Genomic DNA, 56,349 nt, shown 5'->3' with positions numbered 1-56,349 from the left:
CGTCGTTGACCCCGTCGCCGACCATCGCGACCGTACGGCCCTGGGCCTGGAGCCGCCGGACGGCGTCGACCTTGTCCTGCGGCAGCACCTCGGCGATCACCTCGTCGATGCCCACCGCGCGGGCGACGGATCCGGCCACCGTGGCGTTGTCGCCGGTCAGCAGCACCGGGTGCAGCCCCAGGGCGCGCAGCTCGGCCACCGCCCGCGCGCTGGTCGCCTTGACCGTGTCGGCGACGGAGAGGACACCCCGTGCCTCCTTGTCCCAGGCCACCGCCACGGCGGTACGGCCCCCGGCCCGCGCCGCGGCCAGCGCGTCCGCGAGCCGCGCGGGCAGCTCGATCCCCGCCTCGAGGAGCAGCGACTCCCGGCCCACCAGCACCTCGTGCCCCTCGACCAGACCCCGGACGCCCAGCCCGGCCACGCTCTCGAAGTGCTCGGCGGGTGGCAGTCCACCGATCCGCTCCTCGGCCCCGGCCGCGACGGCCCGCGCCACCGGGTGCTCGGAGAAGTGCTCCAGCGCGCCGACGCGGCGCAGCAGGTCGCGCTCGCTTGTGCCCGGCGCGGTGACGACGTCGTGCAGTCCCATCCGGCCGGTGGTCACCGTGCCCGTCTTGTCCAGCACGACCGTGTCCACCCGCCGGGTCGACTCCAGCACCTCCGGCCCCTTGATCAGGATGCCGAGCTGGGCGCCCCGGCCCGTGCCGACCATGAGCGCGGTCGGCGTGGCGAGGCCCAGGGCGCACGGGCAGGCGATGATCAGCACGGCCACGGCGGCGGTGAACGCGGCCGTGGCGTCCCCGGTCGCCAGCAGCCAGCCGGCCAGCGTCCCGAGCGCGATCAGCAGCACCACCGGCACGAAGACGCCGGAGACGCGGTCGGCGAGGCGCTGCACCTCGGCCTTGCCGCTCTGCGCGTCCTCCACCAGCCGGGCCATCCGGGCGAGCTGGGTGTCCGCGCCGACCCGCGTGGCCGTCACGACCAGCCGCCCGGCGGTGTTGACGCATCCGCCCGCGACCGTGTCACCCACGCTCACGTCCACCGGCACCGACTCGCCCGTCAGCATCGAGGCGTCCACGGCGGACGCGCCCTCGACCACCGTGCCGTCCGTCGCGACCTTCTCCCCGGGCCGTACGACGAAGCGGTCGCCGACCGCCAGGCGGGACACCGGGATCCGCTCCTCACGACCGTTCCGCAGGACGGCCACGTCCTTGGCGCCCAGCTCCAGCAGCGCCCGCAGCGCGGCCCCCGCCTTCCGCTTGGACCGCGCCTCCAGCCAGCGCCCGGCGAGGAGGAACGTCGCCACCCCGGCCGCCGCCTCCAGATAGATCGTCGACGACCCGTCCGTACGGGAGACGGTGAGCGAGAACGCGTGCCGCATGTGCGGCATCCCGGCCGTGCCGAGGAACAGCGCCCACAGCGACCAGCCGAACGCGGCCAGCGTGCCGATCGAGACCAGGGTGTCCATGCTCGCCGCGCCGTGCCGGGCGTTGGTCCACGCGGCCCGGTGGAAGGGGAGCGCGCCCCAGATCACGACGGGGGCGGCGAGCGCCAGCGACAGCCACTGCCAGTTGTCGAACTGGAGCGCCGGGACCATCGACATCAGCACGACCGGCACGGACAGTACGGCCGAGACGGCCAGCCGCTGCCGGAGCGCCCCCGCCTCCCCGCCGTCGTCGCCCTCCGCCGTGGCCGCCCCGGGCCCGGGCGCCCGGGGCGGCTCGGCCGTATAACCGGTCCGCTCCACCTCGGCGATGACGTCCGCCACCGCCACCCCTTCCCCGAGGGCGACGCGCGCCTTCTCCGTGGCGAAGTTGACGGTCGCCCGGACGCCGTCCATCCGGTTGAGCCTGCGCTCCACGCGGGCGGCGCACGACGCGCAGGTCATCCCGCCGACGGCGAGTTCGACCTCGGTGGGCGCGGGTGCCTCGGGGGCGGGGGTCGTGCCGGTCATCGCGGTTCCCGGTGGGGAGTGGGCGGAACGGGGCGGGGCGTACGGGTCAGGCGCGGCCCGTGAGCTCGTAGCCCGCCTCGTCGACGGCGGCGCGGATCGCCTCTTCGTCCAGCGGGGCGGCGGCGGTCACGGTGACCTGGCCGGTCGCGGCGACGGCCTTCACCGAGGTGACCCCGGCGACGGCGGAGATCTCTTCGGTGACCGCGGACTCGCAGTGGCCACAGGTCATGCCGGTCACCTGGTAGACGGTGGTGGAGTCGCTCATGGTGGTTCCCCTCGGTGAGGTCGTGCGTCGTTGGACAACAGCCCCAACAGCTTACCCCCTGGGGGTATTCCCCGCCCGGGGTTCCACCGGTCCCGCGGGTGCGCGCACGCATAAGGGGCCCCGGGCCGGAAGTCCGGCCCGGGGCCCCTGGGAGGGCGGTGTGTCAGTCCTTGGCCTCACGCCGGGAGCGATTGCCGGGGCGGGCGGCCACCCAGTCGCGGATGGTGTCCGCGAACCAGTAGGGCCTGCCCTCCTCGACGAGGTCGGGTGCGGGGAGCATGCCGTGCTTGCGGTAGGTCCGGACGGTATCTGTCTGTACGCCGATGTGCGCCGCGATCTCTTTGTAGGACCAGAGTCGACGGTCGGTCATCTCTCGCGCCTCTCCGCTGCGCCGCGGCGACGGAGGGGGATCCGTCGGGGAAGCCGTGGCGCGGCCTTCTTGATCACTGAGCCTGTGCCCGGTGAACGACGCGGAGTGAGCGACGGCGAGGGGTTGTTGGGCGTCTGTGACCTAAGCTCTGCGAAAGCGTGACGGTCGTAACAGGGTGGGTGCGGGTTTTGTCGCCGGGTGCGCCGGGTGGGCGGTCACAGCCTGACGGGGCGGTCCTCCCGGCGTGACAGTTCGCAGGCCTCGGCGATCAGCAGCGCCGCCAGCCCTTCCCGGCCGGGGCAAGGGTTGGGTGCCTCGCCGCGTGCCGCCCGCAGGAAATGGGCCAACTCGGCGCGGTACGCGGTGTCGAACCGCTCCAGGAAGTCCGCCCAGGGCCGCTCGGGCGCGCCGGGCCCGTCGGGTTCGGCCGACGTCGTGGGCGTACGGTCGCCGAGCCCGACCACCCACTGGTCGCGCTCGCCGGACAGCTCCATCCGTACGTCGTGCCCCGCGCCGTTGTAGCGGGTGGCGGTCGCGGTGACGAGCGTGCCGTCGTCCAGGGTGAGCAGGGCGGCGGCGGTGTCCACGTCGCCCGCCTCCCGGAAGAACGCCGCGCCACCGGCCGAGCCCCGTGCGTAGACCTCCGTCACCTCACGTCCCGTCAGCCATCGCACGGTGTCGAAGTCGTGGATCAGACAGTCGCGGATCAGCCCGCCGGAGAGCGGCAGGAAGTCCGCGGGCGGGGGAGCGGCGTCCGAGGTGACGGCCCGGATGGTGTGCACCCGCCCCAGCCGCCCCGACCGCAACGCGTCGCGCGCGGCGCGGAACCCGGGGTCGAAGCGCCGCTGGAAACCGAGTTGCAACAGCGTCCCCGCCTCCTCGACGGCGCTCAGCGCCTGCCGCGTGCGCCGGGGATCGAGGGCGACGGGCTTCTCGCAGAACGCGGGCAGCCCGGCGCGGGCGGCGCGGGTGACGAGGTCGGCGTGGGTCGAGGCGGGGGTGGTGATGACGAGGGCGTCGACGGTGTGGAAGAGGGTGTCGATGGTGGTGGTTCCGGCGTCGAGGCGTGCGGCGAGGGTGGTCGCGCGCTGTTCGTCGGCGTCGGCGATGAAGAGGGCATCGACGTCGTCGGAGGCGGCGAGTACGGAGGCGTGGAACGAGCCGATGCGTCCCGCGCCGATGAGTCCGACCTTCATGGTGCAGCTCCGTTTCTGGGGCTCCGCCCCAGACCCCGAAGCACGCTTCGCGCGCTGTCCTCAATCGCCGGACGGGCTGAATTTGCGCACCCTTGGGGGTCTGGGGGCGAAGCCCCCAGTTTCGGGAAGGGGCGGGATAGGGGACAAGGCCCGCCGCAGGCGGCAACCGGCCCGCACCCTCAGCCGTACAGTCGCGGACGCTCCGCCAGGATCACCCGCTCGCGGGCACCCGACACCTGCGCCCGGGTGCCCGCTTCGCAGGTCGCCGCCGCCGCATAGCCGTCCCACGCGCTCGGGCCCTCCGTGCGGCCCTCGCGGGTGGCGGTCACCCAGCGCTGGACCTGCTCGCCGTACGCGGCGCGGAAGCGTTCCACGAAGTCCTGGGGGATCTCGCCGCCCCAGTGGCCGGCCGTGTTCACGAGCAGGCCGTGCGCGTCGCCGATGCGCGCGCTGCCGCGCTCGCCGACGGCCTCGCACTGGACCTGGTAGCCGAAGCCGCAGTTGACGAAGATCTCGACGTCCGCGAGGGCGCCGCCGGAGGTCTCCAGGAGGACGAGTTGAGGGTCGCCGAGGCCCTCGGGCGCGGCGGACGAGCGGGCCGGTTTGAGGACGGTGACGGCGGCGATCTCCTGGCCGAGGAGCCAGCGCGTGACATCGATCTCGTGGACCACCGAGTCGTTGATCATCATCTGCTCGGTGAAGCCGGGCGGCGTGGCCGCGTTGCGGTGCCGGCAGTGCAGCATCAGCGGGCGCCCGATGCCGCCGCCGTCCAGCAGCGCTTTGAGGCGCAGGTACTCCGGGTCGTACCGCCGCATGAAGCCCACCTGGACGCGCCGGTGGCCGAGCCGGGCCTCGGCCTCCACCACGCGCAGCGCGGACGCGGCGTCCGGCGTCAGCGGCTTCTCGCACAGCACAGGCAGGTCGCGCGCGAACGCCGCCAGCAGCGCGGCCTCGTGCGCGGGGGCGGGGGAGGCGATGAGCACGGCGTCCACGTCGGGGGCGGACAGGGCGGCGGCCGTGTCGGTGTAGGCCGTACAGCCGTCGATGCCGCCCGCGGCCCGCTTGGCGCGGTCGCCGTCGATGTCGACGACCGCCGCGACCCGCGCCCCGCTGATGACCCGGTCGAGCCGCCGGACGTGGTCGGCGCCCATCCGTCCCGTGCCGATGACGGCGACGCCGAGCGTGCCTTGCTGCGTCATGGTGGGTGTCTCCTCGTTTCCGTGCGCGGGGGAACGCCGTCAGACGCCGCAGCCCCGCAGATAGCGCCGGGTGCGCCGGGCGATGGGCAGCGGGCGGTCCGGCGGGCAGGGGTACATGTCCTGCTCCACGATGGCGAACAGGTCGGCGTCCAGCTTCGCGGCGGCCGCGAGCACGGGCTCCAGCGCCGGTACGCCGCGCGGCGGTTCGCACATCACGCCCTGCCGCACGGCGGGCCCGAACGGGGTGCCCTTCGCGACCACCTCCGCCAGGACCGCCGGGTCGACCTGCTTGAGGTGGAGATAGCCGATCCGCTCGCCGTAGGTCTCGATGAGCCTGACGCTGTCGCCGCCGCAGTACGCGTAATGACCGGTGTCCAGGCACAGGCCGACCAGCGCGGGGTCCGTCGCGTCGAGGAAGCGCTCGACGTGCGCCTCGGTGTCGATGTGGGTGTCGGCGTGCGGGTGGACGACGACGGCCAGGCCGTAGCGGTCGCGGACCTCGCGGGCCAGCCGCTCCGTGCCCGTGGCCAGGTGGCGCCACTGCTCGGCCGTCAGCTCGGGGCTCTCGATCGGCTCCGCGGTCCGGTCGTCGCGCCAGAAGGACGGGATGACGACCAGGTGCCGCGCGCCCGTCGCCCGGGTCAGCTCGGCGACCGCGGACACGTGCTCCCAGGTCGCTTCCCAGACGGAGGGGCCGCGGTGCAGGGCGGTGAAGACCGTGCCCGCGGAGACGGAGAGGCCGCGCCGCCCGGTCTCGTCGCGCAGCAGGCCGGGGTCGGTGGGGAGGTAGCCGTACGGCCCCAGCTCGATCCAGGCGTAGCCCGCGTCGGCGACCTCGTCCAGGAAGCGCTGCCAGGGGACCTGGGCCGGGTCGTCGGCGAACCACACGCCCCAGGAGTCCGGGGCGGAACCCACCCGGATGCGGGACGCGGGCGAAGGAGCGGGGCTGGGGGGCATTGCGGCTCTCCTCGGGTCGCCTCGGGCGAGGGGCGGGGGCTCCCCGTAGCTTCCCCGCCGGGCGGACAGGGTGTCAAGGTTACGTCCGGACATACGGACGTCACGTCAAGTCTGCCCCGGGTACGTCTATATGTAAGGACAATTCCTTGACATGGTCGCGGGGGCCCGGCTAGACCTGACCCATGAGCGAGACGGGACCGTACGACCTGATCACCATGGGCCGGGTCGGGGTGGACCTCTATCCCTTGCAGACCGGCGTGCCGTTGGCGGAGGTCGAGACCTTCGGCAAGTTCCTCGGCGGCTCGCCGGCCAATGTCGCGGTCGCCGCGGCCCGGCTCGGCCGCCGCGCCGCGCTGATCAGCCGCACCGGCGCCGACCCCTTCGGCGACTACGTCCACCGGGCACTGCGCGACTTCGGCGTGGACGACCGGTGGGTGACGCCCGTGCCCGCCCACCCCACGCCCCTGACCTTCTGCGAGATCTTCCCGCCGGACGACTTCCCGCTCTACTTCTACCGCCGCCCCAAGGCGCCCGACCTGGAGATCCACACCACCGAACTGGACCTGGACGCCGTCCGCGCCGCCCGGATCTTCTGGGTGACCGGCACCGGCCTGTGCGAGGAGCCGAGCCGCTCCGCGACGCTCGCCGCGCTCGCGGCCCGCGCCAAGCGGGGCACCACGGTGCTCGACCTCGACTGGCGCCCGCTGTTCTGGGGCGGCGAGGGCGGCGCCTCGGGCGACGGCGGGCGTACGGGTGCCGCAGCGACGGCCACCGCCCGGCCGTACTACGCGGCCGCCCTCGCCCACGCCACCGTCGCCGTCGGCAACGCCGACGAGTGCGAGGTCGCCACGGGCGAGCGCGAGCCGCTCGCGGCGGCCTGGGCGCTCCTCGACGCGGGCGTCGAACTGGCCGTGGTCAAGCAGGGGCCCAAGGGCGTCCTCGCGGTCCACCGGGACGGCACGACGGCGGAGGTCCCGCCGGTGGAGATCGAGGTGCTGAACGGGTTGGGGGCGGGTGATGCGTTCGGTGGGGCGCTGTGTGACGGGTTGCTGAGCGGGTGGCCGTTGGCGGTGTCGTTGCGTTACGCGAACGCGGCGGGGGCGCTTGTCGCTTCGCGGCTGTCGTGCTCTTCGGCGATGCCGATGCGATCGGAGATCGAGGGGTTGCTGGGTTCCGGGTAGCCGCGGGTTTTGTTCCCCAGCCCCGCCCCTTCCCGAAACTGGGGCTCGCGCCCCAGGCCCCCGGCTGCTGGTCCGTCGCGCCTGCGGCGGAGCTCCCTGCGGGAGCGTCCTCAATCGCCGGACGGGCTGAATTCCCGCACCCCGGGGGTCTGGGGGCGGAGCCCCCTCACGCGGCGGAGCCGCATATCGGATGCAGCCGGGAAGGGGCGGGGCTGGGGAAAAAGCCCGCCGCAGGCGTCCGTCGTCAACATCCGCCAAGCCGAAGGTCATCGTGAGAATCGACATCGCCGACCTGGTCAACGTAAGGGCCGCGCACCCCGAAGCCGTCGCCGAAGCCGCCGCGCGCCGGCTTCGGCGGCCGCTCGTCGGGGACAGCGGGCGGCTGATGATCATCGCCGCCGACCACCCCGCGCGCGGCGCCCTCGCCGTCGGGGACCGGCCGTTCGCCATGGCCGACCGGGCCGGGCTGCTGGAGCGGCTCTGCCTCGCGCTGTCCCGGCCCGGCGTCGACGGGGTGCTCGGCTCCGCCGACGTCCTCGACGACCTGCTGCTGCTCGGCGCGCTGGAGGACAAGGTCGTCATCGGGTCCATGAACCGCGGCGGGCTCGCGGGCGCCGCGTTCGAGCTGGACGACCGGTTCACCGGGCACCGCCCCGAGGACCTGGCCGGGCTCCGGTTCGACGCGGGCAAGCTCCTGCTGCGCATCGACCACGACGACCCCGGCTCGCTGCGGACCCTGCACTCCGCGGCCCGCGCCATCGACGACATGGCCGCCCGCCGGCTGCCCGTCTTCGTCGAGCCGTTCCTCTCCCGGCGGGTGGCCGGCCGGGTCCACAACGACCTGGGCGCCGAGGCCGTCACCACCTCCATCGCCATCGCCTCGGGGCTCGCCGGGACCTCCGCGTACACCTGGCTCAAGGTGCCCGTCACCGACGACCCCGCCGACATGGGCCGGGTGCTGGAGACCACCACGCTGCCCACCGTGCTGCTCGGCGGCGACGTCGGCGGCGACGCCGCGTACGAGAAGTGGCGCGCGGCCCTGCGGCTGCCCACCGTGAAGGGGCTCGTCGCCGGCCGCTCCCTGCTCTATCCGGCCGACGGCGACGTGGCCGGTGCCGTCGACACGGCCGTAGGACTGCTGTGACGCTTGTGCCCCACACGGCGTCAGGAGAGACGAGAACTCATGACCTTCGCCACCCATCACCTCCCGGCGGGCAGCGCGGCCGACGGCCCGTACGTCCTGGACATCTGGCCCGAGCAGGCCGGCTGGAGCCACTCCTCGCTGCGCGTCCTCACGCTCTCGCCCGGCTCCACGCACACCTTCACGGCGGGTGACAGCGAATGGATCGTGCTGCCGCTGGCCGGAGGGTGCACGGTCACCGTCGACGGGCAGTCCTTCGAACTGCACGGCAGGAAGAGCGTGTTCGAGGGCGTGAGCGACTTCGCGTATGTGCCGAGGGACGCGCGGGTGACCCTCGGCTCCGGCGCGGGCGGCCGGTTCGCGCTCGCCGGGGCGCGCTGCGCGAACCGGCTGACCGCGCGCCACGGCCCCGCCTCGAACGTCCCCGTGGAGCTGCGCGGCACCGGCAACTGCTCGCGGCAGGTCAACAACTTCGCCGCCGCCGACGCCTTCGCGTGCGACCGGCTCATCGCCGTCGAGGTGCTCACCCCCGGCGGCAACTGGTCCTCCTACCCGCCGCACAAACACGACGAGCACCACCCCGGCGAGGAGTCCCGCCTGGAGGAGATCTACTACTTCGAGATCGAGGGCGACGCCGGGCTCGGCTACCAGCGGGTCTCGCCCTCCCGGAGCGGTGGCACGGACGTGCTCGCGGAGGTCCGCACCGGCGACGCCGTGCTGATCCCCGACGGCTGGCACGGCCCGTCCGTCGCCGCCCCCGGCCACACCATGTACTACCTCAACGTCATGGCCGGGCCCGGCGCGGAACGGGAGTGGCTCATCCGCGACCACCCCGACCACGCCTGGATCCGCGCCACCTGGCCCGGGCAGCCCGTCGACCCCCGGCTGCCGCTGTACACCGCGGGAGAGGCCCGATGACCGTTCCCACCCGGCGGCTGACCGTCGCCCAGGCCCTGGTGGAATTCCTCGCCCACCAGTACACCGAGCGCGACGGCACGGGGCAGCGGCTGATCACCGCCTGCTGGGGCATCTTCGGCCACGGCAACGTCGCCGGGATCGGCCAGGCGCTGCTGGAGTCCGGCGACGCCATGCCCTACCACCAGGGCCGCAACGAACAGGCCATGGTGCACGCCGCCGTCGGCTACGCCCGCCACCGCGACCGGCTCTCCGCCCACGCCGTCACCACCTCCATCGGCCCCGGCGCCACCAACCTCGTCACCGGCGCCGCCCTCGCCACGATCAACCACATCCCCGTCCTGCTGCTGCCCGGCGACACCTTCGCCACCCGCCCGGCCGACCCCGTCCTCCAGCAGCTCGAACACCCGGGCGCGGGCGACATCTCCGTCAACGACTGCCTGCGGCCCGTCTCGCGGTACTTCGACCGGATCACCCGCCCCGAGATGCTGATCCCGGCCGCCCTGGAGGCCATGCGGGTGCTCGCCGACCCCGTCCGGACCGGCGCCGTCACCCTCGCCCTGCCACAGGACGTCCAGGCCGAGGCGTACGACTGGCCGCAGGAGTTCTTCGCCGACCGCGTCTGGCACGTGCGCCGCCCCGCGCCCGACCCCGGCGCCCTCGCCGAGGCCGTGGCGGCCGTACGGGCCGCCCGCCGCCCGCTGCTCGTCGCCGGGGGCGGCGTCCCGCACAGCGGCGCCTACGACGCCCTGTCCGCGTTCGCCGACGCCACCGGCATCCCCGTCGCCTGCACCCAGGCGGGCAAGGGCTCGCTGCCCCACCACCACGCCCGCGACGTGGGCGGCCTCGGGCACACCGGCACCGCCGTCGCCGACGAACTCGCCCGCACCGCCGACCTCGTCATCGGCGTCGGCACCCGCTACAGCGACTTCACCACCGCCTCCTCGACCCTCTTCGCCGCGCCCGGAGTGCGCTTCGTCAACCTCAACATCACCTCCTTCGACGCCCACAAGCTCTCCGGCCTGCCCCTGGTCGGCGACGCGCGGGCCGGGCTTGAGGCGCTGCTGGAGGCACTCTCCGGTCACCGCGTCCCCGAGGAGTACGAGCGGGAGTACGCCCGCGGCAAGGCCGCCTGGGACCAGGTCGTCACCCGCGCCTTCTCCTGGACCGACCGCGACGCCCGCCCCACCCAGGCCCAGGTGCTCGGCGCCCTCGACCGGGTCGTCGACCCCTCGGACGTGATCGTCAACGCGGCCGGCTCGCTCCCCGGCGACCTCCACAAGCTCTGGCGCGCCCGGGGCCGCCGCGACTACCACCTCGAATACGGCTACTCCTGCATGGGCTACGAGATCCCCGCCGCGATCGGCGTCCGGATGGCGAGCCCCGACCGCCCCGTCTGGGCGCTCGTCGGCGACGGCACGTATCTGATGATGCCGACCGAGCTGGTCACGGCCGTGCAGGAAGGGATCGCCATCAAGCTCCTGCTGCTCCAGAACCACGGCTACGCCTCCATCGGCGGGCTCTCCGACGCCGTCGGCGGCGAGCGCTTCGGCACGGCCTACCGCTTCCGGGCCCCCGACGGCACGTACACCGGCGACCCCCTGCCCGTCGACCTCGCCGCCAACGCCGCCTCCCTGGGGATGTCGGTGCTGCGCGCCCGGACCAACGGCGAGCTGGCGGAGGCACTGGCCGAGGCGCGCGCCGCCACCCGCCCCACATGTGTCTATGTGGAGACCGAAACGGCCGACACAGTGCCGGGCGCGCCCCCTGCGCAGGCGTGGTGGGATGTGCCTGTCGCCCAGACCGCGACCCGTCCCGCGGCGGTCAGGGCCCGGGAGGAGTACGAACGGCACGTGGCCGGACGGCGCCGGTATCTCTGAGGGCCTTCCGCCCGTCCGTCTCCTGTCCGCCAAGTCATCCTCCAGAAGGGCTCCCGAAGATGAAGACCGTGCACCACTGGATCGGCGGCAAGGCCGTCGAGGGCACCTCCGGCACGTTCGGGCCGGTCACCGACCCCGCGACCGGGGAGCGGACCACCCGGGTCGCCTTCGCCTCCGCCGAGGAGGTCGACGCCGCCGTGGCGGCGGCGAAGGAGGCGTACGCCACCTGGGGCACCTCCTCGCTCGCCGCCCGCACCGCCGTGCTCTTCCGCTACCGCGCGCTCCTCGACGCCCACCGCGACGAGATCGCCCGGCTGATCACCGCCGAGCACGGCAAGGTCCACTCCGACGCGCTCGGCGAGGTCGCCCGCGGCCTGGAGATCGTCGAGCTGGCCTGCGGGATCACCACGCAGCTCAAGGGCGAGCTGTCGTCCCAGGTGTCCAGCGGTGTCGACGTCGCCGCGATCCGGCAGCCCCTGGGCGTCGTCGCGGGCATCACGCCCTTCAACTTCCCGGCCATGGTGCCGATGTGGATGTTCCCGCTCGCCATCGCCTGCGGCAACACCTTCGTCCTCAAGCCGAGCGAGAAGGACCCCTCGGCCGCCTTCCTGCTCGCGGAGCTGGCCGCCGAGGCGGGCCTGCCGGCCGGTGTGCTCAATGTCGTCAACGGCGACAAGGTGGCCGTCGACCGCATCCTGGAGCACCCCGACATCGCGGCCGTCTCCTTCGTCGGCTCCACCCCGATCGCCCGCCACATCCACACCGTGGCCACCGCCAACGGCAAGCGCGTCCAGGCACTCGGCGGCGCCAAGAACCACATGCTCGTGCTGCCCGACGCCGACCTCGACGCGGCTGCCGACGCCGCCGTCTCCGCCGCGTACGGCTCCGCCGGCGAGCGCTGCATGGCCATCTCCGCGGTCGTCGCGGTCGGTGCCACCGGCGACGCGCTCGTGGAGAAGATCGTCGACCGCGCCGGGAAGATCAAGATCGGCCCCGGCGACGACCCCGCCTCCGAGATGGGCCCGCTCATCACCAAGGCCCACCGCGACAAGGTCGCCTCCTACGTGGAAGGCGCCGCAGGACAGGGCGCGCGGGTCGTCCTGGACGGCACGGGCTTCACCGTCGAGGGGTACGAGAACGGGCACTGGATCGGCCTGTCCCTCCTCGACCACGTCGGCACCGGCATGGACGCCTACCGCGACGAGATCTTCGGCCCGGTGCTGTGCGTGCTGCGCGCCGACACCTACGAGGAGGGCCTCGCCATCGTCAACGGCTCGCCCTGGGGCAACGGCACCGCCATCTTCACGCGGGACGGCGGCGCGGCACGCCGCTTCCAGCTGGAGGTCCACGCGGGGATGGTGGGCGTCAACGTCCCGATCCCGGTGCCGGTGGGCTACCACTCCTTCGGCGGCTGGAAGGACTCCCTCTTCGGGGACCTGCACATCTACGGCAACGACGGCGTGCACTTCTACACCCGCGGCAAGGTGGTGACGACCCGCTGGCCGGACCCCTCGGAGAGCGGCGTGGACCTGGGCTTCCCCAGCCACCGCTGACGGCCGGTAATGCCAGGTCACGCCGTCGCGGACCGGAGCGCCGGTTCGCGACGGCATGATCGTAAGCTCAGGGCATGACCTGGTCGAGCGCCCTGAGAGAGACCGTGCGGACCGGTCTGACCGTGGAGCGCACCAAGCTGACCCCGCTCGTCGCCCTCCGCGGCGCGGCCGGGGTCGCGATCGTGGTCGGGCTGACGCTCTGGCTCGGCACACCCACCCTCGCCGTCTCCTCCGCGTTCGGCGCCTTCGCCGCGGGCCTGGCGACGTTCCAGCGGAGCTGGCGGCCGCGGCCCGTGCTGGCGCTCGCGGTGGCGGTGGGGCTCGGCATCAGCACGTTCCTGGGCTACACGGCCGCCGCCGACCATGTCCTGTTCGCCACGCTGCTGGCGGTGTGGACCCTCTTCGCCGGCATGGCGTGGGCGGTCGGGCCGGTGTCCGGGCTCGTCGCCACGCAGACCATCGCCGTCATGCTGGTCACGGTCACCCTGCCGACGTCCGTACTCGGCGCCCTGGAGCACGCCGGGCTCATCGCCGTCGGCGGGCTGGTCCAAGCGCTGCTGATCGTGCTGCTGCCCGTCCGCCCCTGGGGCCTCCAGCGCGACGCGCTCGCCGACGCGCTCGCCGCCGAGGCGGACTACGCGCGAAGACTCCGCCACGACCCCGTGGCCCGCTTCGACCCGCAGCCGCTCATGGACGCCCGCGAGGCCGCCGAGCTGACTCCCCGCCAGGCCCGCAGCCGGCCCCGCCAGCTCGGCGGTCCGCGCGGGGTCGCCGAGCGCATCCGGCCGGTGCTCGCGTCGATCGCCGACCCGGTGCTGGGTGCCCCGGCCGAAGGGCCCGAGCGCGACCGGGCCCGCGATCTGCTGGCCGCCGCCGGGGCCGTCCTGGACGCCGTCGCCCGCGCCATCCGCTGGGGCAGGCCGGTGCGGCTGCCGCCCGAGGCGGTGGCCATCCTGCAGGTGCCCGCGTCCGGGCCGATGCTCAAGGGCCCGGCCCGCCGCTCCGCGTACCGGCTGATCGCGCTGCTCGGCGACGCCGTGGACGCCACCGACGAGCCGGTCCGTTCGACCGGACCGGCCGCCGGCGAGGAACACCGGCACCTGCTGCGGCCCTCGGTGCCCCGCCTCGTGCCGCTGGCGCTGCGCGCCCTGCGCCGCGAGGCGCGCTGGTCGTCACCGGTCGGGCGGCACGCGGTCCGGGTGACGGTGGTCGTGCTGGTCGGCTACGCGCTGGGCACCGCGCTGCCGCTCGGACACGGCTACTGGGCGCCGATGACCTCCGTGATGGTGATGCGGCCGGACTTCGGCCAGACGTACTCGCGGGGCATCGCCCGCTTCGCCGGGACCGTCGTCGGCGTGCTGATCGGCGGGGCGCTGGTCGCCGTGGGCCACCCCGGTCCGTGGGTGAACGCGGGCCTCGCCGTGCTGTGCATCGCGCTGATGTACCTCCTGATGAACACCGGCTACAGCGTGGCGTCCGCGTGCATCGCCGCCTACGTCGTCTTCCTGCTCGGCATCGCGGGCGGGGACTGGTCGCAGACCGTCCAGGCGCGGGTGGCCCTGACCCTGCTGGGCGGGCTGCTCGCGATGGCCGCGTACGCGCTCTTCCCCACCTGGGAGACGCCCCGGCTGCGCGACCGGCTCGCCGACTGGCTGACCGCCAACGGCCGTTACAGCCTGGCCGTGCTCCACGCGTTCGGCAACCCGGCCGAGCGCCGCCCGCGCCGGGTGCGCGAGGCGCTGCTGGACTCGCGGGCGGCCCGTACCGCCTGGGACGAGGCGGCGGCCCGCGCCCTGACCGAGCCCGTACGGCACCGGGGCATCTCCCGTACGAAGGAGCGCACGGCGGAGGCGGCGCTCGCCACCATGGGCCGGGCCACCATGCTGATGGAGGCTCACCTCCCGGACCGCGACGCCGAACCCTCCAAGGGCGCCGAGGCCTTCGCCGAGGCCCTCAAGGCGGCCCTCCCGGCCGCGGCCGAAGCCGTACGGGAACGCGGCCACCTGGACTGGACGGGCCCCCGCGCCGTGCTCACCGCCTGGCAGGCGGAAGTCGGTGACGAGGGCGTCGCCGTGCGCGGCGCGGACCTCCTGCTGGACGCCCTCGACGAACTCGCAGAAGGGCTGTCGCCCGGCCCCGGCGGGCGCAACCGGGCGGCCCGGAGGCCGTGATCCGGCACTGCTGAAAAATTTCCTCTCCCTTTTCTGTTATCCCGCGCGGCGTCCCACGTCTCCTATGTGTCGGACCGAACGGAAAAGCGAGAAGGGGTGGCGCGGCGTGAAGAGTGACAGCGTGGCCGTGGTCGAGGCGGCGCGGGCCGGGGACCCGGCGGCACAGGACGAGCTCGTCGCCGACTGCCTGCCGCTCGTCTACAACATCGTCGGACGGGCCCTCGACGGGCACGCCGACGTCGACGACGTGGTCCAGGAGACGATGCTGCGGGTCATCAACGGCCTGGACGAGCTCCGGGACCCCGCCCGCTTCCGCTCCTGGCTCGTGGCCATCACGACCAACCAGATACGCAGCCACTGGCGGGCCCGCCCCGAGGCGCCCGTCAGTGGCCTGCAGGAAGTCGCCGAAGTCCCCGACCCCCGCGCGGACTTCGTCGACCTGACCATCGTGCGGCTGGGCCTTTCGGGCCAGCGCAGGGAGGTCGCGGAGGCGACCCGCTGGCTCGACGAGGGCGAGCAGACCGTGCTGTCCCTGTGGTGGCTGGAGGCGGCCGGCGAGCTGACCCGCGCCGAGGTCGCCGCCGCGCTGGAGCTGTCGCCCGCGCACACGGCCGTCCGCGTCCAGCGCACCAAGGAGCAGCTGGACACGGCGCGCGGCGTCGTACGCGCCCTCGGCGCCGCACCGCGCTGCCGCGAGCTCGCCGAGCTCGTCGCACCCTGGGACGGCAACCCGTCCGCGCTGTGGCGCAAGCGCATCGCCCGGCACGCGCGGGCCTGCGGGGCGTGCGGGGGTGCCTGGTCCGCGCTGGTCCCCGCGGAGCGGCTGCTCGTCGGCCTCGGCCTGGTGCCGGTGGCGGGCGCGCTGCTCGGCTGGTGGGGCGGCGGGGCGGTGCTCCACACGCGGCCGGTCGCGGCCTCGGCCCCCGCTCCGGGCGCCTCCCGCGCCTCGCGCGCCGCCCGGCACCGCACCGGCGGCAGCCGTACGCACGGCCACCGGGCCTCCTCCCGGTCCCGCACCGCGAAGCGGGCCGCCGCCGGGGCCGCCGCCCTGGCCGTCGTCGCGGGCGGTGTGCTCGGCGGGATGTACCTCTTCACCGACTCCACGGACCGTAAGGACCGGCCCGTCTCGGCCGGGGACGAGATACCCACCCAGGTGAAGGCGCTGGACGCCTCCACCGGCGCCCTGCCGCCGAGCGCGTCGCCCTCGCCCCGGGCGAGCGCCTCCGCGAGCGCTTCCGCCAAGCCGAGCGCGTCCGCCTCGGCCTCCGCCCCGGACACTGCCACCAGCGAGGCACCCGAGCCGAAGAAGGCGGACCCCACCACCGACCGCCCCGCCCCCAAGGCCCCCTCGGCCCCCAAGCCGCCCGCCGGGCCCGGCGGCGGCTCGCTCGGGCAGCAGGTCACCGCCCTCGTCAACGCCGAGCGCGCGAAGGCCGGCTGCTCCCCGGTCACCGAGAACGGCACCCTGGACCGCGCGGCGCAGGGCCAGTCCGACGACATGGCCGCCCGCAACTTCTTCGACCACACCAACCCCGACGGCGCGGGCCCCGGCGAGCGCATCACCGCCGCCGGGTACCACTGGAGCACGTACGGCGAGAACATCGCCTACGGGCAGCAGGACCCCGCCTCGGTCATGGACTCGTGGATGCACAGTGACGGGCACCGGCGGAACATCCTCAACTGCTCCTTCAAGGAGATCGGCGTCGGCGTCAACCACGCGCCGGGCGGACCCCGGTGGACCCAGGTGTTCGGGGCGCGCTGACGGGCCCGCCCGGGCCGGCCGGTGAACATCGATGCCGGAGCCTGTCTCGATAGGTTCCGGCTATATACGATGCGCGGGTGCAGTTCCAGCAGCTCCGCTACTTCACCACGCTCGCCGAGGTCCGCCACTTCACGCGGGCCGCGGACGCGCTGCACGTCGCCCAGCCCTCGCTGTCCCAGCAGATCCGCGCCCTCGAACGGGAGCTGGGCGCCGAGCTCTTCCACCGGGCCCGGGGCAACATCACGCTCACCGACGCGGGCGAGGTCCTGCTGCCGCTCGCCCGGCAGATCCTCGCGGACACCGAGACGGCGCGCCGCGAGGTCCAGGAGGTCGTCCAGCTGCGGCGCGGCCGGGTGCGCCTCGGGGCGCCGCCCAGCCTCTGCGCGAGCCTGGTCCCCGATGTGCTGCACGCCTACCACGCGCGCTACCCGGGCATCGAGCTCGTGGTGGACGAGGGCGGTTCGCAGGACCTCGTCCGCACCCTCGCCGCCGGCGGGCTCGACCTCGCGCTGATCATCACCCCGCTGCCCGTCGGCGGCCCCGCCCTGGCCACCACCGAGCTCCTCCGCGAGGACCTCGTCGTCGTCACCGCCCCCTCGGCGCCACCGCCAACCCGGCGCAGCGCCATCCGGGTGGCGGAGCTCGCGGACCGGCCCATGGTGATGTTCCGGCGCGGCTACGACCTGCGGGAGATCACCACGGCGGCCTGCCGGGCGGCCGGTTTCGAACCGTCCTTCACCGTGGAGGGCGGCGAGATGGACGCGGTCCTCGGCTTCGTCCGCGCGGGCCTGGGCCTCGCGGTCGTCCCCGGCATGGTGGCGGCCCGCTCGGGCCTGCGGGTCACTCCGTTCGAGGGGACGCGGATGCGGCGCACGATCGCGGTGGCGCACCGCAAGGATGTCGCCCCACCACGCGCGGCGCGCGAGCTGCGCGGCGTCCTGCTGGAACATCTGGCTGCGCCGCCGCCGGGGTGACCGGGTGTGGGGTGCGGGTCCGTTGCCGCCTGCGGCGGGCTTGTTCCCCAGCCCCGCCCCTTCCCGAAACCGGGGGAGACCCCCGGCCCCCCAGCGCCCTGCGGGCGCGTCCTCAATCGCCGGACGGGCTGATTTCGCTGGCTACGGTCCGCGAAATCCAGCCCGTCCGGCGTTTGAGGACAGCGCGCGAAGCGTGCTTCGGGGTCTGGGGCGGAGCCCCGGTTTCGGGAAGGGGCGGGGCTGGGGAAACAAACCCGCCGGCCTGCACCCGGGCACGGGTCCGGGGCGGAGCCCCGGCCTCGGCGGAGCCGAGCATCAGATGCTGTGGGAAGGGGCGGGGCTGGGGAAACAAACCCACCGGCCCGCACTCGGGCACGGGTCCGGGGCGGAGCCCCGGCCTCGGCGGAGCCGAGCATCAGACGCTGAGGGAAGGGGCGGGGTGGGGAACAAACCCGCTCAGCCGACGACCGCCTGCCCCAGCGCCGCACCCACCCACGCCGCACCCAAGCCGCACACGAGACTCGCACCCACATTGGCCACCGCATAACCGGCAGCGCCCTCCTCCGAGAGCCGCAGCGTCTCGTACGAGAACGTCGAGTACGTCGTCAGCGCGCCGCACAACCCCGTCCCCAGCAGCAGCTGCACGTGGGAGGAGACGGCCGCGCCCGTGAGCGCGCCCAGGATCAGACAGCCCACGACGTTGACCGTGAACGTGCCCCACGGGAAGACCGAGTCGTGGCGGGACTGCACGGCGCGGTCCGTGAGATAGCGCAGGGGCGCGCCGACCATGGCCCCGGCGACGACGACGATCCAGTTCACGCCGCGTCACCCGGCTCCCCGTCGCGACCGGTACAGCGCACGACCTCCACCTCGTCGAGCAACACGAGCCCCTCGCCGACCAGTTCGTCCAGGGCGGGGACGAAGGCCCGTACGCGCTCCTCGGTGTCGACGATCACCACGGACACCGGCAGGTCCTCGCTCAGGGACAGCAGCCGCGAGGTGTGGACGACGGAGGAGGCGCCGAATCCCTCGATGCCGCGGAAGACGCTCGCGCCCGCCAGCCCCGCCGCGTGGGCGCGGTGCACGATCTCGGAGTACAGCGGCCGGTGGTGCCAGGTGTCGGACTCGCCGACGACGACCGTCAGCCGGAGTGCGTTGCCGTGGAGTCTCATCGTGCCCTCCGGCGCAGGAACAGCCGGGTGAGGTTCGCCGCCGCCCACACCGCCGCCAGCGCGGCGAGCAGCGTGCCCGCGAGATAGGCGAGGGCGGTCGCCGTGCGGCCGTCGTCCACCAGCCGCCGGATGTCCACCGCGTACGTGGAGAACGTGGTGAAGCCGCCCAGCACCCCGGTGCCGAGGAAGGGCCGCAGCAGCCGGTGCGGTGCGGCGAGGTCGGCGATCACCACGAGCAGGACACCGATCAGGGCGCAGCCGACGGTGTTGACCAGGAGCGTGGTCCAGGGGAACGCGCCCCGCGCGGTCGGCCACAGCAGCCCCGCGCCGTAGCGGGCGGCGGCTCCGGCGCCGCCGCCGAGGGACACCGCGCAGACGACGGGCCACTGCCCGGGCGCGGCCGGCCGGCCGGGGGACGGCGTACGCACCGGGGGAGTGTCCGCGACGGCCCGTGACGAGCCCATGAAATACGCCTCCTACTCGCGCGGTGCCTGCAAGTAGGGACCGTTGGCGGCGCCTGTGCCGCGGTTCGGGTACGGCGGGCCCCACCGCCGCGTGGCGGCCGGGGCCGCCACCGGATTCCAGGCTACCGCCATCGTTCCGGCACCGCTCAGGCGTCCGTCACCTGCCGGCCGGTCACCGCGGCCAGGTACGCGTCGGCGCGGTCCGCGTCCAGGAGCCAGTCCCGGAAACGGGCCGGATCGGCGTAGCCGTTGGCGTAGCGGTGGGCGATCTCCGGGTATTCGGCCGCGGCGGCGAGGACCCGGCGCATGTGCTCGGGCGGCTGTGCCAGCAGCAGGTTGGTGAAGGTCACCGAGTGCCGGGCGTGCTCCCAGAACGCGGCGAACGTCCGCAGCATCCACGTCCGGTCGAAGGGCGCGTCGCCGTGGGCGAGGATCGAGCGGAGGTAGCCGTCGGCGCAGCGGGCCGCGGAGTTGGCGCCCTGGCCGGTCACCGGGTCGTTCACGACGACCGCGTCGGCCATGCCGAGGACGTATGTGCCGGGGGCGATCCGCGCCACCGGGTGCCGGACGACCGGGGTGACGGCCCCGACGAGGGCGGCGCCCGCGTCGGTCGGCTCCATGCCCGCGCACAGCTCGTACTCCCAGGGGGCGTGGGTGCGCAGCAGCTCCAGCGAGCGCTCGACCACGGCGTCCGGGTTGCCGGGGAGGTCCTGCCAGCGGTCGAGGGGCCCGCCGGGCACGGCCTCCCACAGCAGCATCCCGCAGGGCCCGTCGAAGGACGTGCCGTCCATGGTGAAGAACTCCCCGTGGCCCTCCGCCGGGCTGCTGCGCAGCTGCGGCCCGGGAGCGTCCGGCAGGGATCTCATGCCGTGCACGTAGACGGCGGCCAGGGTCCGCCGGGGGCCGTCGTACGGGCTGTGCCGCTCGTCCCGGCCGAAGAGCTCCGACAGCGGGCCGCGGCCGGTCGCGACGACCGTCAGGTCGTGCGCCCCGGCGATCCGCTCCAGCTGCTCCGGCCCCACCGTGCCGTACTCGACGCGGCCGCCGCGCTCCTCGAACAGCTCCAGCCAGCGTGCCGTCTTCACGCGCTGGTCGACGGACTGCGCCGGCTCGTCGAACGCGGCGGTGACGGTGGTGTCCGTGGTGGTGATGCGCAGCGAGCCCATCCGCGGGGTCCCGGCCTCCCACAGGTGCAGGCCCGCGGTGCGCTCCAGGGCGAGGGCGGGGCCGTACATCACCTGGGTGGACAGGATGCGTCCGGCCCGGACCTCGTCGGGGGTCCGGGCCGCGTGGACGGTCACCTCGTAGCCCCGGCCGGGGTCCAGCCCGAGGGCCAGGTGCAGTCCCCCCTGCCCCGCGCCGACAATCGCGATCCTGCGCATCGTCGCCTCCCGCGTCACTGCTCCGGGCTTCTGTTTGTAGCGGCGCCGGAGCCGCGCTGTACAGATGGCCTGCCCTCGCCGGACCGGGCGCCCGGGGACGCTGCGGAGCCCCGGTCAGTTCCCGGCGCCTTCGCGCAACAGCCACATATGAGCCACCCGCCGGCCCGCGGGAATCGCGCCACCGCCGACGGCCCCCAGCCACCGGACGCCCAAATTCCGGGCAGAGCCCCCTCGTGTGGCTCGATCCGGTATGGCAGGAAACCACCGCTTCCGACGCGCTCCGCTGGGAAGCCTTCTGGCCGGTCAGGCTCCGCCGGCGCGGCGGAGCACCCGCCGGCCCGGCCGGTCGCAGGCCGGAGCCGATCCAGGGAGGCACACGATGACAGCGCAACCAAGGTTGCCGCGCTCGCCGGCGCCCCAGGAGGTGGCCCCCCAACTCCAGCGCGCGGGCATGCTCGACCGTGTGGAGGAGCGCCTGCGCGGCCTCCTCAACGACGAACACCGGCGCTGGCGCACCGCCGACACCCGGGGCGCCGGGCTGATCGAGTCCCTCGCCGAGCTCGTCGCGGTGGGCGTCGACCGGGTGCGCCCGGTCGTCCTGCTCACCGGCTACCTCGCGGCGGGCGGCGACCCGGAAGGCCCCGAGGCCGCCGAGGCGGTCGACGCCGCGGCCGCCCTCGAACTCCTCGACACCTGCACCCTCATCCGCAGCGACGTCCGCGACAACGCCGCTCTGCGCCGTGGCATCCCCACCCTCCACGTCAGCCGCGCCGCCGAGCACGAGCGCAACGGCTGGGCGGGCGACGCCGGGCGCTTCGGCGAGTCCACCGCGAACCTCGCGGGCGACCTCTCCCTCACCCTCGCCGACCGGCTCGCGGCCCGGCTGCCCGTCGCCGCCTGGCGGATCTGGGACGAACTGCGCCTGGAGCGGGTGGTCGGCACGTACGCCCACGAGGCGATGACCGCCGAGTATCTCGACGACCCCTGGCCCGGGCGGTGCATATCGGGATGCGACCGGGGCTGCACGGCCGGCTGGTACGCCGTGCGGCACCCGCTGCGCCTGGGCGGCGCCCTCGCCGGCCGCCCCGACCTCGACGTCACCTACGACGCCTACGCCCGCGCCCTGCACGCCGCGTGGCGGCTGCGCGGCTTCCTCGACGGCGGGCCGGAGTACGACTGGGACGCCGAACTGCTGCGGGAGATCCTCCTGGAGCGCGAGGAGCGCGGCATCGCCGAGCGCCACATCCGCGAACTGGTCGACCGCGCCTCCCGCATCGCCACGTCCTCGCGGCTGGCGACGGGCTGGTCGGAGGAGCTCACGGCCTTCGCCGTGCGGATGGCGGCGGAGAAGGGCTGAGCGCGGGGCCGGTGGCGGGCGGAGCCGTCACCGGCCCTGTGGGGGACACCGGCATCGGCCGTCCGGTCCAATGTCGAAAATGGGCGGATAGGGGGCTCGAAGTCCCGAGTCACCCGTCCGCTCCATGTACGAAACCTTTGTGACTATCAGGCGTTGAGCCTCACCCCGGCTGTCACCGGTCGGGTGCCTCCCAGAACGACTGAGCAAAGGTGTCTCCGCATGTCTCGAATCGCCAAAACCGTCGCACTGACCGCCACCGTCGGCGCCGCGCTCGCGGGCTTCACCGGAGGGGCCGTCGCCGACTCCGGCGCGCGCGGCGTGGCCGCCGGCTCGCCGGGCATCGTCTCGGGCAACGTCATCCAGGTGCCGCTGCACGTCCCGATCAACCTGTGCGGCAACAGCATCGACATCATCGCCCTGCTGAACGCGGCGTCCGGCAACACCTGCATCAACAAGTCGTGACCCCGCCCCGCGAGGCCTGACCGGGGCTCCGCCCCGGCCCGTGCGTGGCGCCCCTGCCCGTCCCGGGCGCCACGCCGGCCCGCCTCCCGCGGCCCCGCCCCCGGAGCACTTGCCCGGAAGCCGCCCCACGGAACGATCTTCCCGATAGCGTGGGCGAATCGGCGACTCCGGGGAGGGCAGACGTGGATCCGTTCACGACGGCGGCGGTGCTTTCGGCCGTGAACACGGCGACTTCGGGCGCACTGTCCGGCGCCGCCGGAGAAGTGGGCCGGCGCACCACCGAACGCCTGGCGGCCCTCGCCCGCCGGCTGCGCGGACGGGACGGCGACGACGACCCCGGCCTCCCGCCGACCGTCCCCACGGACCCGGCCGCACGCCGTGACCTCGCCGAGGAGCTCTTCCAACAGGCCCGCGAGGAACCGGCCTTCGCCCGCGACCTCATCGCCTGGCTCCGCGAGACGGACCTCCTGCGCGACACCACCGGGCCCGCCTGCGCCCCCGAGGCGAACCGCCCCCGGCTGCTCCCGCCCGGCACGGCCGCCTTCACCGACCGCGAGCCCGAACGGCGCGCCATCGCCGCCCTCCTCGACGACCCCGACGTGACCGCCGCGGGCGCCCCGCGCATCGTCGTGCTCACCGGCCGCGGCGGCCTCGGGAAGACCGCCACCGCCGTGCACGTCGCGCGCGCCCTCGCGGACCGCTTCCCCGACGGCCAGCTGTACGCCGACCTCGGCGGCGCCGCACCGGGCACCGCGGCCACCCCCTCAGGAACCCTCGTACGGTTCCTGCACGCGCTCGGCGTACCGGCCGACCGGGTGCCCGCCGACGAGCAGGCGCAGATCGACCTCTACCGCGACCGCACCGCCGGCCGGCGGCTCGTCGTCGTCCTCGACAACGCCCACTCGGCGGCCCAGGTCGCCCCGCTGCTCACCGCCGCGCCCGGCGCGCTGACCCTCGTGACCAGCCGCCACGGGCTGCCCGAGCTCGTACGCGACCACGGCGCCCGCGTCCTGCGCCTGCGCCCGCTGTCCGCCGCCGACGCGGTGCTGCTGCTCACCCGGATCGCCGGCCTTGAGCCGCTCGGCGCGCAGCGCACGCACGCCGAGGCGGTGGTGGCCCGCTGCGGGGGCATTCCGCTGGCGCTGTGCGAGACGGGCGCGCTCGTGGCCGGGCAGGACGACGTCGACTGGGCGCGCCTGGAGCGCGAGTTCGCCGCCCTCGCCCCCGGAGAGGGCACCTCGGACCCCGCCGACCCCACCCGCCTCGCCACCGACCTCTCCTACCGTGCCCTCACCCCCGCGGCCGCCCGCCTCTACCGGCTGCTCGCCCCGTGGCCCTGGCCCGCCGTTCCCGTCGGCGCGGCGGCCGCCGCCGCGGAGACCACCGACGCCGAGGCCCGCGCCCTGCTCGGGGAACTCGTCGGCGCCCGCCTCCTGGAGGAGGTCGCCGACGGGCGCTACCGCTTCCACGACCTCGTACGCCGCCACGCCGAGCTGCGGGCCCACGAGGAGGACGGCCGCGCGGCGGCCGGGGCCGCCGTCGAGCGCGTGATCACCTGGTTCCTGGAGTTCGCCGCAGCCGCCGACTACCGGGTGATACCCGGACGTTGGCACCTCGGCCCCGTCTACGACGGGCTGCCCCGGCCCGCCGCCGCGCCCGGGGCCGCCCGCGCCGCCCTGCGGGAGCTCACCCGCGAGCGCGAGAACCTCGCCGAGGCCGTGCGGGCGGCGGAGGAGTACGGATTCGACGCGCTCACCTGGCAGTTGTGCGAGGCGATGTGGGCACTGCACCTGCGCCTGGGCTTCCACGAGCAGTGGGTGGCGACCCACGTCCGGGGCGTGGCCGCCGCCCGGCGCCGCGCCGCGGACGAACCACGGGCGGAGGGCCGGATGCGGTCCCAACTCGCCTTCGCCTACATGGGCCTCGGCCGCCTCGCCGACGCCGAACGCGAACTGACGGCCGCCGCCGCTGCCGACCGCGCGGCCGGACACCACCGGGGCCGGGCCAGCGCCGTGGAGTCCCTCGGCCTGCTGTGCCTGCGGCAGTGGCGCTACGAGGACGCCGAGGAGCGCTTCCGCGAGGCCCGGCGGATCTGGGACGCGGTCGGCCCCGAGGACGACGGCGCGCCCGACGCGCCGCGCGCCCTCGCCCTCCTGGAACACCACCTCGGCCGCGCGCTCAGCGGCCAGGGCCGCTACCCCGAGGCAGTGACCCAGCTGCGGCACGCGCTCACCTGCTTCCGCGCGTTGCGGGAGCGCGACTCCTACAACGAGGCGCGCGTTCGGATGAGCTTGGGGGAGACGCTTCTTGCGGCGGGCGATCTCGAAGCGGCGCGGGCTTCCTTGGACGAGGCGATCGAGGCGATGGAGGGGGAGGGGGCCCGGCTTCAGCTCGCGGACGCGGTGGAATTGCGGGCGGGGTGTGGTGGGGGTGCGGTGCGCTTCTTGCGCTGGGCGCGTGACTTGTACGAGTCGGTGGGGGATGCGGGTGGGGTGGCGCGGGTCGAGATGCGGCTGGCGGCTGCGGGCTAGTTTTCCCCAGCCCCGCCCCTTCCCGAACTGGGGCGCGTGCCCCAGGCCCCCGGCCGCGGGCCGGTTGCCGCCTGCGGCGGGGGCGCCCTGCGGGCGCGTCCTCAATCGCCGGACGGGCTGGTTTTCCAGCCCGTCCGGCGATTGAGGACAGCGCGCGAAGCGTGCTTCGGGGTCCGGGGCGGAGCCCCGGTTTCGGGAAGGGGCGGGGCTGGGGAACAAGCGCCCGCCGGGCCGCACCCGACCGGGGGTCCGGGGCGGAGCCCCGGCCGCGGCGGAGCCGCGCATCAGATGCTGCGGGAAGGGGCGGGGCTGGGGAAATCAAACCCGCACCCTCACACCGTGCCGCACCCCACCCGTAACCACCGTCACCCCCGAAGTCACCACCTCCGCCAGCGACTTCCCCGAGGCCAGCCACGCGTGCAACGCGGACGCATACGTCGCCGGGTCGCACAGATCGGGACGCCCGTCAGGACCCGCAGTCGCGGACAACCACACCACCCCGCCCCCACGAACGCGCACCGCGCAGCGGTCCACCCCCGTCACATACACCGCGAGCGCGCACCCGGGATGCCGGGCCAGTACCTCTTCCGTCCACGCCTCCGGCGGGCCGACCCGGGGATCGTCGGCGCGGCCGTACCGCACGATCACGTCCGCGATGCCCAGCCGGCCCGCGTCCCGGGTGTCCTCGTGGACCGTCGTGTGGGCGTCCCAGCCGAAGTCGTCGTCGCCCTCCGGCTCGTACGCGCCTTCCGCGTGGCGGACGACGGCGATCTCCGGCGGGTCGGCGCCGAGCAGCCGGGTGAGGACCCGTACGGGAGCGGTGCGCATCGCCGGTTCGAAGGCGGGCAGGGGGAGCCGGTCGAGGAGGGCAGGCCGGTCGGTGGGCTCGGGGATGCCGATGAGCTCGTAGAAGACGCGGCGCAACAGCCGCGCCGACCCGCCCGGATCCGAGCTGACCTGCGCGGCGAACTCGCGGTAGCGGCCGGGCTCGTGGCGGTCGACGACGTGGTCGAGCTGGGCGCGCAGCCCCTCGTACGGACGCAGCCGCGGCGCGGCGCGCCCCAGGGCGGCGACCGGTGACTCCGGGTCCAGCGCGGCGTCCGGGAACGCGCCCAGCAGCACGGGCGTGCCGATGGCGGCGGCGTAGTAGGTGACGGACCCGTGGTCGCCCAGCACGCAGTCGGCGGCGACCAGCGCCTGCCGCCAGCCCTCCAGCGGCGGTACGAGCACCAGCCCCGCCCGGCGCGCCCGGTCCAGCCAGGCGCGGACCTGGCCGGGGCCGTGCCCGTGCCAGATGTTGGGGTGGAGGACGGCGGCCAGGTGGTACTCGTCGGCGGGCAGCTCGGCCGTCAGCCGGGGGAGCAGGGACGGCAACAGATCCCCGTCGCCGTCACCGAACAGGGAGCCGGGCGACCAGGTCGAGTTGACCACGATCAGCCGCTGGCCCGCCGCCACGCCGAGCGCACGGCGGAACCGCTCCCGGTACGGGAGGGCGTCGAGTATGCGGTCGAAGCAGGGATCCCCGGCGAGCACCGCGGTGGGCACGGCCTCCGGACAGGCCCCCCGAAGCCGTTCGAGCTGCTCGGGGTGGGACAGGACGGTGACATCGGCGATGGGCCGCCCGTCATGGAGCAACCAGTCGGGTGCGAGCCCGAATACGGGCGCGGGTGCGTTGCCGGGCGGAATGTACGGACCGTGGGTCGGCGAATTCAGCCCGTCCGGCGTTTGAGGACACGCGGCGAAGCCGCGTTCGGGGTCCGGGGCGGAGCCCCGGGAGACGGCGGGTACGACGGCAGCGGCGGACGCGCTCCGCGCACCGTGTCCGGTGTCCGGTGTCCGGTGTCCGGTGTCGCCAATCTCTTATTGTAGCCAACGCCGTGTGACAATATCGCCAACTTACCCCGCAGAAGTGGCAGTTCACCGCCGTAGCTGGCCGAGATCGCCAGATCCACCGGTGTCGCCTTCGCCTGTTCCCAGGGCAGCACCGGCAGGCCCGCCGCCGCCATCAGCTCCGGTACCCCGGCGAGGAACGGCGACGAGCCCGTGCAGGTCGCCAGCAGTTGCAGGCGCGTGTCGTCGTCGAAGAGCGGCAGCACGTCGAGCAGGCGGGTCGCCGAGGTCACGTTGTGGACCACGAAGAGCACCTTGCGGACCCGCCCGCGCGTCGTCCACCGCTCCGCGTCGTCGCCGACCGGCACCCTCAGCCGGTCCTCACCTGTCACCCGCGCCACGCCCGCACCCCCAAAGAGGCGAACATAACAGCGCGGCGCGGGCGGCGGGTCAGCGTTTGCCGGCCTTGCGGGTGGCGCGCAGCCACTCCTTGTTCATGGCGGCTATGGACGGCAGCGGGATGCCCTTGGGGCAGGCGGTGGCGCACTCGCCGGTGAGGGTGCAGCCGCCGAAGCCCTCGGCGTCCATGGTGGCGACCATGTCGAGCACGCGGGACTCCCGCTCGGGCGCGCCCTGCGGCAGCACGTTGAGGTGATTGATCTTCGCGGAGGTGAAGAGCATCGCGGAGCCGTTGGGGCAGGCGGCCACGCACGCGCCGCAGCCGATGCACTCGGCGTGCTCGAAGGCGTAGTCGGCGTCGGCCTTGGGCACCGGCGTGGCGTGCGCCTCGGGCGCGGCACCGGTGGGGACGCTGATGTAGCCGCCGGCCCCGATGATCCGGTCGAACGCGGACCGGTCCACGACGAGGTCCCTGACCACGGGGAAGGCCGTGGCCCGCCACGGCTCGACGTCGATGGTGTCGCCGTCGGCGAAGGACCGCATGTGGAGCTGGCAGGTGGTGGTGCGCTCGGGGCCGTGCGCGTCGCCGTTGATGACCATGCTGCACGCGCCGCAGATGCCCTCGCGGCAGTCGTGGTCGAAGGCGACGGGGTCCTCGCCCTCCAGGATGAGCTTCTCGTTGAGGGTGTCGAGCATCTCCAGGAAGGACATGTCCTTCGAGATGCCGTCCACCTCGTAGGTGGCCATGGCGCCGGGGGCGTCGGTGTTCTTCTGGCGCCAGACGCGCAGGGTGAGCCTCATGCGTAGCTCCGCTGGGTGGGGTGGACGTACTCGAAGACGAGGTCTTCCTTGTGCAGGACGGGGGCGTCGCCGGTGCCGGTGAACTCCCAGGCGGCGGCGTACGAGAACTCCTCGTCCTTGCGGGCCGCCTCACCGCCCTCCGTCTGGGACTCCTCGCGGAAGTGACCGCCGCAGGATTCGGACCGGTGCAGCGCGTCGAGGCACATCAGCTCGGCGAGCTCCAGATAGTCGACGACGCGGTTGGCCTTCTCCAGCGACTGGTTGAACTCCTCGCCGGTGCCCGGCACCTTGATCCGGCGCCAGAACTCCTCGCGGATCTGCGGGATCGTCTCCAGGGCCTTGCGCAGGCCCTCCTCGGTGCGGGCCATCCCGCAGTACTCCCACATCAGTTCGCCGATCTCCTTGTGGAAGGAGTCGGGCGTGCGGTCGCCGTCCACGGCGAGCAGCCGCTCCAGGCGCCCGGTCGTCTCGGCGACCGCGGCGACCGCGGCCGGGTGGCTCGCGTCGACCTCGTCGCGGTGCGGGTGGCGGGCGAGGTAGTCGTTGATGGTGGACGGCAGCACGAAGTAGCCGTCTGCCAGGCCCTGCATCAGCGCGGACGCGCCGAGCCGGTTGGCGCCGTGGTCGGAGAAGTTGGCCTCGCCGACGGCGAAGAGGCCGGGGACTGTGGTCTGGAGGTCGTAGTCGACCCAGAGCCCGCCCATCGTGTAGTGGATCGCGGGGTAGATGCGCATCGGGACCTCGTACGGGTTCTCCGCGGTGATGCGCTCGTACATGTCGAAGAGGTTGCCGTACTTCGCCTCGACGGCCTTGCGGCCCAGCCGCGCGATGGCGTCGGCGAAGTCGAGGTAGACGCCCTGCCCGCCGGGGCCCACGCCGCGGCCCTCGTCGCAGACGTTCTTCGCGGCGCGGGAGGCGATGTCGCGCGGCACGAGGTTGCCGAAGGACGGATAGATGCGCTCCAGGTAGTAGTCGCGCTCGTCCTCGGGGATCTCGGCGGGGGGCCGGGTGTCGCCCTGCGCCCTGGGCACCCAGATGCGGCCGTCGTTGCGCAGCGACTCGCTCATCAGCGTCAGCTTCGACTGGTGGTCGCCGGAGCGCGGGATGCAGGTGGGGTGGATCTGGGTGAAGCAGGGGTTGGCGAAGTGGGCGCCGCGCCGGTGGGCCCGCCAGGCGGCGGTGGCGTTGGAGTTCTTCGCGTTGGTGGAGAGGTAGAAGACGTTGCCGTAGCCACCGGAGGCCAGGACCACCGCGTCGGCGAAGTAGGTGTCGATGCGGCCGGTGATCAGGTCGCGGGCGACGATGCCGCGGGCCTTGCCGTCGACGACGACCAGGTCGAGCATCTCGGTGCGCGGGTGCAGCTCGATGTTGCCCGCGGCGACCTGGCGGCTGAGCGCCTGGTAGGCGCCCAGCAGCAGCTGCTGCCCCGTCTGCCCGCGGGCGTAGAAGGTGCGGGAGACCTGGACGCCGCCGAAGGAACGGGTGTCGAGGAGCCCGCCGTACTCCCGGGCGAACGGCACGCCCTGCGCCACGCACTGGTCGATGATCTCGACCGAGACCTGGGCGAGGCGGTGGACGTTGGACTCGCGGGCCCGGAAGTCGCCGCCCTTGACGGTGTCGTAGAAGAGGCGGTGGATGGAGTCGCCGTCGTTGCGGTAGTTCTTGGCCGCGTTGATGCCGCCCTGCGCGGCGATCGAGTGGGCGCGCCGCGGCGAGTCCTGGTAGCAGAACTGCACGACGTGGTAGCCCTGTTCGGCCAGGGTCGCGCCGGCCGCGCCGCCCGCGAGGCCGGTGCCCACGACGATCACGGTCTGCTTGCGGCGGTTGGCGGGGTTGACCAGCTTCGCCTCGAAGCGGCGGCGGTCCCAGCGCTCGGCTATGGGGCCTTCCGGCGCCTTGGTGTCGACGAGCGGTTCGCCGGTCGCGTAGTCGGTGTAGGTCATGTCAGCTCACCACTCCGGTCATGACGCCCACGGGGACGGAGATGAAGGTCGCGGTCAGCAGCACCGCCAGGACATTGGCCACGGCCTTGAGGACCCGGTCGCGCGTCGCGTTGCCGACGCCCAGGGTCTGCGCGGCGCTCCAGAACCCGTGCCGGATGTGCAGGCCCAGGGCGAGCATCGCGACGATGTAGATGACGTTGCCGTACCAGGTGGAGAAGGTGTCCACCACGTTCTGGTACGGGTGCCCCTCCTGGAAGCCGGGGTGCACGGTGCCCGTCGTCAGGTCGAGGATGTGCCAGACGATGAACAGGGCGAGGATGATGCCGCCCCAGCGCATGGTGCGCGTCGCGTAGCTCGCGCGCCGCCGCTTGTGCACGTAGGCCGTGGCGCGCGCCTTGAGGTCGCGGCGGCTCAGCTGGTACGCGGAGACCCCGTGCAGGATCACGGACGCGGACAGCACCACGCGGGCGGTCCACAGCCCCCACTCGCGGTGCAGGACCGGGGCGCCCATGACGCGCAGCCAGTGCCCGTAGTCGTTGAAGTCGCCGGCCCCGAAGAAGATCTTGGCGTTGCCCAACGCGTGGACGGCCAGGTACGCGATCATGATCAGTCCGGTCGCGGCCATCACGGTCTTCTTGCCGACGGTCGATCCCCAGAAGGTGCGCGCGATGGACGGCCGTCGGTCCGTCCGCGTTGCCAATGCCATGAACACGACCCTAGGTCGGCCCCTCCTGAGAGGTCCAAGACATAGTGCGACTCATATCCATAGGAATCGGCTATGGAGACGTACGGGCCCGCGGCGGGCGGCGCCGTTAAGCTGGCGCTCGCCACTCCGCCGAACCCTCCGCACCCGGACCCTGGGCGTGAAACGTGCTGAAGTTCCTGGACGCAAAGACGATCGACGGCCTCCTGTCCGTACCCGAGCTCGCGTCCGGCATCGGCGCGGCCTTCACCTCGGGCGGCGGTGCGGACCCCGGGTTCACGCGGACGTCCGTGTCCGTCGGGGACGGCGAACTGCTCCTCATGCCCGCGGTCCACGCCACGACGCTGTCGGTCAAGCTGCTCACCCTCTTCGACACGGCGCCCGAACTGCCCGCCGTCCAGGGGCTGGTGCCCCTCTTCGACGCCGTCACCGGCCGCCCGCTGGCCGTACTGGACGCAGCCGCCGTGACCCGCCTGCGGACGGCCGCCGTCACCGTCCTCGCCACCGACCTGCTCGCGCCCCCGGCCGCGCGCGTGCTGACCGTCATCGGCGCCGGGGCGCAGGGCAGGGGCCACCTCGAAGGGCTCGCCGGTCTGCGGCCGTGGACCTCCGTCCGGCTGCACAGCCGCGACCCGCGCAAGGCCCGCCTGCTCGCCGAGTGGGCCCGCGGGCAGGACATCGACGCGGAGGTCCACGAGGACGTCACCACCGCGGTCCGGGACGCGGACGTGATCTGCACGGTCACCTCCGCCGAGCGGCCCCTCTTCGAGGACTCCGCGGTCCGCCGCGAAGGTCTGCACGTCAGCGCCGTGGGCGCCTACGGCGCGGCCCGGCGCGAACTGCCGACCGCGCTCGTCGCCCGGGCCGGCCTCTTCGTGGAGTCCGCCGAAGCGGTGCTGCGCGAGGCGGGGGACATCCTGATCCCCGTGGCCGAGGGCGCGCTCCCGGCCCGTCCGGCGATGACGGAGCTGGGCGACCTTCTCTCCGGGCGGCACGCGGGGCGGCGCTCCGCGGCGGAGGTGACGGTCTTCAAGTCGGTGGGCGTGCCGGTGGAGGATGCGGTGGCTTGCGACCTTCTTTATCAGTGCGCGGTGGCGCGGGGCGCGGGCGCGGACGTCCCGTTCGACTGACCCGCAGCGTCTGATGCGCGGCTCCGCCGAGGCCGGGGCTCCGCCCCGGACCCGTGCCCGGGTGCGGCCCGGCGGGCTTTGTTCCCCATCCCCGCCCCTTCCCGAACTGGGGCTCCGCCCCAGACCCCGGTCCTCAATCGCCGGACGGGCTGATTTCAGCCCGTCCGGCGATTGAGGACGCGCCCGCAGGGCGCCTCCGCCGCAGGCGGCAACGGGCCCGCAGCCGAGCAATCGTCCAGCCCCGCTCCAGCCCCCTCCGCCAGGGTCGGAGCGCAGCCGGGAAAGACCCGACGCACCCCCGAACGGTGGTGTCAGACATGGCAAGCCGGAACGCCGCCGTGAAACTCGATCATCTCTCCGAAGAGCGCCGTCATGTCGACAGGGCTGCCCGGCGCGGCCCCACGCTCCTCGGCGATCGCGCGGTGCAGATTTGGTACGAGGCGCTCGGAGTCGAGCCAGCCGCCGTACGGCCCGAGATCCGCCTCGCGGGCGATGTCGATCGGCGAGAGCCCGGCCTCCATGCCCTCCCGGGCGAGCTCGCGGACGTACCGGAGGTACTGCTCGGCATCGTCCAGGAGCCCCGGCCCCGAGACCGGCCCGTGCCCCGGCACGATGGTGCGCGGGTCCAGCTCGCGCAGCACGGCGAGCGCGGCCAGCGACCCGCTGACGGAGCCCATGGGCACGAAGGGGGTGGCCCCGTTCATCACGAGGTCGCCCGCGAGGAGCACCCGCTGCTCGGGGAGCCAGACGACGGTGTCGTTGCTGGTGTGCGCGGGCCCCAGGTGCAGGAGTTCGGCGCGGACGTCCCCCACGTGCAGCGTCAGCCGGTCCGTGAAGGTGAGCGCGGGCGGCACCAGGTCGATGTCGCCCCAGCACACGTCGGGCCACAGCCCGGTCAGGTGCAGTCCGGCGGAGAGCATCTCCGTACGGGTCCGCTCGTGCCCGATGACGAGGGCCTCGGGGAAGACGAAGTTGCCGAAGGCGTGGTCCCCGTGGAAGTGGGTGTTGACCAGCGTCCGCGGGGCCGCGGGGGAGACGCCGAGCACGGCGTCCCGCAGCGCGCGGGCGCGGGTCTCCGTCGCGGCGGTGTCCACGAGCGCGGACCGTCCGTCCGAGACGATCAGCCCGGCGTTGTTCAGGCACCAGCCGCCGTCGGGCTGGATGTAGCCGAACACCCCGTCGGCGACCTCCTCCAGCCGCCCTTCCGTCCCCTGTCCGACACCAGTCATACGGGCCTCCTCCAGCACGTCGTCGATCTGGCCCATGGTCGGCTGAGCGGATGGAGCCCTGCTGGAGCCGCCTCCCGGAGGCCGTCGGCACGCGCTGCGGGGTAGCCGCGGAGAACTGGTAAAACCCGTGCTCTCCACGGGGTTTGCGCGAAAAGCGCATGGTCTATGCTCCATACAAATACCGGGGGGCGTGGGCGCGTGATACGAGTTCTGCTGGCCGAGGACGAGAGCCTTATCCGGGGTGCGCTGGTGCTGCTGCTGAAAGCGGAGCGCGGCATGGAGGTCGTCGCCGAGACGGGGGAGGGCCGGTCCGTCCTGCCGTACGCGCTGGAGCACCGGCCCGACGTCGCCGTGCTGGACGTCAACATGCCCGACATGAGCGGCCTGGACGCGGCGGCGCAGCTGCGGGAGCACCTGCCCGGCTGCCGGATCCTGCTGGTGACCAGCCTCAGCCAGCCGGGGGTGATCCGCCGTGCGATGGATCTCCACGTCGACGGCTATCTGCTCAAGGACGCGCCGCCCGACGAGTTCACCCAGGCGATCCGCACCGTCGCCCAGGGCGGCCGTGTCGTGGACACGGCGCTGTTGCTCAACGCCTGGCAGAGCCCGGAGAATCCGCTCACCTCCCGGGAGACGGAGGTGCTCCAGCGGGCGGCCGCCGGGTATCCCGTGGCGGAAATCGCCACCTCGCTCAGGCTTTCCACCGGCACGGTCCGGAATTACCTCGGCAACGCGGTCACTAAGCTCGGCGCTCGTACGCGTCAGGATGCGGTGCGCCTGGCCCAGGAAGCCGGGTGGCTGCTGCCCGAATCGCCATGAGCCGCTCGGTCATCGGCGCGGGACACGTCACGGTGAGGGTGAACCACCCCTTGAGCAGGACCGTCGCCTGAGCCGTCCCGCCGATGCTCGTCGCGCGCAGCGAGAGATTGTGCAGCCCCGCCCCTGTGGACACCGCCTCCGAATCCGCCGGTCTGATGCCGTCGTTGCCGATGGTCAGCAGCGTGCCCCCGTCGTAGAGCCGGCGCACCTGGAGGGAGCACCGGGTCGCGTCGCTGTGCCGCAGCATGTTGGCCACCCCCTCCCGTACGGCGATGGCGAGGACCTCCGCGGCGGCCCGGTCCGGGGCGGGCACGTCGTTCCACACCGCCACCTCGATGCCGGTGTCGGTGAGCAGCCGGCGCGCGTACTCCAGTTCGTCCCGCAAGGACAGGTCGCGGTAGCCGCCTGCGGTGGCGCGCAGCTCCGTGAGCACCTCGCGCGTCAGGCTCGCGATGTCCTGGAGCTGGCGGCGCGTGCGCTCCTGTTTCTCGGGGAGCGCGCGGCGCGTCATCTCGCTCTTGAGCGTCACCGCGGTGAGCGGGTTGGTGAACCGGTCGTGCAGTTCGCGGGCGATGCGCTCGCACTCCTCCTGCCGGGCGCGCCGGTCGATGGCCAGCATCTCCGCGCGGATCCGGGCGGTGAGGCGCACGTCCCGCAGCGCGCCGTGGACGACGAGCCCGATGGCGACGGTGGTGGCGAGCGCGACCCAGGAGTCGAGCGAGTGCGGGTCGACGACCCGGGCCATGACCCACGAGCAGACCGCCGTGGTGGCGAACGCCGCCCAACCCGACCTGCGGCCGAGGGCGTTGGCGGCGGTACCGGCCAGGAAGCCCGCCATTCCCGGCCATTCCGCTTCCCACACCGCCATCGGCAGGAACGTGCACACCGCGTGGAGGACGAGCGTCAGGGGTTTCCACTTGCGTAACCGCGCGCAGTGCGCGGGGGTGCTGTGCAGCCACTGCAGGCCGAGGAGCACACTGAGGCAGACGGCCCAGGTGGCGAGGCTGGGGAAGCTGCACGCGGCGTGGGGTTCCCCGGCGAGGCCCACGAGACCCAGTCCGGCCTGGAGTCCCAGGATGCGCGCCGTCAATGGCCATGACGCGATCAACTGACTTCTCCCGCGCACCATTTGGTCCCCCCTCGTGTGCCTCTGGAATACCCCCCTAAGGCATCATACGTACCGTACCTCCCGAATCTTTCCGAAGAAACAATCTTGAAATGAAAGGCCGGAACGCGATACTCCCGGCCGATGCGGCCCACTTGACGCCGTCGCCCCGCCGTGTCCGGGTGGAGTCGCGGACGGCCGGATCCTCATATGCAAAACGCATATGCCCGGGCGGTGGTATTCACGCCCCGGTTGGTGCCGCTCCCACTGGTTGCCCACCCGCCGCCGGTGCGATGCTCCAGCACAACCCCACCGCTCCGGATCGGAGTTGCGACCGTGCAGATTGCAGTACTGGGACCCCTGTCCGTCCGTCACCACGGCGGATCCATCGTCCCGACCGCGGGAAAGCCCCGCCAGGTCCTCGCCCTGCTCTCGCTCCACGCGGGACGGACCGTGCCCAAGGAGCTCCTCATGGAGGAGATCTGGGGCGCCGCACCCCCGCGCAGTGCCGCCACCACCCTCCAGACGTACATCCTCCAACTGCGGCGCCACATCGCCGCGGTGCTGCCCGACGGCACCGGGCTCTCGGCGAAGGACGTGCTCTCCACCTCGTTCGGCGGCTATCGGCTGGCCGTGGAACCCGCGAGCCACGACCTCGACGCCTTCCGCGACCTCGCCGGCCGCGGCGGTACGGCCATGGAGGCGGGCGACCCCCGCGCGGCCGCCCGGCTGCTGCGGGAGGCGCTCGAACTCTGGCGCGGCCCCGCCCTCGCCGACACCCCGCACGGCCCGGCCCTCCAACTGGAGGCCATCGGGATGGAAGAGGACCGCATGCAGGTCCTCGAACAGCGCATCAGAGCCGACCTCGCGCTCGGCCGCTACTCCGGCCTCATCGCCGAACTGCGCATCCTCACCGCCCGCCACACCCTCAACGAGAACCTCAGCGCCCACCTGATGACGGCGCTCTACCACTCGGGCAGCCCCTGGCGCGCCCTGGAGGAGTTCCGCAGGCTCCGTGACACCCTCTCCCGCGAGCTGGGCGTCGAGCCGACGCCCCGGCTCCAGCGCCTCCATCAGGCGGTCCTCAGCGGCGACATGTCGCTCGCGGAGCGGCCGGACGCGACCGCGGCCCGCCCGCTGTCCGCGGGCTGAGCCGCCGCCACGCTCAGCAGATACGGCTCCGGGAGGGCGGACCGCACCAGGCGGGTGCCGAACGACCACCGCCGGTGCGGGTCCGGCTCCCCCTCGCCGCCGTCCCTGAGCACGGGCCCGCGCACCCCCGGGGCGAAACCGAAACTGCGCGGGGAGCGCCGCAGCCCCACGCCCAGGGCCTTGGTGTACGCCTCCTTCAGCGTCCACAGCCGCAGCAGCTCCGCCGCGCGCTCGTCGTCCCGCAGCCCGGCCAGCCGCCCCGCCTCCTCGGCGGTGCAGATGTGCGCGGGGGACAGCGACGTGCCCCGCCCGGCCCGCTCGGTGTCCACCCCGATCGCCCCGTGCCCGCTCACCGCGACGGCCAGCACCGGCCCGCTGTGGCTGAGGCTGACGCGCAGCCCCGGCAGCCCGCGGACAAAGGGCCGGCCGAGCGGCGTACGGTCCGGGCGCACCCCGCGCCAGCCCGTGCCCGTCACCGCGCCCACCACGCTGCGCAGCAGGAACCGCGAGGCGAGGAACCGGGCCCGCAGCCGCTCGCCGCGCAGCGCCGCCCAGCGGCAGGGCTCGTCCGCGGCCAGCCGTCCGGCGTCGGCGCCGCACGACGGCACCCACTCGGGGACCACGCCGTACGCGAGGACCGTGCCCTCGCGCGCCCAGTCGGCCACCACCTCCTCCCAGGGCCCGGACGGGGCGAGGAGCCGCACGGGCAGCAGCACGGCCGGCGAAGGAACGGACACGGGAACCCCCTGTCAGGAAACCGCCAGGAACCGCCACTGTGCCGCCCCCGGCTGGAACGCCGGTCGAGAGCGCGTGGACGGGACCCGGCCGCGCGTGGTCCACGCACCCTCCAGTGCAGCTCAAGGGGGCTCCGCGAGGCTCACCGCCAGATCGGCCGCACTCCCGGCACTCTCGACAACGGAGGTCACATGTCCACCACTCCTGCCCCCGTCGCACTGGTCACCGGCGCGACCAGCGGTATCGGCCTGGAGATCACCAGGCGGCTGGCCGGGCTCGGCGCCCGCACCTTCATCTGCGGACGCGACGAGGCCCGGCTGGAGGGGGTGCTCAAGGAGCTCCGGGACGAGGGCCTGGACGTCGACGGCACGGTCTGCGACGTGGCCGACGCCGGGCAGATCCGCTCCTACGTACGGTCCGCGGTCGAGCGCTACGGGCCGGTGGACATCCTCGTCAACAACGCCGGACGCAGCGGCGGCGGCGCCACCGCCGAGATCCCCGACGAGCTGTGGCTCGACGTCATCAACACCAACCTCACCAGCGTCTTCCTGATGACCAAGGAGGTGCTGAACGCCGGCCGGATGCGGGAGCAGGGCCGCGGCCGGATCATCAACATCGCCTCCACCGGCGGCAAGCAGGGCGTCGTGCACGCCGTCCCCTACTCCGCTTCCAAGCACGGCGTCGTCGGCCTCACCAAGGCCCTCGGCCTGGAGCTGGCCCGCACGGGCATCACGGTCAACGCCGTCTGCCCCGGCTTCGTCGAGACGCCCATGGCGGAGAAGGTACGCGAGCACTACGCGGGCATCTGGGGCGTGAGCGAGGAGGAGACCTTCGACCGCATCACCAACCGCGTCCCGATGGGCCGCTACGTGGAGACGCGCGAGGTCGCGGCGATGGTGGAATACCTCGTCAGCGATGACGCCGCCGCCGTGACCGCGCAGGCGCTCAACGTCTGTGGCGGCCTGGGCAATTACTGACCCTGGCGGGTCACGCGAAAGGGGTGCCCGGAAAACTCTGGGCACCCCTTCAGCCCTGCCGGGCGGGCTTTTTCCCCAGCCCCGCCCCTTCCCGATGCTCCAGAGTGATAGTTCTGGAGTGATCGGGCCATGGTTGCATCTGTGCTGGTCAGGGGCACGGGGAATTCGCTGGTCTCCACAAAAGGTATGGAGACCAGTACCCCCAACGTAGGAACCGTTGCCGGAACCGTGTTCGCCGAGACCCTGCGCGGGGTCCGGTGCATCCGACTGTCGGTCCGAACGGATGAGACCACAAGCCCCGAGCGGCAGCGTGAAGCCGACGACGTAGCCGCCGCAGCCCTCGGAATCAGCTTCGGCGAGGGCGAGTCCCTGCGGGAGGCCGTCGATCTTGACGTAAGCGCGTCCAAGGTCGGTCCTTTCGACCGTCCGCAGCTCGGCGGGTGGCTCGCACGTCCGCAGGACTTTGACGTCCTGGTGTGGTGGCGCTTCGACCGTGCCATCCGATCCATGCAGGACATGCACGAGCTTGCGAAGTGGGCCCGCGAGCACCGCAAAATGCTCGTGTTCGCCGAGGGCATCGGCGGGGGTCGGCTGGAGTTCGACTTCCGCAACCCCATGAGCCCCATGAGCGAGCTCATGATGATGATGCTCGCGTTCGCCGCACAGGTGGAAACCCAGAGCATCAGCGACCGCGTCACCGGGGCGCAGGCAGCCATGCGCAAGATGGCCCTTCGCTGGCGTGGCGGGGGTCAGCCTCCGTACGGCTACCTGCCCGCCCCCATGCCCGCCGAACACGGCGGAGTCGGCTGGACGCTCGTCCCCGACCCGGACGCCGTGCGGGTCATTGAGCGGATCATTGCCGCCCTGGTCGCCGGTCTGACCACTCACGCCATCGCACAGGGACTCAACGCCGACGGTGTCCTGTCCCCGTCCGCGCACTGGAAGGCGTACCAGGCCCGGCGGAAGAACAAGGCCGACGCTGCACCGGCGGAGACCGCCGAACCGAAGAAGCGCCCCGCGCAGTGGCGTGCTCAGACCATCACCCGCATGCTCACCAACCCCGCGCTGCTCGGCTGGAAGATGCACGCCGGGAACCCGGTGCGCGACGACCAGGGCAACCCGGTCATGGCCGCCGAAACCCCGATCCTCACCCGCGAAGAGTTCGATCAGGTGGGCGCACTGCTCGCCTCCAAGCCCACGGCGGAGAAGGCGCCCCGGCGCAAGGACTCGTCGGCGCTGCTGCTGCGCGTCATCCACTGCGACGGGTGCGGCAGCCGGATGTACCTGAAGAACGGCTACTACGGGTGCTCGTCCTACAAGTACGGGACGCACTGTGAAGCCCCGTCCCATGTCCGCGCGGACTGGGTGGACGACTACGTCACGCTGGAGTTCCTGAAGGCTGCCGGACCCGTCCAGATCACCCGAGTCACCGAGATACCCGGCTACGACCCGCAGCCCGAGATCGACACCACCACGGCGGAGTACGAGGAGCACCAGACGCAGAAGGGACGCCAGAAGTCCAGAGCCGCACAGGCAGCCTGGCAGCGCCACGGGGACGCCCTGGACGCCCGCCTTGCCGAGCTGGAGACCCGCGAGAAGCGCGAGCCCCGGCGCGAGGCCGTACCCACGGGACGCTCGTACGCGGACGACTGGCACGCAGCCGACACCGAGGGCAAGCGCACCATGCTCGTGGACACAGGGGCCCGCCTGATGGTCAAGCGCGGCACTCGGGGCGGGTGGCGCACCCTCGACCTGCGACGCGTCGAGTTCACCATCACCGGAGACCTCGACCCCTGCATTGAAGAGGTCGACACCAACGCCGGAGCCGTTGCGAAGGAAGACGTCCCCGAGCACGCCCCCGCACAGGGCACCAGCATGCGACTCCACCAGGCCGCACTCACCCCCGCCGCGTAACAGCCCCCTGCGGCGCCCCCCTGCCGCGCCGGCGAGGGACACCAGCGGGCGGAGCCATGACGGTATGACGGTTCAGGGCCCGATTCTGTTTTTCTCTTATTTTTCTAAGAAAAGTCAGAAAGACCCTTGAACCGCCATTCCGTCATGACGGACCGGGCAGGAACTTACTGGCCTCCACAACACAGTGAGAGCGGGATTACCGCGCACCCACCCCGAGGGGGAACCTTGGCGGTCTGAGTGCCCGACTCTCTCTCAGCGTTGCCCGTGCACCACGCACCCCGCGTTACTCGGGGTGGTCTGCGGGGGTCGTGTGGCAACGCATGCGGGGGCCGTACCGCCCATCAGTAACCCACTCGTCCGCGAGTGCGCCGAACGGGGTTGGAAGCCCGTACGGCCCCCACACAGCCCGGACCGGCCCCGCCGGCTCGGGCCCCAACAGACTCACGCGTGTGGTGTGCAGCATGCACACCGGCCCGAGTAGCCGACCCCGGCGGGGGCTGGTGAAACCGGCTGGAGGAGACGGCGCGATCCCGTCCACGCGTGCCCCCTGACCGGCCTACACAGCGGCGACGGGGGATTGAGCCCACTGACCCAGCGGAAGAGGTGCGCCGTAACCAACCGGCAGAGTGCCCCGGTTCGAGTCCGGGGGTGGGCACGCAACGACAACGAGCACCAGGCGGTGACAGATGACGAGCTGTATCGAGTGCAGCGAGGCGGCAACTCGCCGTGGACGCTGCGAAGTTCATGATCGGCAGTACCAGAGTCGGCCCACGGTTCGGGCTCGGCGTTCGCGAGGGCGACGGCGGGCCGTGCGGTATGACGCTGCTGCGCGGCTCCGCCGTACGCTCGACAGGCGGGGGCTCGGCTGTTGTGACTGGTGCCTGGACGACTTCCCCGCGGACGGGGTGGACGTGGACCATGTGCGCCCGCTGTCCCTCGGTGGCGAGGACATAGACAGCAACGTTCAGGTCTTGTGCCACGGCTGCCATGGGCTCAAGACCCGTACGGAGTTCGGGGACGCTGATCCGCAGTTCTGAGCTAGGCCGGTTGGTCCTCGGTGTGCCAGTCAATGGTCTGGTTGCACACCAGTTCGCGTGCTGCCCTGGCAATAAGGTGAGGTAGCCGATACATAGCGGTTAGGTGATCTTCCAAGTGATGTCCTCGCGGAATTCGTGGGTGACCGGGTCGAGCGCATTGCCGATGCCCGACTTGCCCCTCCCAGGGAGCTTGCCCGGGGCCCCAATGAAGCCCAGCAAGCTGACGACCAGGCCGCCAGATGCGCCGTCGATAAGGGCAGCGATTTCCTGCCCCGGCCTGCCGTCCCAGGTGAAGGTCCCCCCTTTAGACAGGATGAAGACGGGTGCCCCGCGCCACGTACCATCTAGCTGGGTAGCGCCAGGCGGAACGGTGCCGATGGTCATGTTTACGAACTGAGATGTGCTGGGGTTGTCTTTGACCGCGAGTTTCACATCGACGTTGAAGTCGAAGGCGTCCGTCGCCGTCTCGTTGGCCTTATCTCCGTTACTCATGCCGTCCTCCCTGTTCTCGCAGCCGCCTCCAAGATGCTGCTTGGCCTTTCTCTGAGGCTGCCCCACGCGTTTCCCGGGTACGCGCCATGTCACCCATACGTGACTGACAAATCGATCCCCCGCCCTGTTGTTCGGAGGTGACCCCCATGCCCCGTAGACCCCGCCCCCCTTGCTCTGTCCCCGGGTGCCCTGAGCTGACCCGCACTGGCGGGCGCTGTGAAGCTCACCGACGCGAGGCCGAACGACAGCGTGGTACGACCACGGAGCGGGGCTATGCCACGCGCTGGCAGCGCATCCGTAAGGCATACCTGTACCGGAACCCGTGGTGCCTGCTGTGCGGGCGCACGGCGACGGTGGCCGACCATTTCCCTTTGTCCCGGCGTGAGTTGGTCGCTCAGGGCGTGGCCGATCCGGACGCGCCGCATCGACTCAGGCCGTTGTGCACTCAGTGTCACAACCGGGAGACCGCGAAGCGTCAGCCGGGCGGTTGGGCTGCCGCGAAGGTCAAGCCCGTTCGGTCGTGATGTCCGATTCGGACCAGGGGGGTACCCCCTGCCCCTCCCCACGCTGATCGGCAGGGAGGTGACTTTCTCGCATGGCTCATCTGAGCGTTTCTGTGGGTCATCGATCAATCGAAAACAATTGGCGCTCACTTGTTTTCCAATTGTGAGCGCCCCAAAGGAGGGAACACATGTCTCTTACCCTTGCTGAATCCGCGAAGCTATCCCTTGACGATTTGCAGCGCGGCGTCATCGAGACGTTCGTGCAGGAGTCCCCGATTCTGGACCGGCTGCCCCTGATGCAGGTGGCGGGCAACGCCTACCGGTACAACGAGGAGTCGACTCTTCCCGGGGTGTCCTTCCGGGCCGTGAATGAGGCGTACCCGGAGAGCACGGGAACGCTGAACCAGCGGATCGAGACGCTGGCCATCCTCGGCGGGGATGCGGACGTGGACAAGTTCATCGTCCAGACCCGGGGAAACCTCAACGACCAGCGGGCCGTCCAGACCGCCATGAAGGTCAAGGCCGCGTCGGTCCACTTCGCCGACCAGTTCTTCAACGGTGACGTGGAGGTGAATCCGAAGGGCTTCGACGGCCTGCGGAAGCGGCTCCTCGGCCCCCAGGTCCTGGACGCCAAGGCGACAGGGCCAGTCACCAACGGCCATGACTTCTTCGACCTGTTGGACACCCTGATGGCTCAGGTGCGCGGCATCAACGGCTCCAACGGCGCGCTCTACATGAATGCTGCGCTCCGTGCCCGGATCGAATCCGGCTTCCGCCGCCTCGGTGGTGGCGAACTCCTGCGTGAGGAGATCGCGGGCAAGCGCACCACCACGTGGAAGGGCATCCCGCTCCTGGACGCCGGGCAGAAGCTGGACGGTACCGATGTGCTGCCGCTGACGCCCGGTACCGGCGGCAAGCAGACCGGGGACATCTACGCAGTCCGCTTCGGGGCCACCGAGGCCGACGCCGGAGTGTCCGGCCTGACCAACGGCGGCGTACAGGTCACCGACCTCGGCGAGTCCCACGACAAGCCCGTCTACCGAACGCGCATCGACTTCTACTGTGGCCTCGCCCTGTTCGGCGGGAAGGCTGCTGCCCGGCTGACCAACGTCCTCGCCGGCTGACGACACCACCAAGACCCAGTTCCCGTCACCTCTCACCAGGGGGGGACGGGAACTGGGGCATTCTGCGTTTAGGTGCGATCGACCCGAAGATGCGCTACGCGGTCCACACCGTGAACATGTCGCCCCGGACGGCAGAGACGAACGAGGACCAGGCGCCGGACGGGAGCAGGAGCGCGGGATTCTGAGGGGTTTTGCTGTCACGGACGGGGACGACGCCGGAAGCTGCGAACCCGGGGGCCCATTCGACGCAGTTGCCGCCGTTGCCCTGACTGAAGCTGGACTTCACCCATATCGGGTGGGGGAAGTCTCGGGTGGTGCTCATGGGCGTGTGCCTCCATTGCGTGCCGAATGAGAGCTAGCGAGTCGGCGGGAGCCAGGGCGTCAGCACGTAGGCGTTCGTACGCCGCACGTGCTTCGGCTACCGCTTCCGCTGCGTCGTCCACCTGCCCTCGTTGATATGTCTCCTCGTACAGGACATCAGTTCCGTCCCGTCGCGTCAGCACAATAAACGGCACCCCTCGTGAGGGCGCGTCCGCGCTGAACGGGAGCACTTGAAGTGTGATGGGGGGTAGCTCAGACGCCGCTAGCAGGTGTCGAAGCTGCCCCCGCATGGTGACTCGGCCGCCCACGCCAGACCACAGAACCGACTCATGAAGGATCACCCACAGCGTGGGCGGGTTGGGGCCGTCGAACACCTCTCGGCGCCGCATTCGGTCTTCCACCGCCTTCTTGATTGCGGTTGTTGACTCCTGCGGGCGGGCGGACCTGTAGACCGCTTCCGCGTACTCCGGCGTCTGGAGTATCCCCATGACGAACGCATTGGAGTAGTCGCAGATCGTCAGGGCTTCCCGCTCAAGCTCAAGGTAAGGGATGAACCAAACAGGGTTGCCCGCGTCGGCCGCGCGCCGACGCATCCGCGCGTAGACGCCGCGTGCGCCAAACACTCTGTCGCACTGTTCCGCGAACTGCGGGCTGGCTAGCTGCTGCCCTGTCTCGACCTTGCTGACGTACGGCTGCCCGCAGAGCAGCTTGGTGGCAAGTTGCTGTTGCGACCAGCCCTCTGCCTCTCGGGCGTACTTGATCTCCTTGCCAAACTCCTTCGCTGGAGACTCCGAATCATCGCCCATGCGTTCAACTCCCGTTATTCCAAAGCCATTTGGCATGGCTAGGGCCCTGGTCAGCGTAGCGATGCCGGTGGAACCTGAGCTTCACGGTTGATGCCCGCTCCCCATGAGCGGGACACACGGAGGCTCGAACACGATGACGGAGACGACAGGTGCGGCGCGGTGGACCGGCTACCGGCCCGGCGCCCTGCTGGTGGACAAGACCGCCGATCGGCTGGGCGTGTCCCACGCATTCGACGGCGAGAAGTACACACTCGCAGGGATCGGGACCACCGAGAGGTGGACGGCGCCGGCGAGGGCCATCCGCCTGGCCACCGACGAGGAGCGCCGCGCCCTCGGACTCGGCCCGCGGAGCGTGGACTGATGCCCACACCCTTGATCTCCCTCCCACTCTCCGGCGGACACTGGATGGTCACGCCCACCCTCTCCGCTACGCCCGCCCCTTCCATGCCGCGTCCTGCTGAGAAGTGCGTGGGATGCGGCGAAGTGATCGCCAACTTCACGTTGGCTCAGGCGACGGGCGACGAGTTCGGCATCATCCTGGCTCGCGCTCGGATCATGCGGCACTTCGGCGCTGCTCATAGAGCGATCGAGGAGTGGCCCGGCGAGGACGGCCAGGAGAGGGCGATGCACCCAAATGAGTGAGCAGCACCCCGTCGACGCGGAGCGCACTCGCCCGCCCTTCGTGGTCGCGCTGGACGGGTCGGCAGAACCTCCTGTGCCCCCAGCGGGTGACGTGACGGCGGACGCGCTGACCCCCGCCTACAGCCCGGCCGTCTACGACACCCAGGAATTCCGCGATCAACTCGCCCAAGTCATCGCGCAGCTGCGCGGATGGCAAGAGGACATGGACGAGTTGCGGGCGCTGGTCGACGCCGCGCGGCGTCTCGAAGCGTTCTGCCTGCCGCGCCAGCGCGGCACCCCCTAGACCGCCTGCCCCTCTGCGGATGCGCCCTTCCCCCGATGGACGCTAGCCGATCGCAGAGGGGCAGGCACCAACGCCCGGTCGGTCGTCGGTTGAGGTCCAGCGGCCGACCGGGTACCCACCCCCTTCCGGCTGTACGGGGGACAGCCGGAAGGCATCAATCAGACTCCGCCCCACTGGGTCATGGGTAGAGGCACCTCTTACACATCACCTATCCCGGCAGGGGCGGGAACCACGTCCGGTCGTCGGCCGGACAGGTCAGAGGGGTACCCACAGCACACCGTAATCAGATAGGGGGAGATATGAGCGAATGAGCCATACGAAACACCAGCGAGGAGCATCATCCCGGGCATGGAGCCCACCAGTCAGGAGAGCGCGGCATGTTGAAGAAGGATGCCGAAGTTCGCACGATGTGTGAGGGCGTGCGCTGCTCGCGCTGCCTGGACCGGATGATGGTGCGAGAGATCTTCATGGACAGGGCCGGAAATCCACTGCGTCACGGCGATTGGATCTGCGACTGCGGATACCGTCGCCCAAGCAAGGAGGAGAGTAACGGTGACCAGGGAAGTGAACGAAGCGCAGTCGTGCCCCACCCAGGGGTGCCAGGGCATGCTGGCGAGATCCGTACTCCTGGAAGACGACGGAACTGAGATATCTGCCACCATGTGGGTTTGTTCCGTCTGCGGATACTCGCAGTAGGGCGCAGCACGTAGCGCCGCAAACCGCCCCGCCCATGCGCTTCCCTCCGAGGCGTGCGGGCGGGGCTCGGCGCTGATTGGGCCCCGGCCCGCCCCATTGTCGACTCCACCGACACCAGACCGGGGCCCGCGGACGATCGTATGCCGCTTCGGCAGACGCCACTGCGCGACCGTCACGGCTCCGGTAGCACTCGCGCGCCCTCGCCGGCGGGCTCGCTGCCCTGGACGTATGTACCTCGCTGCGGGACGACGAACAGCACGTCATCGGCCACCAGGGCGGCGATCGCACGGCGGACGGTTGGCCGCGAAAGTTCGTACTCCTCACCCAACCGGGACTCGGCAGGGATCGGGCGACGGGGCTTCCAGTCCCCGCGGGCGATGCGCGCCCGCAGGATGCCCGCGAGCTGTTCAAACGGGGGCTCGGGCGCATCGCGAATGATCTTCGCGTCGGGGCTGTAGTCCATGCCGACGACGCTAGCGCGCGGGTGACAAGAGCACACTTACGGCCACGTTCGCTGACGTAGCTTTACGAGCCTTTACGTGTCTTGACGTAAAGGACTATCGTCGAACACGAAAACGCCCCGGAAGACCGCTTAGGACCGGTCCGCCGGGGCTCCGCCGAAGACAGCTATTCAGGAGCTGAACGACGTATGCGCGATGTTATCGCCCTCGCCCTGGTGGCGGTGCTGGCACCCGTAGTGGTGCTGCTGTTCCGCCTGCTCAAGCCCGCCCACGGACGCCACGCAGCGGACCCCGCCCATGCACCCGTGCCGACCCCCGAGCCCGCCCCCGTCAGCCCATGGTTGTCCCCGTGGCGGAGCCCGAGCAAGGAAGAGGCAGCCGAGCTGTTCCAGCGCCAAGCCGAGGACACTCTGGAACTCCGCGTGATCCAGGAACGGCGACGAGCTGTTTTCATGGCCACGCTCGGCGAGGACTACCCGTACACGTACCCCGGAGCTCCGTTCCCCGCGTCCGCGTTCACCACTGCGGGGGTGTCCGCGTGACTGTAGAAGAGCGGTTCCCTGTCGTGCCGACTGCCCACGTGGAACCTTGCACCGAGTGCAAGACGGTCACCCGCGCCCCCGTCGCCATCCGATGGATACAGGGCACCAGCAGCTCTGGAAGAACCCTGTACGCCTGCCCCGTGTGCGCCCCGAAGCTGGGCGCCGGACCGACCCCGGACGACGTGATCCGGTAGAGCCCTCACGACGGAACCAGCCCCGTTCGGCCATCGTGCCGAGCGGGGCTCTTTGCTGCCCGTGGCGGATATCGATCTATCCCACGTCTGCGGCGCCGATGCGTGATAAGCACGAGTGATCTTGCAGTTGTCGGTAGGGAGGGGCCACGGTGCAGAAGAAGACCCGTACATGGATCACGGTCGGGGCGGGCGTGCTCGTACTCGGCGGCATCCTGTCGCTGTTCGAGGACGGCAAGGACAAGGCCGAGGCCGAGCCCAAACCGTCCGCCACAGCGCCCGCCAAGCCCACAGAGCAGCCGAGCGAGGCAGCAAAGCCCGCGTCGGCCCCGTCGCCGGACGCAACGCAGCGCGAGACGCTGATACGGGCCCTGCGCACCATCAACCCCGGGCTGGTCGCGAAGGAAGACCGGGCCGTCAGCAGGTCCCGGGACGTGTGCTTGGACGTCAAGGGTGGCAAGGACGACGCCACAGTCCAGAAGAACACCAAGAGCCGCTTTGAGGGCGGCACCGTGCCGAGCCTCACGGACGACCAGGCCGCGAGCATCGTGACCGCCGTACGGTCGTCGTTCTGCGGCTGATCGGCCATCAACGAGCCCCGTTCGGCCATCGTGCCGAGCGGGGCTTTCGCGTGCCCTGACCAGGCACTAGGCTCCAGAACACCTACTTACGAGCATCGGGGCTTCCCGAAACCGGGGGAAACCCCCGGACCCCCAAAGCGGCTGCGCCGCTTGTCCTCAAACGCCGGACGGGCTGATTTCGTGGACCGTAGCCGGCGAAATCAGCCCGTCCGGCGTTTGAGGACCGGGGTCCGGGGCGGAGCCCCCACGCGGCGGAGCCGCAAATCGACACAGCCGGGAAGGGGCGGGGTGGGGGAAAAATCAGCCCCCCAGCCGGTGGAACTCGCTCCCGAAATAGACCATCGGCCGCCCCGGCCCCACCCGCACGTTCTGGACCTCGGCCACCAGGATCACGTGATCCCCAGCCGCATGCCGGTCCCGCACCTCGCACTCCATGACCCCCAGCGCCCCCGGCACCCCGAGGCCGCCCTCGGGCAGTGAGGTGAAGGGAGCGCCCGCGAACTTGTCGCCCCCCTTCGTCGCGAACCGCCGCGCCACCCCCACCTGATCCTCCGCGAGAATGCTGATCGCACACGCGGAGGACGACCGGAACGCCTCGTAGGAGTTCGCCGTCTCCGCCAGACACACGAGCACCAGCGGTGGATCCAGCGACACCGAGCAGAACGAGCTCGCGGTGAAGCCGTGCGGGTTGCCGTCCGCGTCGCGCGTCGTGGCCACGACGACGCCGCTCGCGAACCGCGCCATCGTCGCCCGGAATTCATCGATGCCGTGGCCGAGCTCCACGGTCATGACGAGGACTCCGGCCCGAGCCGGCCCAAGGAGGCGAGCAACGCCAGTTGGCGGGCGTCACGCTCCGCGGCGAGCCGTTCGTAGGCCCCGGCCCCGCGGCCGAACGCATCCTCCGCCTGCTCGACCAGCAACTCGACCGCCGGACCGTCCAGTTCGGGGGTGCCGAGGTGCTGCCACTCCGCCGCCATCCTCGGCCCTACGGCCTCCAGCATCCGCCGCAGCCCGCCGGGCCCGCCGCCGAGGTGGAAGGCGCGGAAGGGCCCGACGGCCGCCCAGCGCAGCCCGATCGAGCCGGTCACCACCGCGTCCAGCTCGTCGACCGTCAGGACGCCGTCGAGCACGAGGTGCACGGCCTCCCGGAAGAGTGCCGACTGCAGGCGGTTGGCCACCGTCCCGGTCACCGGCCCGCGCACCGCGACGGGCGTCTTGCCGAGCGACCGGTAGAAGTCGAGGGCCCGGGTGACGGCGTCGGGGTCCGTGCGGGTGCCGGGGATGATCTCCACGAGCGGGATCAGGTGCGCCGGGTTGAAGGGGTGGCCGATCAGGAGCCGCCCGGGGTCGGCCATGTCCGCGCCGATGTCGTCGGTGCGCAGCGAGGATGTCGAGGACAGCAGCAGCGCGTGGCCGGGCGCGATGTGCTCGATCCCGGCGAACAGCTTCCGCTTCTCGGCCAGGTCCTCGCGCAGGTTCTCCTGCACCACGTCGGCCCCGGCCACAGCCTTCGCCACGTCGGGCTCGACGGTCACGCGTTCCAGCAGCTCCGCCGGGTCGGCGGGCCCGCCGGGCAGGGTCGGGGCGAACAGCCCGACCCCTTCGCGCACGGCCCGCTCCGCGTCCGCGCGGCGGGAGTTGACGCGGACGTCGAGGCCGTGCGCGAGGAACAGCGTCGTCCAGGCCAGGCCGATCGTCCCGGCGCCGACGACCGCCGCGGTCCGTACGGGCCCGCCGGCCGTACCGCTCATCGGCCCTGCGCGGCGAAGTGCGGTGCCACGTGCTCGGCGAACAGCTCCAGCGAGCGCCGCGACTGCTCCACCGGCAGCAGGCCGGAGTGGATGGTGAGGCTCACGGTGATGTCCGCGCCGTACCAGGACTCGATCTCCTTGAGCTGCGTCAGGACCTCGTCGGGGGAGCCGGCCAGCAGCTTGTTGTCGGCGAGCTTCTTGTCGAAGTCGTAGTTCCTGGTGGCGTCGAGGATCTTCTCGTAGCCGGGGTACGCGCTGCTGGACACCTCGCCCCACGCCCGGACCGCCTCGCCGAGGCGCTCGTTGTAGCGCTCCTCGTCGTAGCGGGCGATGCGGCGCGCCTCGGCGCCGTCCTCGGCGAGGTAGCAGGGGTAGCTCAACTGGACGTTGCCCTCGCCCTCGTGGCCCGCCTCGGCGCGCGCCGCGCGGTAGGCCGCGATCAGCTCCCGGGTCCGCTCCCGGTTGGACGTCGCGGGGACGAGCAGCAGGTGGTAGCCGTTGCGCCCGGCCTCCTCGCAGGACTCCTGGCTCATCGCGGTGGCGATGTAGACCGGGGGATGCGGCTTCTGCACCGTACGCGGCTGGAGCGTCACCGGCCCGAACTTGTGGAAGCGGCCCTCCCAGACCACGTCCTCCTCGGACCACAGCCTGCGGCACGCCTCGACGCCCTCGGTGAAGATCGCGCGGCTGTCGTCGATGGAGACGCCGAAGGCGGCGAACTCGTCGGGCAGGAAGGCCCGTCCGAAGCCCACGTCGAGCCGGCCGTGCGAGAGGTTGTCCAGCATCGCCAGCTTGCCCGCCAGCTTGACCGGGTGGGTGAAGGCCGGGATGACCGCGCCGGTGATGATGCGGACGTTGCGGGTCCGGGCGGCGGCCGCGGCCAGGAAGGTCACGGGGTCGGGGCTGTACCCGCCGTAGTCGAAGAAGTAGTGCTCCACCGTCTTCACATGCCGGTAGCCCAGCTCGTCGGCCCGCTCGATCAGGCCCAGCGCCTCGTCGTAGTAGGTCTGGGCGTCCTTGTCCTTCGGTCCCACGGTGGGGAAGAACGTCACACCGAATTCCACATCGCACCTCGTCGCATGCCGGTTTCACCTGAGCACAGCGACAGTCACAAAGTCGGCTCGCGGGTCGCTCGACGCCCGATCGAGCCCGGGTGGATCTCCCTTGCCCCGAAAGGCACTTGTTGCGAATGCTGTTGCGCAGCAGCACAGACATGATGGATAGTTGGTGGGAGCCAACCAACTTGTGAGGGGGAGGCAGTGCGGGAAGAAACCGTTGCGCGGACGTCGGGCGATGCCCCCGCGGCGAGCACCGAGCAGGAGACGGGACGGGTGGCGGGCGCCCTCGCGGTCGTGGGGAACTGGATGTTCTCCACCGCGATCCGGCGGCGCATCATGGCCGACTCCGGCCTCGGACTCCCGCTCGGGGACTACACCCTGCTCGCCCAGATCTCCCACGGCGGGCCCGTGCGGCTCTCGGTGCTGGCCGAGGCCATGGAGGTCGACAAGTCCACGCTCACCCCGCCCGCCAAGCGGCTGGAGGAGCAGGGCCTCATCGAGCGCTCGCCCGATCCCACGGACGGCCGGGCGCAGTTGGTGAAGGTCACACGGGCCGGCCGGCTGGCCATCACCAAGCTCTGGAAGGCCCGCGCGCGGGCGGTCGCCGAGCTGATGACCGACTGGGACGCGCCCGATGTCGCGTATCTGGCGGACAGCCTGGAGGCGCTCGCGGACGAGATCAAGAAACGGGGGTACTGAGCCCGGTGAAAAGCCCGTTAAGCGCCCCGCAACCGGAGTCAGGAACGGGAGAGGGCGCGTTACCCACCGCCCCTCCCACGGCCGTCTCCCCCTTGCCCGCCGGGCGTCGGCCGGCCGCACCCTGGGTGATCGTCACCCTCGCGTGCCTGGGCCAGTTCATGGTCCTGCTGGACGTCTCGATCGTGAACGTCGCCCTCCCCTCCATCCAGGAGGGCCTCGGCTTCACCCCCGCCGACCTGCAATGGGTCGTCAACGCCTACACCCTGACCTTCGCCGGCTTCCTGCTGCTCGGCGGGCGGGCCGGTGACCTCTTCGGCCGCAAACGCGTCTACATCGCGGGCATCGCCCTCTTCACCCTCGCCAGCCTGGCCGGCGGACTCGCCACCGGCCCGGAAGTCCTGGTCGCGGCGCGGGCGTTGCAGGGCGTCGGCGCGGCCGCGCTGTCACCGGCCACACTGGCCCTGCTCACCACGACCTTCCCCGAAGGGCCGCGCCGCACCGCCGCGCTCGGCCTGTGGAGCGCGGTCGCGGGCGGCGCCGGAGCCGTCGGCTCGATCAGCGGCGGCGTCCTGACCGGTTATCTGTCCTGGCGCTGGGTGCTGCTGGTCAACATCCCCATCGGCATCGGCCTGATCATCGCCTCCGCCCGCGCGCTCCAGGAGCGCCGCGGCGACGGGCCGCGGCGCCTGGACGTGGCGGGCGCGATCACCGTGACCCTGGCCCTGATGGCCCTGGTCTACGGCATCGTGAGCACCGCGGACCACGGCTGGGGCGACGCGCGCGTCCTCGTACCGCTGATCGCGGGGATCGCCCTGCTCGGGCTGTTCGTGGCGATCGAGACGCGCTTCGCCGCGGTGCCGCTGATCCGGCTGGGCGTGCTGCGCTCCAGGTCGGTGACCGGCGGCAACCTCGTCGGCCTGCTGATGAACGCGGCCTTCCTGTCGATGTGGTACTTCGTCTCGCTCTATCTGCAGGACGTGCTCCACTTCAGCCCCGTGAAGGCCGGGCTGGCCTTCATCCCGCACACGGTCATGGTCATGGTCGGCGCCCGGCTGAGTTCCCGCCTGGTGCACCGGCTCGGCCACCGGCCGCTGATCCTCGCCGGAGCGCTCAGCGCGTTCGCCGGCTTCGTGTGGCAGGCGCAGCTGACGCCGCACGGCGACTTCCTGCTGATGGTGGTCCTGCCCGGCATCCTGATGTCCCTGGGCGTCGGGCTGGTCTTCACCCCCGTCGCGGCCGCGGCCACCTCGGGCGTCGCCCCGGCCGACGCGGGTGTGGTGTCGGGGCTGCTGAACACCTCGCGGCAGATGGGCGGCGCGCTCGGCCTCGCGGTGCTGACCACCCTCTCCACCGCGCGCATCCACTCGGAGTCCACGGGCGCGGGCCCCACGGCCGACGCCATGGTCTCCGGATACAGCCTGGCCTTCGTGGTGGCCGCCGCCTTCGTCGCGGTCGGCGCGATATCCGCGCTGGTGCTGCCACGGCACCGGAATTGAACGAGTCCCAAGGAGCGTCACATGGTCAACGAAAGTGAGCAGCCCACCGCTTCGGCACCGCTGAAGTTCCGCGAACCGAACCCCCTCGCCGAGGGCAACTACCCGGGATTCGCCCCCCGTTCGGTCACCGAGAACGGCCTGCGCATCGATTACGACGTCGCGGTCCCGATGCGCGACGGCGCGGAGCTCTACGCGAACGTCTACCGCCCCGAGCACACCGCCGAGGACCTCCCCGTGATCATCGCGTGGGGCCCGTACGGCAAGCACGGCGGGCGCACCACCGCGCCGAGCCGCAGCGTCGCCAGCGGGGTGCGGCACGAGCAGCTGTCGGAGTACACCGCGATCGAGGCCCCGGACCCGCAGTTCTGGTGCCCCGACGGCTTCGCCCTGATGTACGTCGACCCGCGCGGCACCTGGTGGACCAAGGGCGACTACACCCTGGCCTCCGACCAGGAGGCCCGGGACTTCCACGACGCGATCGAGTGGGCGGGCACCCGCGACTGGTCCAACGGCAAGGTCGGCCTGTCCGGCGTCTCCTACCTCAGCATCGCCCAGTGGCGGGTGGCGGCCACCCGGCCGCCGCACCTCGCCGCGATCAACCCCTGGGAAGGGCTGACCGACTTCTACCGCGACATCGCCTACCACGGCGGCATCCCGGAGACCGGGTTCATGGAGACCTTCGCCCGGCGCAGCCTCGGCTACTCCACGACGCGGGTGGAGGACCTGGAGACCCTGCACAAGGAGCACCCCTTCTTCGACGCCTACTGGCAGGCCAAGGTCGCCGACCTCGCCGCGATCGAGGTCCCGGCGTACGTGGTCGCCAGCTGGTCCAACCAGGGCCTGCACGGGCGCGGCACGCTGGAGGGCTTCAAGGCCATCTCCTCGCCGCAGAAGTGGCTGGAGGCGCACGGCCGCAAGACATGGCAGTACTACTACGAGCCGGAGAGCCTGGAGAACCAGCGGCTGTTCTTCGAGTGGGCGCTCAAGGGCGTCGACAACGGCTGGACGCGGCGGCCCAAGGTCCTCACCGAGGTCCGCGAGCGCCACTCCGTGGGCGAGTTCGCGCAGGAGACGGAGTGGCCCATCGCCCGCACCGCCTACACCCCGCTGCACCTCGACACCGCGGCCGCCACCCTCGACGAGAAGCCGTCGGAGACCTCGACCGCGCTCCGCTACCCCGCGCAGGGCGAGGGGAACGGCGCCCGCTTCCGCCACGAGTTCACCGAGCGGACCCGGCTGACCGGCCACGCCAAGCTGCGGCTGTGGATCGAGGCGGACGGCTCCGACGACGCCGACCTCTTCGTCGTCCTGCGCAAGATCGACCGCTCGGGCGAGGCCGTGCCCTTCCCGTTCTTCGCGCTCTACGACGACGGGCCGATAGCCCTCGGCTGGCAGCGGGCCAGCCACCGCGCCCTCGATGCGGAGCGGTCCACGCCCTGGCAGCCCTGGCACACCCACGATCGCGAGGAGCGGCTGGAGCCGGGCGTGCCGGTGCCCGTGGAGATCGAGATCTGGCCGTCCTCCACCCTCTTCGAGGCGGGTGAGCAGCTCGAACTGATCGTCCAGGGCAGCGACTACATGACCGGGGTCCTGCCCGGCCACCGCACCACGCGGAACGCGGGCGACCACATCATCCACAGCGGTGGCGACCACGACTCCCACCTGCTGATCCCGGTGATCCCGTCGGCCTGACCGAGGCCGAGCGGAATCGATCCCAGCCCACCACAAGGAGTTTCACACCCATGCGCGCGGTACTGCTGCATCAGTTCGGCCCCCCGGAGAACCTTCGGATCGGCGAGGTGACCGCGCCGGCCCCCCGGCCGGGAGAGGTCACCGTGGACGCCGCGGCCATCGGGGTCCAGTTCCTGGAGACCCAGGTCCGCTCGGGGAAGATGGGCGGCGTCCTGGGCGGCGCGCCCTTCCCCGTCGTCCTCGGCAAGGAACTCGCGGGCACGGTCGGCGCGGTGGGCTCCTCCGAGCACACCCACCTGATAGGCAAGCGCGTCCTCGCGAGCACCGTCGCCACCGGCGGCTACGCCGAGAAGGCCGTCGTCCCGGCGGACTCGGTCATCGAGATCCCCGCCGGGCTGGACACCGAGGACGCCCTCGCCCTCTACCGCTACGGCTGCACGGCCGCCGGACTGATCCGCGCCGCCCGCCTCGGCCCCGGCGACCGCGTCCTCGTCCAGGCCGCCGCCGGCGCCGTCGGCACGCTGCTGGTCCAGCTGCTCAAGGCCGCGGGCGTCGGGACCGTGATCGGCACGGCGCGCGGCGAGCACAAGCTGGCCCTGATCAAGGAGCTGGGCGCGGACGTCGCCGTCGACTACTCCGAGGGGGCCTGGGAGAACCAGGTCCGCGCCGCGCTCGGCGGCACCGTGGACGTGGTCTTCGACCACATCGGCGGCCCCGTCTCGAAGACGGCCTTCGGGCTGCTCACCGGCGGCACCGGCCGCTTCGTCACCTTCGGCTTCTCCAGCGGCTCGCCCGTGGAGATCGGCCCGATGGAACTCCTCGGCCGCGGCCTGACCCTCACCGGCTTCACGGCCGGCCAGGTATGGAGCCGCCCCGACCACGCCCGTGAGCTGGTCACCGAGGTGCTCGACCTGGCGGTGGCCGGGCGCGTCAAGGCCGTCATCGGCCAGCGCTTCCCGCTGGCGGAGGCGGCGGCCGCGCACGCGGCCGTCGAGTCGCGGGCCACCGTCGGAAAGACGTTGCTCATCCCCTGAGAGCGACGCCCCTTATTTATCCGACCGATTCGACGTTCACTGATGAAATCGACAAGGAGAGAACGGGACATGGCAACAGACGCAAAGATCCTGGTGGCCGGTGCGACCGGACTGCTCGGCAGCCAGATCGCCGCGAACCTGCTGGACCGCGGCGCGAGCGTGCGGGCCCTGGTGCGCCCCGGGATCGACGCGGAGAAGAAGGCCGCGCTGGGCGCCCTTCAGGAGCGCGGCCTGGAGCTCGTCGAGGGTGACATCACCGACGACGTGGACAAGCTCGCCGGTGCGCTGAGGGGCGTGGGGACCGTGGTCTCCGCCGTCCAGGGCGGCCCCGAGGTGATCGTCGACGGCCAGGAGAACCTGCTGCGCGCCGCCGAGAAGGCCGGGGTCTCCCGCTTCGTGCCCTCCGACTTCGCCATCGACATCTTCAAGCTCGACTACACCGACAACTTCATGATCGATATGCGCAAGAAGGCCGCCGAGCGCTTCGCGGGCTCCCCGGTCTCCGTGCTCTCCGTGCTCAACGGGGCGTTCATGGAGGTCATGATCGCCTTTATGCAGATCGTGGACTTCGAGAAGAACACCTTCTCCCACTGGGGCGACCCCGACCAGCCGATGGACCTGACCTCCGTCAAGGACACCGCCGCCTTCACCGCCGCGGCCGTGCTCGACCCGGCCCTGGCCGGCGGGGCCGTACGGTTCTCCGGCGAGGTCCTCTCGATGCGTCAGTTTCACGCCGCCGTCGAGCGCGCCACGGGCCGTACGCTCGAATTCCGCACGCTCGGCACGGGCGCCGAGCTGCGGGCCGAGATCGAGCGCCAGGCGGAGCAGACGCAGAACCCCTTCGACTACGTCGCGCTGCAGTACCAGTGGGGCATGGTGACCGGCAAGGCGAAGTTCGACTCCCTGGACAACGACCGCTACCCGGAGATCGTCCCCACCTCGGTGGAGGAGTTCGTCCGGCAGAACGCGCCGGGTGCCTGACAACCGGCTGTGCATTGAATGAGTGACGCCTCGGCGGGTCCGGCAGTGTGCCGGGCCCGCCGTTGTCATGCCGCGGCGCGGGCAACGCCCCGTACTCCACCGCGACTTGAATCAGCCTCCAGGGGACTTGAGAAGACTCCCTCTCGCCGGGAACCAGCAGCGGTTCCCCCGCAGGTCCTCAGGTTCTCCCCGAAAGGCAGATCCCTATGAGCATCTCCCGCAGCCGCCGCGTCGCCACCCGCGCCGGTCTCCTCGCCGCCTCCGTCGTCACCGCCGTCGCCGGCCTCGGCGCCACCGCCGCGGTCGCCGCCGACACCGGCACCGCCGCCCCGCACGTGG

Annotated in this window: 52 protein-coding genes and 1 pseudogene (2 of these 53 cut by a window edge); 29 read left to right on the top strand and 24 right to left on the bottom strand. The window is 72.2% G+C overall.

Annotated features, from left to right (window positions below; genetic code table 11):
- The 6 genes from DXZ73_RS17465 to DXZ73_RS17440 all read right to left on the bottom strand — a co-directional run.
- Positions 1-1,951 carry the 5' portion of a heavy metal translocating P-type ATPase gene (locus tag DXZ73_RS17465; protein WP_116211925.1) on the bottom strand. Its footprint begins 302 nt before the window's first position, so 1,951 of the gene's 2,253 nt are visible here — the first part of the coding sequence; its start codon is at positions 1,949-1,951; its stop codon lies off the left edge, out of view.
- A 46-nt stretch (positions 1,952-1,997) separates the two neighbouring features.
- Positions 1,998-2,216: a heavy-metal-associated domain-containing protein gene (locus DXZ73_RS17460; RefSeq protein ID WP_116211924.1), complete on the bottom strand. Its 219-nt coding sequence runs from the start codon at positions 2,214-2,216 to the stop codon at positions 1,998-2,000.
- A gap of 163 nt (positions 2,217-2,379) precedes the next feature.
- On the bottom strand, positions 2,380-2,586 hold the full coding sequence (locus DXZ73_RS17455) for a helix-turn-helix transcriptional regulator (protein WP_116211923.1): 207 nt from the start codon (positions 2,584-2,586) through the stop codon (positions 2,380-2,382).
- A gap of 215 nt (positions 2,587-2,801) precedes the next feature.
- A complete protein-coding gene (locus tag DXZ73_RS17450) occupies positions 2,802-3,782 on the bottom strand; it encodes a Gfo/Idh/MocA family protein (RefSeq protein WP_116211922.1) in 981 nt (326 codons plus the stop codon).
- A gap of 179 nt (positions 3,783-3,961) precedes the next feature.
- On the bottom strand, positions 3,962-4,981 hold the full coding sequence (locus tag DXZ73_RS17445; RefSeq protein ID WP_116211921.1) for a Gfo/Idh/MocA family protein: 1,020 nt from the start codon (positions 4,979-4,981) through the stop codon (positions 3,962-3,964).
- A 39-nt stretch (positions 4,982-5,020) separates the two neighbouring features.
- Complete coding sequence (locus tag DXZ73_RS17440) at positions 5,021-5,938, bottom strand: sugar phosphate isomerase/epimerase family protein (RefSeq protein ID WP_116211920.1); 918 nt, start codon at positions 5,936-5,938, stop codon at positions 5,021-5,023.
- Positions 5,939-6,120: 182 nt separating this feature from the next.
- Here DXZ73_RS17440 and iolC point away from each other — a divergent pair, with 182 nt between their 5' ends.
- The 8 genes from iolC to DXZ73_RS17400 all read left to right on the top strand — a co-directional run bounded on the left by iolC (position 6,121) and on the right by DXZ73_RS17400 (position 17,515).
- The gene (iolC, locus tag DXZ73_RS17435) at positions 6,121-7,119 is read left to right on the top strand and encodes a 5-dehydro-2-deoxygluconokinase (protein WP_116211919.1); all 999 of its coding nucleotides are present in this window, start codon (positions 6,121-6,123) and stop codon (positions 7,117-7,119) included.
- 271 nt (positions 7,120-7,390) lie between these two features.
- Positions 7,391-8,263 carry a Cgl0159 family (beta/alpha)8-fold protein gene (locus tag DXZ73_RS17430; RefSeq protein WP_116211918.1) on the top strand — a complete coding sequence of 291 codons (873 nt, stop codon included), beginning with the start codon at positions 7,391-7,393 and terminating at the stop codon, positions 8,261-8,263.
- Positions 8,264-8,302: 39 nt separating this feature from the next.
- On the top strand, positions 8,303-9,178 hold the full coding sequence (gene iolB / locus DXZ73_RS17425) for a 5-deoxy-glucuronate isomerase (protein WP_116211917.1): 876 nt from the start codon (positions 8,303-8,305) through the stop codon (positions 9,176-9,178).
- The gene (iolD, locus tag DXZ73_RS17420; protein WP_116211916.1) at positions 9,175-11,055 is read left to right on the top strand and encodes a 3D-(3,5/4)-trihydroxycyclohexane-1,2-dione acylhydrolase (decyclizing); all 1,881 of its coding nucleotides are present in this window, start codon (positions 9,175-9,177) and stop codon (positions 11,053-11,055) included. Before iolB ends, iolD begins: the two co-directional genes overlap by 4 nt.
- 59 nt (positions 11,056-11,114) lie before the next feature.
- Positions 11,115-12,608 (top strand): CoA-acylating methylmalonate-semialdehyde dehydrogenase, encoded by a 1,494-nt coding sequence (locus DXZ73_RS17415; RefSeq protein WP_116211915.1) that lies wholly within the window; start codon positions 11,115-11,117, stop codon positions 12,606-12,608.
- 74 nt (positions 12,609-12,682) lie between these two features.
- Complete coding sequence (locus DXZ73_RS17410) at positions 12,683-14,779, top strand: FUSC family protein (RefSeq protein WP_116211914.1); 2,097 nt, start codon at positions 12,683-12,685, stop codon at positions 14,777-14,779.
- Positions 14,780-14,843: 64 nt separating this feature from the next.
- Positions 14,844-16,541: a sigma-70 family RNA polymerase sigma factor gene (locus tag DXZ73_RS17405; protein WP_116211913.1), complete on the top strand. Its 1,698-nt coding sequence runs from the start codon at positions 14,844-14,846 to the stop codon at positions 16,539-16,541.
- A 77-nt stretch (positions 16,542-16,618) separates the two neighbouring features.
- Positions 16,619-17,515, top strand: coding sequence for a LysR family transcriptional regulator (locus DXZ73_RS17400; RefSeq protein WP_116211912.1), 897 nt, complete (start codon positions 16,619-16,621; stop codon positions 17,513-17,515).
- 456 nt (positions 17,516-17,971) lie between these two features.
- On the opposite strand, the gene crcB (DXZ73_RS17395) is transcribed toward DXZ73_RS17400, so the two are convergent.
- The 4 genes from crcB (DXZ73_RS17395) to DXZ73_RS17380 form a co-directional block, all read right to left on the bottom strand.
- The gene (gene crcB, locus DXZ73_RS17395) at positions 17,972-18,334 is read right to left on the bottom strand and encodes a fluoride efflux transporter CrcB (RefSeq protein WP_116211911.1); all 363 of its coding nucleotides are present in this window, start codon (positions 18,332-18,334) and stop codon (positions 17,972-17,974) included.
- Positions 18,331-18,687 (bottom strand): DUF190 domain-containing protein, encoded by a 357-nt coding sequence (locus tag DXZ73_RS17390; protein ID WP_116211910.1) that lies wholly within the window; start codon positions 18,685-18,687, stop codon positions 18,331-18,333. Before DXZ73_RS17390 ends, crcB (DXZ73_RS17395) begins: the two co-directional genes overlap by 4 nt.
- Positions 18,684-19,151 carry a fluoride efflux transporter CrcB gene (gene crcB / locus DXZ73_RS17385; RefSeq protein WP_116211909.1) on the bottom strand — a complete coding sequence of 156 codons (468 nt, stop codon included), beginning with the start codon at positions 19,149-19,151 and terminating at the stop codon, positions 18,684-18,686. The genes DXZ73_RS17390 and crcB (DXZ73_RS17385) overlap by 4 nt, the downstream gene beginning before the upstream one ends.
- 146 nt (positions 19,152-19,297) lie before the next feature.
- A complete protein-coding gene (locus DXZ73_RS17380) occupies positions 19,298-20,533 on the bottom strand; it encodes a styrene monooxygenase/indole monooxygenase family protein (protein WP_116211908.1) in 1,236 nt (411 codons plus the stop codon).
- A 379-nt stretch (positions 20,534-20,912) separates the two neighbouring features.
- Between DXZ73_RS17380 and DXZ73_RS17375 the strand changes: the two genes are divergently transcribed.
- The 3 genes from DXZ73_RS17375 to DXZ73_RS17365 all read left to right on the top strand — a co-directional run bounded on the left by DXZ73_RS17375 (position 20,913) and on the right by DXZ73_RS17365 (position 24,883).
- A complete protein-coding gene (locus DXZ73_RS17375; protein WP_240351388.1) occupies positions 20,913-21,890 on the top strand; it encodes a polyprenyl synthetase family protein in 978 nt (325 codons plus the stop codon).
- A gap of 219 nt (positions 21,891-22,109) precedes the next feature.
- The gene (locus tag DXZ73_RS17370) at positions 22,110-22,352 is read left to right on the top strand and encodes a chaplin (RefSeq protein ID WP_116211906.1); all 243 of its coding nucleotides are present in this window, start codon (positions 22,110-22,112) and stop codon (positions 22,350-22,352) included.
- A 182-nt stretch (positions 22,353-22,534) separates the two neighbouring features.
- The gene (locus tag DXZ73_RS17365; RefSeq protein ID WP_116211905.1) at positions 22,535-24,883 is read left to right on the top strand and encodes an ATP-binding protein; all 2,349 of its coding nucleotides are present in this window, start codon (positions 22,535-22,537) and stop codon (positions 24,881-24,883) included.
- Between the two features lie 318 nt (positions 24,884-25,201).
- Here DXZ73_RS17365 and DXZ73_RS17360 read toward each other — a convergent pair.
- The 4 genes and pseudogenes from DXZ73_RS17360 to DXZ73_RS17340 form a co-directional block, all read right to left on the bottom strand.
- Positions 25,202-27,105, bottom strand: a pseudogene (locus tag DXZ73_RS17360) (hypothetical protein).
- Between the two features lie 58 nt (positions 27,106-27,163).
- Positions 27,164-27,913: a succinate dehydrogenase/fumarate reductase iron-sulfur subunit gene (locus DXZ73_RS17350; RefSeq protein WP_116211903.1), complete on the bottom strand. Its 750-nt coding sequence runs from the start codon at positions 27,911-27,913 to the stop codon at positions 27,164-27,166.
- Positions 27,910-29,856 (bottom strand): fumarate reductase/succinate dehydrogenase flavoprotein subunit, encoded by a 1,947-nt coding sequence (locus tag DXZ73_RS17345; RefSeq protein WP_116211902.1) that lies wholly within the window; start codon positions 29,854-29,856, stop codon positions 27,910-27,912. Before DXZ73_RS17345 ends, DXZ73_RS17350 begins: the two co-directional genes overlap by 4 nt.
- Before the next feature lies 1 nt (position 29,857).
- A complete protein-coding gene (locus tag DXZ73_RS17340) occupies positions 29,858-30,562 on the bottom strand; it encodes a succinate dehydrogenase cytochrome b subunit (protein WP_116215673.1) in 705 nt (234 codons plus the stop codon).
- 164 nt (positions 30,563-30,726) lie between these two features.
- On the opposite strand from DXZ73_RS17340, the gene DXZ73_RS17335 reads away from it, so the two are divergent.
- Entirely contained in the window at positions 30,727-31,689 is a 963-nt protein-coding gene (locus tag DXZ73_RS17335; protein WP_116211901.1) for an ornithine cyclodeaminase family protein, read from the top strand.
- Positions 31,690-32,000: 311 nt separating this feature from the next.
- Here the strand turns inward: DXZ73_RS17335 and DXZ73_RS17330 are convergent, their stop codons facing one another.
- Positions 32,001-32,918 (bottom strand): MBL fold metallo-hydrolase, encoded by a 918-nt coding sequence (locus DXZ73_RS17330; protein ID WP_116215672.1) that lies wholly within the window; start codon positions 32,916-32,918, stop codon positions 32,001-32,003.
- A gap of 198 nt (positions 32,919-33,116) precedes the next feature.
- On the opposite strand from DXZ73_RS17330, the gene DXZ73_RS17325 reads away from it, so the two are divergent.
- Complete coding sequence (locus tag DXZ73_RS17325) at positions 33,117-33,737, top strand: response regulator transcription factor (RefSeq protein WP_240351387.1); 621 nt, start codon at positions 33,117-33,119, stop codon at positions 33,735-33,737.
- On the opposite strand, the gene DXZ73_RS17320 is transcribed toward DXZ73_RS17325, so the two are convergent.
- The gene (locus DXZ73_RS17320; RefSeq protein WP_162890234.1) at positions 33,658-34,845 is read right to left on the bottom strand and encodes a sensor histidine kinase; all 1,188 of its coding nucleotides are present in this window, start codon (positions 34,843-34,845) and stop codon (positions 33,658-33,660) included. The two genes, DXZ73_RS17325 and DXZ73_RS17320, sit on opposite strands and share 80 nt — an antisense overlap.
- 333 nt (positions 34,846-35,178) lie before the next feature.
- Here DXZ73_RS17320 and DXZ73_RS17315 point away from each other — a divergent pair, with 333 nt between their 5' ends.
- The gene (locus tag DXZ73_RS17315; protein WP_116211898.1) at positions 35,179-35,994 is read left to right on the top strand and encodes an AfsR/SARP family transcriptional regulator; all 816 of its coding nucleotides are present in this window, start codon (positions 35,179-35,181) and stop codon (positions 35,992-35,994) included.
- Here DXZ73_RS17315 and DXZ73_RS17310 read toward each other — a convergent pair.
- Entirely contained in the window at positions 35,916-36,731 is an 816-nt protein-coding gene (locus DXZ73_RS17310) for a 4'-phosphopantetheinyl transferase family protein (RefSeq protein ID WP_116211897.1), read from the bottom strand. The genes DXZ73_RS17315 and DXZ73_RS17310 overlap by 79 nt on opposite strands.
- 189 nt (positions 36,732-36,920) lie before the next feature.
- Here DXZ73_RS17310 and DXZ73_RS17305 point away from each other — a divergent pair, with 189 nt between their 5' ends.
- From DXZ73_RS17305 to DXZ73_RS39490, 3 genes are all read left to right on the top strand, one after another.
- Positions 36,921-37,706 (top strand): SDR family NAD(P)-dependent oxidoreductase, encoded by a 786-nt coding sequence (locus DXZ73_RS17305; protein WP_116211896.1) that lies wholly within the window; start codon positions 36,921-36,923, stop codon positions 37,704-37,706.
- Between the two features lie 186 nt (positions 37,707-37,892).
- Positions 37,893-39,620 (top strand): recombinase family protein, encoded by a 1,728-nt coding sequence (locus DXZ73_RS17300; protein ID WP_240351386.1) that lies wholly within the window; start codon positions 37,893-37,895, stop codon positions 39,618-39,620.
- An 809-nt stretch (positions 39,621-40,429) separates the two neighbouring features.
- The gene (locus DXZ73_RS39490) at positions 40,430-40,657 is read left to right on the top strand and encodes an HNH endonuclease (protein WP_240351385.1); all 228 of its coding nucleotides are present in this window, start codon (positions 40,430-40,432) and stop codon (positions 40,655-40,657) included.
- 99 nt (positions 40,658-40,756) lie between these two features.
- Here DXZ73_RS39490 and DXZ73_RS17290 read toward each other — a convergent pair whose 3' ends face one another.
- Entirely contained in the window at positions 40,757-41,149 is a 393-nt protein-coding gene (locus DXZ73_RS17290; protein ID WP_116211893.1) for a hypothetical protein, read from the bottom strand.
- 691 nt (positions 41,150-41,840) lie between these two features.
- Between DXZ73_RS17290 and DXZ73_RS17280 the strand changes: the two genes are divergently transcribed.
- A complete protein-coding gene (locus tag DXZ73_RS17280; protein WP_116211891.1) occupies positions 41,841-42,776 on the top strand; it encodes a major capsid protein in 936 nt (311 codons plus the stop codon).
- A 94-nt stretch (positions 42,777-42,870) separates the two neighbouring features.
- Here DXZ73_RS17280 and DXZ73_RS17275 read toward each other — a convergent pair whose 3' ends face one another.
- Entirely contained in the window at positions 42,871-43,062 is a 192-nt protein-coding gene (locus DXZ73_RS17275; protein ID WP_162890233.1) for a DUF397 domain-containing protein, read from the bottom strand.
- Positions 42,974-43,903 carry a helix-turn-helix domain-containing protein gene (locus DXZ73_RS17270; protein WP_116211889.1) on the bottom strand — a complete coding sequence of 310 codons (930 nt, stop codon included), beginning with the start codon at positions 43,901-43,903 and terminating at the stop codon, positions 42,974-42,976. The genes DXZ73_RS17275 and DXZ73_RS17270 overlap by 89 nt, the downstream gene beginning before the upstream one ends.
- Positions 43,904-44,036: 133 nt before the next feature.
- Here DXZ73_RS17270 and DXZ73_RS17265 point away from each other — a divergent pair, with 133 nt between their 5' ends.
- The 3 genes from DXZ73_RS17265 (at position 44,037) to DXZ73_RS17255 (ending at position 44,828) form a co-directional block, all read left to right on the top strand.
- Positions 44,037-44,264, top strand: coding sequence for a hypothetical protein (locus tag DXZ73_RS17265; RefSeq protein ID WP_116211888.1), 228 nt, complete (start codon positions 44,037-44,039; stop codon positions 44,262-44,264).
- Between the two features lie 122 nt (positions 44,265-44,386).
- Positions 44,387-44,545, top strand: a complete 159-nt coding sequence (locus DXZ73_RS38190; RefSeq protein ID WP_162890232.1) for a hypothetical protein — start codon at positions 44,387-44,389, stop codon at positions 44,543-44,545.
- Entirely contained in the window at positions 44,538-44,828 is a 291-nt protein-coding gene (locus DXZ73_RS17255) for a hypothetical protein (protein WP_116211886.1), read from the top strand. The genes DXZ73_RS38190 and DXZ73_RS17255 overlap by 8 nt, the downstream gene beginning before the upstream one ends.
- 868 nt (positions 44,829-45,696) lie before the next feature.
- On the opposite strand, the gene DXZ73_RS17250 is transcribed toward DXZ73_RS17255, so the two are convergent.
- The gene (locus tag DXZ73_RS17250; protein ID WP_116211885.1) at positions 45,697-45,987 is read right to left on the bottom strand and encodes a winged helix-turn-helix domain-containing protein; all 291 of its coding nucleotides are present in this window, start codon (positions 45,985-45,987) and stop codon (positions 45,697-45,699) included.
- A 186-nt stretch (positions 45,988-46,173) separates the two neighbouring features.
- Here DXZ73_RS17250 and DXZ73_RS17245 point away from each other — a divergent pair, with 186 nt between their 5' ends.
- Positions 46,174-46,527, top strand: coding sequence for a hypothetical protein (locus DXZ73_RS17245; protein WP_116211884.1), 354 nt, complete (start codon positions 46,174-46,176; stop codon positions 46,525-46,527).
- Positions 46,528-46,870: 343 nt separating this feature from the next.
- Positions 46,871-47,299: a hypothetical protein gene (locus tag DXZ73_RS17235; protein WP_116211882.1), complete on the top strand. Its 429-nt coding sequence runs from the start codon at positions 46,871-46,873 to the stop codon at positions 47,297-47,299.
- A gap of 300 nt (positions 47,300-47,599) precedes the next feature.
- Here DXZ73_RS17235 and DXZ73_RS17230 read toward each other — a convergent pair whose 3' ends face one another.
- From DXZ73_RS17230 to DXZ73_RS17220, 3 genes are read right to left on the bottom strand one after another with little or no spacing between them, the layout of a single operon-like run.
- A complete protein-coding gene (locus DXZ73_RS17230; protein ID WP_116211881.1) occupies positions 47,600-48,088 on the bottom strand; it encodes a flavin reductase family protein in 489 nt (162 codons plus the stop codon).
- A complete protein-coding gene (locus DXZ73_RS17225) occupies positions 48,085-49,050 on the bottom strand; it encodes a 3-hydroxyacyl-CoA dehydrogenase NAD-binding domain-containing protein (RefSeq protein ID WP_116211880.1) in 966 nt (321 codons plus the stop codon). The genes DXZ73_RS17230 and DXZ73_RS17225 overlap by 4 nt, the downstream gene beginning before the upstream one ends.
- Positions 49,047-50,102, bottom strand: a complete 1,056-nt coding sequence (locus tag DXZ73_RS17220) for an LLM class flavin-dependent oxidoreductase (RefSeq protein ID WP_240351384.1) — start codon at positions 50,100-50,102, stop codon at positions 49,047-49,049. The genes DXZ73_RS17225 and DXZ73_RS17220 overlap by 4 nt, the downstream gene beginning before the upstream one ends.
- Before the next feature lie 207 nt (positions 50,103-50,309).
- Between DXZ73_RS17220 and DXZ73_RS17215 the strand changes: the two genes are divergently transcribed.
- The 6 genes from DXZ73_RS17215 to DXZ73_RS17190 all read left to right on the top strand — a co-directional run.
- Entirely contained in the window at positions 50,310-50,807 is a 498-nt protein-coding gene (locus tag DXZ73_RS17215; RefSeq protein ID WP_162890231.1) for a MarR family winged helix-turn-helix transcriptional regulator, read from the top strand.
- Between the two features lie 92 nt (positions 50,808-50,899).
- On the top strand, positions 50,900-52,303 hold the full coding sequence (locus DXZ73_RS17210; protein WP_240351383.1) for an MFS transporter: 1,404 nt from the start codon (positions 50,900-50,902) through the stop codon (positions 52,301-52,303).
- A 21-nt stretch (positions 52,304-52,324) separates the two neighbouring features.
- On the top strand, positions 52,325-53,995 hold the full coding sequence (locus tag DXZ73_RS17205; RefSeq protein ID WP_116211877.1) for a CocE/NonD family hydrolase: 1,671 nt from the start codon (positions 52,325-52,327) through the stop codon (positions 53,993-53,995).
- Positions 53,996-54,045: 50 nt separating this feature from the next.
- Complete coding sequence (locus DXZ73_RS17200) at positions 54,046-55,029, top strand: zinc-binding dehydrogenase (RefSeq protein WP_116211876.1); 984 nt, start codon at positions 54,046-54,048, stop codon at positions 55,027-55,029.
- A gap of 69 nt (positions 55,030-55,098) precedes the next feature.
- Positions 55,099-56,010, top strand: coding sequence for an NmrA family NAD(P)-binding protein (locus DXZ73_RS17195; RefSeq protein ID WP_116211875.1), 912 nt, complete (start codon positions 55,099-55,101; stop codon positions 56,008-56,010).
- Between the two features lie 206 nt (positions 56,011-56,216).
- Positions 56,217-56,349 carry the beginning of a hypothetical protein gene (locus tag DXZ73_RS17190; RefSeq protein WP_116211874.1) on the top strand. It continues 365 nt past the right edge of the window, so the window shows 133 of its 498 coding nt (coding positions 1-133); it begins with the start codon at positions 56,217-56,219; the stop codon falls past the right edge of the window.

The sequence above is a fragment of the Streptoverticillium olivoreticuli subsp. olivoreticuli genome (assembly GCF_003391135.1).
In the GTDB taxonomy this organism is placed as follows: Bacteria; Actinomycetota; Actinomycetes; order Streptomycetales; family Streptomycetaceae; genus Streptomyces; species Streptomyces blastmyceticus.
Note: the sequence above shows the minus strand (reverse complement) of the source record. Positions and strands in the feature narration are given on the sequence as shown.

Bases quoted from the DNA above. Each gene is read 5' to 3' on its own strand.
- DXZ73_RS17460 (WP_116211924.1), bottom strand. From the start codon at position 2,216: ATGAGCGACTCCACCACCGTCTACCAGGTGACCGGCATGACCTGTGGC.
- DXZ73_RS17455 (WP_116211923.1), bottom strand. From the start codon at position 2,586: ATGACCGACCGTCGACTCTGGTCCTACAAAGAGATCGCGGCGCACATC.
- DXZ73_RS17450 (WP_116211922.1), bottom strand. From the start codon at position 3,782: ATGAAGGTCGGACTCATCGGCGCGGGACGCATCGGCTCGTTCCACGCC.
- DXZ73_RS17445 (WP_116211921.1), bottom strand. From the start codon at position 4,981: ATGACGCAGCAAGGCACGCTCGGCGTCGCCGTCATCGGCACGGGACGG.
- DXZ73_RS17440 (WP_116211920.1), bottom strand. From the start codon at position 5,938: ATGCCCCCCAGCCCCGCTCCTTCGCCCGCGTCCCGCATCCGGGTGGGT.
- iolC (WP_116211919.1), top strand. From the start codon at position 6,121: ATGAGCGAGACGGGACCGTACGACCTGATCACCATGGGCCGGGTCGGG.
- iolB (WP_116211917.1), top strand. From the start codon at position 8,303: ATGACCTTCGCCACCCATCACCTCCCGGCGGGCAGCGCGGCCGACGGC.
- iolD (WP_116211916.1), top strand. From the start codon at position 9,175: ATGACCGTTCCCACCCGGCGGCTGACCGTCGCCCAGGCCCTGGTGGAA.
- DXZ73_RS17415 (WP_116211915.1), top strand. From the start codon at position 11,115: ATGAAGACCGTGCACCACTGGATCGGCGGCAAGGCCGTCGAGGGCACC.
- DXZ73_RS17410 (WP_116211914.1), top strand. From the start codon at position 12,683: ATGACCTGGTCGAGCGCCCTGAGAGAGACCGTGCGGACCGGTCTGACC.
- DXZ73_RS17405 (WP_116211913.1), top strand. From the start codon at position 14,844: ATGTGTCGGACCGAACGGAAAAGCGAGAAGGGGTGGCGCGGCGTGAAG.
- DXZ73_RS17390 (WP_116211910.1), bottom strand. From the start codon at position 18,687: ATGAGACTCCACGGCAACGCACTCCGGCTGACGGTCGTCGTCGGCGAG.
- crcB (WP_116211909.1), bottom strand. From the start codon at position 19,151: ATGGGCTCGTCACGGGCCGTCGCGGACACTCCCCCGGTGCGTACGCCG.
- DXZ73_RS17380 (WP_116211908.1), bottom strand. From the start codon at position 20,533: ATGCGCAGGATCGCGATTGTCGGCGCGGGGCAGGGGGGACTGCACCTG.
- DXZ73_RS17375 (WP_240351388.1), top strand. From the start codon at position 20,913: ATGACAGCGCAACCAAGGTTGCCGCGCTCGCCGGCGCCCCAGGAGGTG.
- DXZ73_RS17370 (WP_116211906.1), top strand. From the start codon at position 22,110: ATGTCTCGAATCGCCAAAACCGTCGCACTGACCGCCACCGTCGGCGCC.
- DXZ73_RS17350 (WP_116211903.1), bottom strand. From the start codon at position 27,913: ATGAGGCTCACCCTGCGCGTCTGGCGCCAGAAGAACACCGACGCCCCC.
- DXZ73_RS17345 (WP_116211902.1), bottom strand. From the start codon at position 29,856: ATGACCTACACCGACTACGCGACCGGCGAACCGCTCGTCGACACCAAG.
- DXZ73_RS17340 (WP_116215673.1), bottom strand. From the start codon at position 30,562: ATGGCATTGGCAACGCGGACGGACCGACGGCCGTCCATCGCGCGCACC.
- DXZ73_RS17330 (WP_116215672.1), bottom strand. From the start codon at position 32,918: ATGACTGGTGTCGGACAGGGGACGGAAGGGCGGCTGGAGGAGGTCGCC.
- DXZ73_RS17305 (WP_116211896.1), top strand. From the start codon at position 36,921: ATGTCCACCACTCCTGCCCCCGTCGCACTGGTCACCGGCGCGACCAGC.
- DXZ73_RS17300 (WP_240351386.1), top strand. From the start codon at position 37,893: ATGGAGACCAGTACCCCCAACGTAGGAACCGTTGCCGGAACCGTGTTC.
- DXZ73_RS17290 (WP_116211893.1), bottom strand. From the start codon at position 41,149: ATGAGTAACGGAGATAAGGCCAACGAGACGGCGACGGACGCCTTCGAC.
- DXZ73_RS17280 (WP_116211891.1), top strand. From the start codon at position 41,841: ATGTCTCTTACCCTTGCTGAATCCGCGAAGCTATCCCTTGACGATTTG.
- DXZ73_RS17270 (WP_116211889.1), bottom strand. From the start codon at position 43,903: ATGGGCGATGATTCGGAGTCTCCAGCGAAGGAGTTTGGCAAGGAGATC.
- DXZ73_RS17265 (WP_116211888.1), top strand. From the start codon at position 44,037: ATGACGGAGACGACAGGTGCGGCGCGGTGGACCGGCTACCGGCCCGGC.
- DXZ73_RS17255 (WP_116211886.1), top strand. From the start codon at position 44,538: ATGAGTGAGCAGCACCCCGTCGACGCGGAGCGCACTCGCCCGCCCTTC.
- DXZ73_RS17250 (WP_116211885.1), bottom strand. From the start codon at position 45,987: ATGGACTACAGCCCCGACGCGAAGATCATTCGCGATGCGCCCGAGCCC.
- DXZ73_RS17245 (WP_116211884.1), top strand. From the start codon at position 46,174: ATGCGCGATGTTATCGCCCTCGCCCTGGTGGCGGTGCTGGCACCCGTA.
- DXZ73_RS17230 (WP_116211881.1), bottom strand. From the start codon at position 48,088: ATGACCGTGGAGCTCGGCCACGGCATCGATGAATTCCGGGCGACGATG.
- DXZ73_RS17225 (WP_116211880.1), bottom strand. From the start codon at position 49,050: ATGAGCGGTACGGCCGGCGGGCCCGTACGGACCGCGGCGGTCGTCGGC.
- DXZ73_RS17205 (WP_116211877.1), top strand. From the start codon at position 52,325: ATGGTCAACGAAAGTGAGCAGCCCACCGCTTCGGCACCGCTGAAGTTC.
- DXZ73_RS17200 (WP_116211876.1), top strand. From the start codon at position 54,046: ATGCGCGCGGTACTGCTGCATCAGTTCGGCCCCCCGGAGAACCTTCGG.
- DXZ73_RS17195 (WP_116211875.1), top strand. From the start codon at position 55,099: ATGGCAACAGACGCAAAGATCCTGGTGGCCGGTGCGACCGGACTGCTC.